The 40,568-nt window shown below is 65.8% G+C and carries 38 protein-coding genes and 1 tRNA gene; 18 read left to right on the top strand and 21 right to left on the bottom strand.

Annotated elements, in window-relative coordinates:
- Positions 1-197: 197 nt before the first annotated feature.
- A complete protein-coding gene (locus AB7E35_RS01680; protein WP_428166948.1) occupies positions 198-1,568 on the top strand; it encodes a Fic family protein in 1,371 nt (456 codons plus the stop codon).
- Between the two features lie 90 nt (positions 1,569-1,658).
- Here AB7E35_RS01680 and AB7E35_RS01675 read toward each other — a convergent pair whose 3' ends face one another.
- The 7 genes from AB7E35_RS01675 to cysS form a co-directional block, all read right to left on the bottom strand.
- The gene (locus AB7E35_RS01675; protein WP_428166947.1) at positions 1,659-2,498 is read right to left on the bottom strand and encodes a hypothetical protein; all 840 of its coding nucleotides are present in this window, start codon (positions 2,496-2,498) and stop codon (positions 1,659-1,661) included.
- Between the two features lie 69 nt (positions 2,499-2,567).
- Positions 2,568-2,660, bottom strand: a tRNA-Ser gene (locus AB7E35_RS01670).
- A gap of 45 nt (positions 2,661-2,705) precedes the next feature.
- Entirely contained in the window at positions 2,706-3,974 is a 1,269-nt protein-coding gene (locus AB7E35_RS01665) for an aspartate kinase (protein ID WP_428161983.1), read from the bottom strand.
- Between the two features lie 39 nt (positions 3,975-4,013).
- On the bottom strand, positions 4,014-5,018 hold the full coding sequence (gene tilS, locus AB7E35_RS01660; protein WP_428161984.1) for a tRNA lysidine(34) synthetase TilS: 1,005 nt from the start codon (positions 5,016-5,018) through the stop codon (positions 4,014-4,016).
- Between the two features lie 70 nt (positions 5,019-5,088).
- Positions 5,089-6,066, bottom strand: a complete 978-nt coding sequence (locus tag AB7E35_RS01655) for an acetyl-CoA carboxylase carboxyltransferase subunit alpha (RefSeq protein WP_428161985.1) — start codon at positions 6,064-6,066, stop codon at positions 5,089-5,091.
- A gap of 48 nt (positions 6,067-6,114) precedes the next feature.
- Positions 6,115-6,774, bottom strand: coding sequence for a DNA-3-methyladenine glycosylase family protein (locus tag AB7E35_RS01650; protein WP_428161986.1), 660 nt, complete (start codon positions 6,772-6,774; stop codon positions 6,115-6,117).
- A gap of 45 nt (positions 6,775-6,819) precedes the next feature.
- On the bottom strand, positions 6,820-8,196 hold the full coding sequence (cysS, locus tag AB7E35_RS01645) for a cysteine--tRNA ligase (protein ID WP_428166946.1): 1,377 nt from the start codon (positions 8,194-8,196) through the stop codon (positions 6,820-6,822).
- Positions 8,197-8,411: 215 nt separating this feature from the next.
- Between cysS and AB7E35_RS01640 the strand changes: the two genes are divergently transcribed.
- The 5 genes from AB7E35_RS01640 to AB7E35_RS01620 all read left to right on the top strand — a co-directional run bounded on the left by AB7E35_RS01640 (position 8,412) and on the right by AB7E35_RS01620 (position 11,907).
- Positions 8,412-8,984, top strand: a complete 573-nt coding sequence (locus tag AB7E35_RS01640; protein WP_428161988.1) for a tetratricopeptide repeat protein — start codon at positions 8,412-8,414, stop codon at positions 8,982-8,984.
- 100 nt (positions 8,985-9,084) lie between these two features.
- Positions 9,085-9,669 (top strand): peptidylprolyl isomerase, encoded by a 585-nt coding sequence (locus AB7E35_RS01635; protein WP_428161989.1) that lies wholly within the window; start codon positions 9,085-9,087, stop codon positions 9,667-9,669.
- A 32-nt stretch (positions 9,670-9,701) separates the two neighbouring features.
- Positions 9,702-10,229, top strand: coding sequence for a peptidylprolyl isomerase (locus tag AB7E35_RS01630; RefSeq protein ID WP_428161990.1), 528 nt, complete (start codon positions 9,702-9,704; stop codon positions 10,227-10,229).
- Positions 10,230-10,250: 21 nt separating this feature from the next.
- A complete protein-coding gene (locus tag AB7E35_RS01625) occupies positions 10,251-11,033 on the top strand; it encodes a UDP-2,3-diacylglucosamine diphosphatase (RefSeq protein ID WP_428161991.1) in 783 nt (260 codons plus the stop codon).
- A gap of 4 nt (positions 11,034-11,037) precedes the next feature.
- Positions 11,038-11,907, top strand: a complete 870-nt coding sequence (locus AB7E35_RS01620; protein WP_428161992.1) for a zinc-dependent peptidase — start codon at positions 11,038-11,040, stop codon at positions 11,905-11,907.
- Positions 11,908-11,937: 30 nt separating this feature from the next.
- Here AB7E35_RS01620 and AB7E35_RS01615 read toward each other — a convergent pair whose 3' ends face one another.
- The 5 genes from AB7E35_RS01615 to AB7E35_RS01595 form a co-directional block, all read right to left on the bottom strand.
- The gene (locus AB7E35_RS01615) at positions 11,938-12,609 is read right to left on the bottom strand and encodes an alpha/beta hydrolase (protein WP_428161993.1); all 672 of its coding nucleotides are present in this window, start codon (positions 12,607-12,609) and stop codon (positions 11,938-11,940) included.
- A gap of 30 nt (positions 12,610-12,639) precedes the next feature.
- Positions 12,640-13,065 (bottom strand): alternative ribosome rescue aminoacyl-tRNA hydrolase ArfB, encoded by a 426-nt coding sequence (gene arfB, locus AB7E35_RS01610; protein ID WP_428161994.1) that lies wholly within the window; start codon positions 13,063-13,065, stop codon positions 12,640-12,642.
- Positions 13,066-13,073: 8 nt separating this feature from the next.
- Positions 13,074-14,006, bottom strand: a complete 933-nt coding sequence (locus AB7E35_RS01605) for an alpha/beta fold hydrolase (RefSeq protein WP_428166952.1) — start codon at positions 14,004-14,006, stop codon at positions 13,074-13,076.
- Positions 14,006-14,452 (bottom strand): type II 3-dehydroquinate dehydratase, encoded by a 447-nt coding sequence (gene aroQ / locus AB7E35_RS01600; protein ID WP_428161996.1) that lies wholly within the window; start codon positions 14,450-14,452, stop codon positions 14,006-14,008. The genes AB7E35_RS01605 and aroQ overlap by 1 nt, the downstream gene beginning before the upstream one ends.
- Before the next feature lie 95 nt (positions 14,453-14,547).
- Positions 14,548-14,925 (bottom strand): hypothetical protein, encoded by a 378-nt coding sequence (locus tag AB7E35_RS01595; RefSeq protein WP_428161997.1) that lies wholly within the window; start codon positions 14,923-14,925, stop codon positions 14,548-14,550.
- A gap of 258 nt (positions 14,926-15,183) precedes the next feature.
- Here AB7E35_RS01595 and AB7E35_RS01590 point away from each other — a divergent pair, with 258 nt between their 5' ends.
- The 4 genes from AB7E35_RS01590 to AB7E35_RS01575 all read left to right on the top strand — a co-directional run bounded on the left by AB7E35_RS01590 (position 15,184) and on the right by AB7E35_RS01575 (position 21,647).
- Positions 15,184-16,992, top strand: a complete 1,809-nt coding sequence (locus tag AB7E35_RS01590; protein WP_428161998.1) for a glutamine--tRNA ligase/YqeY domain fusion protein — start codon at positions 15,184-15,186, stop codon at positions 16,990-16,992.
- 87 nt (positions 16,993-17,079) lie between these two features.
- On the top strand, positions 17,080-18,930 hold the full coding sequence (locus AB7E35_RS01585; protein WP_428166945.1) for a gamma-glutamyltransferase family protein: 1,851 nt from the start codon (positions 17,080-17,082) through the stop codon (positions 18,928-18,930).
- A 251-nt stretch (positions 18,931-19,181) separates the two neighbouring features.
- Complete coding sequence (locus AB7E35_RS01580) at positions 19,182-19,793, top strand: TRAP transporter small permease subunit (protein WP_428166944.1); 612 nt, start codon at positions 19,182-19,184, stop codon at positions 19,791-19,793.
- 24 nt (positions 19,794-19,817) lie between these two features.
- On the top strand, positions 19,818-21,647 hold the full coding sequence (locus tag AB7E35_RS01575; protein WP_428166943.1) for a TRAP transporter large permease: 1,830 nt from the start codon (positions 19,818-19,820) through the stop codon (positions 21,645-21,647).
- 160 nt (positions 21,648-21,807) lie between these two features.
- Here AB7E35_RS01575 and AB7E35_RS01570 read toward each other — a convergent pair whose 3' ends face one another.
- From AB7E35_RS01570 to xseB, 4 genes are all read right to left on the bottom strand, one after another.
- On the bottom strand, positions 21,808-22,890 hold the full coding sequence (locus AB7E35_RS01570; RefSeq protein WP_428162002.1) for a TRAP transporter substrate-binding protein: 1,083 nt from the start codon (positions 22,888-22,890) through the stop codon (positions 21,808-21,810).
- 208 nt (positions 22,891-23,098) lie between these two features.
- Positions 23,099-24,991 carry a 1-deoxy-D-xylulose-5-phosphate synthase gene (dxs, locus tag AB7E35_RS01565; RefSeq protein ID WP_428162003.1) on the bottom strand — a complete coding sequence of 631 codons (1,893 nt, stop codon included), beginning with the start codon at positions 24,989-24,991 and terminating at the stop codon, positions 23,099-23,101.
- Between the two features lie 104 nt (positions 24,992-25,095).
- Entirely contained in the window at positions 25,096-26,010 is a 915-nt protein-coding gene (locus tag AB7E35_RS01560) for a polyprenyl synthetase family protein (RefSeq protein ID WP_428162004.1), read from the bottom strand.
- A gap of 8 nt (positions 26,011-26,018) precedes the next feature.
- Positions 26,019-26,261: an exodeoxyribonuclease VII small subunit gene (gene xseB, locus AB7E35_RS01555; protein ID WP_428162005.1), complete on the bottom strand. Its 243-nt coding sequence runs from the start codon at positions 26,259-26,261 to the stop codon at positions 26,019-26,021.
- Positions 26,262-26,568: 307 nt separating this feature from the next.
- Between xseB and AB7E35_RS01550 the strand changes: the two genes are divergently transcribed.
- From AB7E35_RS01550 to AB7E35_RS01540, 3 genes are all read left to right on the top strand, one after another.
- The gene (locus AB7E35_RS01550; protein ID WP_428166942.1) at positions 26,569-27,708 is read left to right on the top strand and encodes an aromatic ring-hydroxylating oxygenase subunit alpha; all 1,140 of its coding nucleotides are present in this window, start codon (positions 26,569-26,571) and stop codon (positions 27,706-27,708) included.
- A gap of 90 nt (positions 27,709-27,798) precedes the next feature.
- Positions 27,799-28,710, top strand: coding sequence for a DMT family transporter (locus tag AB7E35_RS01545; RefSeq protein ID WP_428162007.1), 912 nt, complete (start codon positions 27,799-27,801; stop codon positions 28,708-28,710).
- Between the two features lie 60 nt (positions 28,711-28,770).
- Positions 28,771-29,670 (top strand): sulfurtransferase, encoded by a 900-nt coding sequence (locus tag AB7E35_RS01540; RefSeq protein WP_428166941.1) that lies wholly within the window; start codon positions 28,771-28,773, stop codon positions 29,668-29,670.
- A 116-nt stretch (positions 29,671-29,786) separates the two neighbouring features.
- Here the strand turns inward: AB7E35_RS01540 and AB7E35_RS01535 are convergent, their stop codons facing one another.
- Positions 29,787-31,223 carry an NAD-dependent succinate-semialdehyde dehydrogenase gene (locus AB7E35_RS01535; RefSeq protein ID WP_428166940.1) on the bottom strand — a complete coding sequence of 479 codons (1,437 nt, stop codon included), beginning with the start codon at positions 31,221-31,223 and terminating at the stop codon, positions 29,787-29,789.
- Between the two features lie 138 nt (positions 31,224-31,361).
- Here AB7E35_RS01535 and AB7E35_RS01530 point away from each other — a divergent pair, with 138 nt between their 5' ends.
- Complete coding sequence (locus tag AB7E35_RS01530) at positions 31,362-31,631, top strand: VF530 family DNA-binding protein (protein ID WP_428162010.1); 270 nt, start codon at positions 31,362-31,364, stop codon at positions 31,629-31,631.
- 32 nt (positions 31,632-31,663) lie between these two features.
- Here the strand turns inward: AB7E35_RS01530 and AB7E35_RS01525 are convergent, their stop codons facing one another.
- Positions 31,664-34,234 (bottom strand): DNA internalization-related competence protein ComEC/Rec2, encoded by a 2,571-nt coding sequence (locus AB7E35_RS01525; RefSeq protein WP_428166939.1) that lies wholly within the window; start codon positions 34,232-34,234, stop codon positions 31,664-31,666.
- Positions 34,235-34,258: 24 nt separating this feature from the next.
- Positions 34,259-34,570: an ArsR/SmtB family transcription factor gene (locus AB7E35_RS01520; RefSeq protein WP_428162128.1), complete on the bottom strand. Its 312-nt coding sequence runs from the start codon at positions 34,568-34,570 to the stop codon at positions 34,259-34,261.
- A 93-nt stretch (positions 34,571-34,663) separates the two neighbouring features.
- Here AB7E35_RS01520 and AB7E35_RS01515 point away from each other — a divergent pair, with 93 nt between their 5' ends.
- From AB7E35_RS01515 to AB7E35_RS01500, 4 genes are all read left to right on the top strand, one after another.
- The gene (locus tag AB7E35_RS01515) at positions 34,664-36,043 is read left to right on the top strand and encodes an NAD(P)/FAD-dependent oxidoreductase (protein ID WP_428162012.1); all 1,380 of its coding nucleotides are present in this window, start codon (positions 34,664-34,666) and stop codon (positions 36,041-36,043) included.
- 76 nt (positions 36,044-36,119) lie between these two features.
- Entirely contained in the window at positions 36,120-36,479 is a 360-nt protein-coding gene (locus AB7E35_RS01510; protein ID WP_428162013.1) for a DUF5368 domain-containing protein, read from the top strand.
- A gap of 53 nt (positions 36,480-36,532) precedes the next feature.
- Positions 36,533-36,907 carry a DsrE family protein gene (locus AB7E35_RS01505; RefSeq protein WP_428162014.1) on the top strand — a complete coding sequence of 125 codons (375 nt, stop codon included), beginning with the start codon at positions 36,533-36,535 and terminating at the stop codon, positions 36,905-36,907.
- A gap of 68 nt (positions 36,908-36,975) precedes the next feature.
- A complete protein-coding gene (locus AB7E35_RS01500; RefSeq protein ID WP_428166938.1) occupies positions 36,976-37,434 on the top strand; it encodes a RidA family protein in 459 nt (152 codons plus the stop codon).
- Between the two features lie 99 nt (positions 37,435-37,533).
- Here the strand turns inward: AB7E35_RS01500 and parC are convergent, their stop codons facing one another.
- Positions 37,534-39,885 (bottom strand): DNA topoisomerase IV subunit A, encoded by a 2,352-nt coding sequence (parC, locus tag AB7E35_RS01495; RefSeq protein ID WP_428166937.1) that lies wholly within the window; start codon positions 39,883-39,885, stop codon positions 37,534-37,536.
- The coding region (locus AB7E35_RS01490) for a lytic transglycosylase domain-containing protein (protein ID WP_428166936.1) at positions 39,882-40,568 on the bottom strand (687 nt) is incomplete at its 5' end. The genes parC and AB7E35_RS01490, both read right to left, overlap by 4 nt.

Here is a 40,568-nt window from a genome sequence, read left to right as displayed (position 1 = left end):
CTCTCCCCTCCCAGCGCTTCAAGCTGCGGGACTGAGACCCCCATGGTTTTCTTGTCATGCTGCTCCAATTTTGTCATTTTCTTATCAAGCCGGCCTCGACAAGATAAGATTACGGCTTATTTTTATCAAATGACGGGATTGCGGTCGCAATCACCTCAGATGACAAGATAGACGCAATTGACCAGATTCGCTGCACCATGACTCCTCCCCCGCTGTCGCCCCGTCATGCAGCCTTGCTGCGCCATGTATTGGATTCTGGTGCGCCCGTTGCGCCGAGTGCGCTTGAGCAGGCTCTGCAAGTCTCCCGGCCCACCATCAACCGGGACCTGCGGGACCTTCTTGCGGCCAGGTTACTGGACAAGCAAGGGGACGGACGCTCGACCCGATACCTGGCCAATGCAGCGGCTGAGGCCGCGCTGGGCGCATTGACGTCTGGCTCCCCGTCGCCAGCAAGGTCTGGAGGCTTTCAATGGTCGGCAGCCGCGCATCCCCTCGTCGAGGCGCTTCTCGCCCCTTTGGGCACCCGCACGCCCGTGGGCTATGACAGCGGGTTTGTGAACAGCTACATCCCGAACCAGTCCAGCCTGCTGCCGCCAAAGCTGGCCACGGACCTGCACAACGCTGGCCGCAGCCAGAACCAGCAACCCGCGGGAACCTACGCGCGGGAGGTGCTCGAGCAATTGCTCATCGACCTGTCCTGGTCGTCATCGCGCCTCGAGGGCAATAGCAAGAGCTTGCTCGACACCAAGGAACTCTTCGAGCTCGGCCAACAGGCGGGACCGCTCGACGAGGACACGCTAATGCTGCTCAACCACAAGAGTGCCATCGAGTTCATGGTCGATGCGGTGCCGACGGAGGGCATCACCGTGCCCGTCATCGTGGACCTGCAGACCAAGCTGATGAGGGACCTCCTTCGAGACGCACGCGATATCGGCAGCATCCGCCGGCGCGTGGTGAACATCGATGGTTCGGTCTACACCCCCAGCATCATTCCTTCGCTCCTGGAAGATACGCTGAACGCCATCGTCAACAAGGTCCGCAGCATCCGCAATCCGGTGGAGGCCGCCTTCTTCCTGTGGGTCAACCTGGCCTATTTGCAACCTTTTGCGGACGGCAACAAGCGCACGAGTCGTCTGAGCGCCAATATGCCGCTCATGCTCTACAACTGCGCCCCGCTGTCCTTTCTGGACGTGGAGCGCTCGGACTACGCGACCGCGATGCTCGGCATCTACGAGCAGCGCAACGTGGCTGCGGCGGTGGACTTGTTCGAGTTCATCTACCGCCGTTCGATTCAGAAGTACAGCGTGCTACGCGCCTCTGTTGCAGCGCCGGACCCGATTCGGACGAAGTACCGACAGACCTTGAACGAGCTGATGCAGTTCGTAGTGTTCCATGGACGAACGCTGGATGCAGCATTTTCCGAGGTACACATCGATGTCGCTGACAGCGTGGCTCTACGCCTCATCGCCAACACCGAACTCGACCAATTGGAGCAGCACAACTGCGCTCGCTACAACCTTGCTCGAGGCATGACACAGCGATGGATAGATGCCGGCCGGCGCAGATGAGATGCAAGGCAGCTTGGCTGGCTGCTTGATTCGGATTGCTCTTGAGGCCCATTCGACTGCCAAGGTTGAGCAAACAGGTACGCCTCGCGGTCAAAATGGACTGAACTTGTAGTCATCCAACAATACGTCTGTCTCATCGAGGTTGCGCACCAACCGGAAGACCTCCCGACCTGCGTGCCGCACACGGACGTCGACAACGTCCTTGGGCACCGCAGAGACCTTGCGCAGCAGCAAAGGCAAGGCTTCGCGCACCGACTCTTCGTCCGGCACCACCACAACCTCTTCCTTTCGCTCGTAACCCGCACCGACCCATCGCATCCAGGCGCAGACGAGTTCGAAAGACTCGACAGGCAAGCTGGGACCCATGCACAGGTGTGTGACCAGGTCCTGCATGAACATTTGCTCGTCACCCTCCCACGCCAAGACCTGGGCCACGAATCGCCTCTGGTAATCATGGCGCATCTCGAGGATGCGCTTGCCCATCAACCCGTAGTCGGCCACTTCGGCAGCAGGGTCGGGGACAGGCTCCGGTTGAGAGGTGGGGCTGGTGGCTGTTTGGTGGTTTTTTGGGCTGGCGGGGGCGGATAAAGCCATTGGGGCGCCACCCACGGAGGTAGCCAAGGACGGGGCCGACACCACTTCGGCCACATCCGCATCGCTGGCCAACCACTCGGCCACCTGAAAAATATCGATGCAACGCTCTGACCCCAGGCGTTTGACCTTGAACGGCAGGTCGTCCTGGCTGAGCAGGTGGGTCACAGCTTTGCGGCTTTTGCCCAACACCTGGGCCAGATCCTCGGCATAAAGGACCAGCCGGTCGGGAAACATCCCCTGCAAATAGGCCAAAACCTGGGTTGGGGTCATCGGGGTCAGAACGAAAAAAAACCACCAGAAAACCACCAGAAGGTGGGTTTTGGTGGCTTTTTTCAACCAGCTTTCGCTATCATCAGCAACTCACGAGCGCTTCGAAAAGCTTGTAAGTTGTTGATTTTATTGGCTTGGCGGAAACGGAGGGATTCGAACCCTCGATGAGGCTCTACACCCCATACTCCCTTAGCAGGGGAGCACCTTCGGCCACTCGGTCACGTTTCCAATCCAACTATTGTAGCCTTATTTTCATGCCGTTTTGGCGAAGTTTCAGGCTGTAGCCTGATCCAGTTCGAAAGCCTTGTGCAGCGTGCGCACGGCCAGTTCCACATACTTTTCGTCGATCACCACAGAAGTTTTGATCTCGGACGTGGAGATCATCTTGATGTTAATGCCCTCTTCGCTGAGTGCGCGGAACATCTTGCTGGCCACGCCCACATGGCTGCGCATGCCGATACCAACGATGCTAACCTTGGCGATCTTGGCGTCGCCCGACACCTCTTCGGCGCCGAGCTTGGGCAACACTTTATCCTTGAGCAAGTCGATGGTGCGCTGGTAGTCGTTGCGATTGACCGTGAAGCTGAAGTCGGTCTTGCCTTCCTTGCCCACGTTCTGAATGATGACGTCCACATCAATGTTGGCATCGGCCACAACACCCAGAATCTGATAGGCGATACCGGGCGTATCGGGCACGCCGATCACGGAAATCTTGGCTTCGTCGCGGGTGAAAGCGATGCCGGATACGACGGCTTTTTCCATTTGTTCGTCTTCCTCAAAGGTGATCAGGGTGCCGGACTTGGCTTCCTCGTTGATGTCGATGTCCCAGGGGGTGAAGCTGGAGAGCACGCGCAGCGGCACCCTGTACTTGCCGGCGAACTCCACCGATCGGATTTGCAGCACCTTGCTGCCCAGGCTGGCCATCTCCAGCATTTCTTCGAAGCTCAGGGTCGCAAGGCGCCGCGCCTCAGGCACCACGCGCGGGTCGGTGGTGTACACGCCATCCACGTCGGTGTAGATCAGGCACTCGTTGGCCTTCATGGCAGCGGCAATAGCCACCGCCGAGGTGTCCGAGCCGCCGCGACCCAGCGTGGTGATGTTGCCCACGCCATCAATGCCCTGAAAGCCCGTGATGATGACGACCTTGCCCGCGTCCAGATCGGCGCGCACGCGCTTGTCGTCAATGGACTCGATGCGCGCCTTGGTGTAGCTGCTGTCGGTGCGTACGGGCACTTGCCAGCCGGCGTAGCTCACGGCCTCCAGGCCCTCGGCCTGCAGCGCAATGGCCAGAAGTGCCGACGAGGCCTGCTCGCCCGTGGCGGCCAGCATATCGAGCTCACGGTGGTAGGCCGAGGTGACGCGCGAGGGCGTGAGCTCCTTGGCCAAGCCTAGCAGGCGATTGGTTTCGCCACTCATGGCGCTGGGCACCACCACCATCTGGTAGCCGGCCCGCGACCACTTGGCCACGCGCTTGGCAACGTTGCGGATGCGCTCGGTGGAGCCCATCGACGTGCCGCCGTATTTATGAACGATCAGTGCCATGGAATATCTGGAATGACGGAACGCTGATGCGCGGCGCTATTACTGAATCTGTTTTGGCGCGCCGCCGGCCCGTGCAGAAAGGAAGTCCAAAACCGGATGATTGTACCAACGCAGTACATCGGCCTCGCGCACCGCGTATCCGCTGCCCACCTTGAGGTGGATGCCGTGCCCGCGCGTGGTACAGGCGGCAATCTGATCCAGCAACGCGCCCAGTTGCGCGGCTGCCGGTGTGGTGGCGTGGCGGGTACGCAGCCAGTGGCGAAGCACGTTGGCCTGGCGGGAGCGGCTCAAGGTGCGCAGTGCGGTGATGCGCGGCGGCTGGCCCACCTGGGCCAGATCGGCTGCAGCCAGCTCTTGCAGCAATTCGCTGGCCTGTGCCGCATGCTCGCAGCTGCGGGCGAAGGTGTCGCGAAACTGCGGAAAAGCCTGCTGCAGGGCCGGCAGCAACTGGTGGCGGATGCGATTGCGCGTGTAGCGCGTGTCCTCGTTGGAGGGATCCTCCACCCAGCACTCGCCTTGGTATATCAGCCAGGCGCGCACATCTGCACCGGCCACACGCAGCAGCGGCCGATGGAAGCACAGGCCACCACGTTGCCACTGCGCAGGCATGGCGGCCAGGCCGGCAACTCCGGCGCCGCGCGACAGCGCCAGCAGCAAAGTCTCGACCTGGTCATCCGCATGCTGCGCAATCGCTATTGATTCGATAGCTGCTCGCGCTTGATTTAGCTGGGCAAGAGCCTCAAAAGCCTTGTAACGCGCTTGGCGAGCGGCGTCCTCGGGACTTTGCCCGCTGGCGTGGCGGGCATCCACCCGTTGCACCGACAGGGGCACCTGCAAGCGCGCGCATAGATCCACGCAATGGTGCTCGAATGCGTCCGCAGCCGCCTGCAGGCCGTGGTGCACGTGAAAAGCGTGCACCTGGCCCGGCCAGCGCCGTGCGCAAGCCAGCAGCAGCGCCGTTGAATCCGCTCCACCGCTCAACGCTACCGCCAGCGGCAGGCGCGGCGCGAAAGCCCGCATGGCTGCGTCGAAGGACTGGGTCATGGGCGCGATGGTGGCATAAAGCGCAACGGCCCCGCAGGGCCGTCGTCGTCAGGTTGGCGCCGGGGCAGCCTCAACGGCTGTCCGCCTTGGTGTCATTGAATCGGCCATAGCTTTGCAGGCGCTCATAGCGGCGGTCCTGCAGCTCCTTGGGCTTGAGGTCGGCCAGCTGGCGATAGGCATCGCCCAGCGCGCGCTTCAAGAAGGCAGCCATCTGCTTGTGGTCACGATGAGCGCCGCCCACGGGTTCGTTGACGATCTTGTCCACCAGGCCCAGCGCCTTCAGGCGGTGCGCCGTGATCCCCATGGCGTCGGCCGCGTCCTGCGCACGGTCACTGGTCTTCCAGAGGATGGATGCGCATCCCTCGGGGCTGATCACCGAATAGATCGAGTACTGCAGCATGATGACCTGATCGGCCACGCTGATGGCCAGCGCGCCGCCGGAGCCGCCCTCGCCAATCACGGTGGTGATGATGGGCACTTCCAGCTGCGCCATCTCGAAGATGTTGCGGCCGATGGCCTCTGACTGGCCCCGCTCCTCCGCGTCCAGGCCGGGGAAGGCGCCAGGCGTATCCACGAAGGTGAAGACGGGCAGCTTGAATTTTTCTGCCGTCTTCATCAGGCGCAGCGCCTTGCGATAGCCCTCGGGTCGGCTCATGCCGAAGTTGCGTGCCGCGCGCTCCTTGGTGTCGCGGCCCTTTTGGTGGCCCAGCACCATGCAGGCGTGGCCGTTAAAACGCGCCAGGCCGCCCACGATGGACTGATCGTCCGCAAAATGGCGGTCGCCGTGCATCTCCACGAAGTCGGTGAAGATCTCGCGCACGTAGTCCAGGGTGTAGGGCCGCTCGGGATGGCGGGCAATTTTCGTGATCCGCCAGGGGCTCAGATCGCTGTAAATGTCCTTGGTGAGCTGCTGGCTCTTTTTGCTGAGCTGGTCGATCTCTTCGGAGATGTCCACCGCACTCTCGTTTTGCACGTAACGCAGTTCTTCGATTTTGGATTCCAGCTCTGCGATGGGCTGCTCGAAATCCAGAAAGGTCTTTTTCGCCAACTTGTTTCTCCTCGGGGCGATGCCCGGTTATGGCCGCCCTGCGTTTGATCAGTAGTCCACCGACAGGGGGGCGAGCGAGCGCCAAATATACCAACTTGCCACGCTGCACCAGGGCTGCCAGGCCTGCGCCACCTCGCGCGCCTCGCTGCGGCTGACGGGGTCGCCCGAAAAATAATGCTGGCTGATGCCCTGGATCAGGGTGGCGTCATCCAGCGGCAGTACGTTGGGCCGCGCCAGATGAAAGATCAGGAACATGTCGGCCGTCCAGCGGCTGATGCCGCGGATGGCGACCAGCTCGGCCGCGATGGCGTGATCGTCCATCTGGTTCCATGCATCGACATGCAGCCGGCCGCTGTCAAAGTGCAGTGCCAGATCCACCAGGTATTCCACCTTGCGCGCCGACAGACCGGCCGCGCGCATGTCGTCCACCTTGAGTTTCAGCACCTCACGCGGCGTCATGGCAATCGGTAGCGCGGCCAGGCGATCCCACACGCGCTGCGCTGAGGCCACCGACACCTGCTGGCCCACGATGAAGCGCGCCAGCGTGGTGAAGGCGTCGCCACGCAGGCTGACCGACACGTCGCCCACCTGCGCAATCAGGCGGCGCATCACGCGGTCTTTGCGGGTCAGATGTTTGCAGGCCTCTTCCCAGTAGCCGGGCTGGACGATCGGAAGCGCCGCACCCGCTATTTTTTTAGTAGCTGCCACCGCTTATTCCATAATGGCTAAAAGCCAATTTGACTCAAAACACATTTATTGCGCCGCTTCCCATGACGTGCCCGCGGCAGAGTCCTTGAGAACGATGCCCTGCGCCAGCAACTCGTTGCGGATGCGGTCGGCCTCGGCGAAGTTCTTCGCTGCCTTGGCTGCCGCGCGCGCGGCAATCTGCGCCGCAATGGCGGACTCATCCAGCCCCGCGCCCGCTTTCAGGAAGGCCTGCGGATCACCCTGCAGCAGCCCCAGGTAGCCGCCCAGCGCCTTGAGCAAGCCTGCGGCATGGCTTGACTGGCTGCGGTTGACCTCACCAGCCAGCTCGAACAGCACGGCCACGGCCTCGGGCGTGCCGAAGTCTTCATCCATGGCAGCCTTGAAGCGCGCGGCGTGGCCGTCAGTCCAGTCCACCTCAACCTGCGCGGGCGTCACCAGGCTGAGCGCGGTGTACAGACGCTTGAGCGCGGCGCGTGCATCGTCCAGATGCACGTTGCTGTAATTCAGCGGACTGCGGTAATGGCTGCGCACCACGAAGAAGCGCACGGTTTGCGCGTCGTACTCTTTGAGCACGTCGCGAATGGTGAAGAAGTTGCCCAGGCTCTTGGACATCTTCTCGTTGTCCACATTGATGAAGCCGTTGTGCATCCACACGCGGGCGAAAGGCTTGCCCGTGGCGCCCTCGCTCTGGGCGATTTCGTTTTCGTGGTGCGGGAACTGCAGATCGGCCCCGCCGCCATGAATGTCAAAGCTCTCGCCCAGCAACGCACAGCCCATGGCCGAGCATTCGATATGCCAGCCTGGGCGCCCCTCGCCAAACGGGCTGGGCCATTTCACGTCGGCTGGCTCGCCGGGCTTGGCGGACTTCCACAGCACAAAGTCCAGCGGATCGTGCTTGCCGTCCTGCACGGCAACGCGTTCGCCAGCGTTGAGCTCATCCAGCGACTTGCCCGACAGCTTGCCGTAGCCCGCAAACTTGCGCACTGCATAGTTCACATCCCCGTTGGCGGCCTGATAGGCCAGGCCCCTGCCCTGCAGCGTGCCGATCATGTCCAGCATTTGCGGCACGTATTCGGTGGCGCGCGGCTCGTGCGTGGGGCGTTCGATGCCCAGCGCGTCGGCGTCCTGGTGCAGCGCGTCAATCATGCGGTCGGTCAAGCTACGGATGGTCTCGCCGTTCTCCACTGCGCGCTTGATGATCTTGTCGTCAATATCGGTGATGTTGCGCACATAAGTCACGGCCAGGCCCGATGCGCGCAGCCAGCGCTGCACTATGTCAAAGGCAATCATGGATCGCGCGTGGCCGAGGTGGCACAGGTCATACACCGTCATGCCGCACACATACATGCGTACCTGACCAGGTTGGAGCGGGGAAAATTCCTCCAGTGCACGCGACAGCGTGTTGTAGATGCGCAAGCTCATGGATGACGGATTCGGGAAATCGGTGAGGTGCCAGGGACAGCGGGCCCCAACGGGGCTGCGTGCGGCGTGCGATGACTCGGGGCGTGGTGCTAGGAACCGGCTTGACGCCGGGGCGGTGGGCCGGCACGACACCCCCCTCCGCTACAATGGCCGGCAGTATAAGCCCGCGCCGCATCCCCGCCGCGCTGCCCAGTCTCTCTACCCCCCCGCCGTCCATGACACCTGCACGCCGACCCGCCTTCCGCTGCCTGCACCTGCTTGCCGCCACCGTGGCGCTGCTTGCAGCCTCCTGGGCCCAGGCGGACGAGTACGCGGACATTGCCCGCCTCATCCAGCAGGGCAAACCTGCCGAGGCGGCTGCGCAGCTGGATCAGCGCCTGACCACCGCGCCGCGCGACCCGCAGCTGCGCTTTTTGCGCGGCGTGGCGCTGACGGACTCTGGCAAACACGCCGAGGCCATCGAGGTCTTCACCAAGCTGACCGAGGAATACCCAGAGCTGCCCGAGCCCTACAACAATCTGGCCGTGCTCTACGCCAGCCAGAACCAGCTGGAGAAAGCCCGCACGGCACTCGAGATGGCGGTGCGCACCAAGCCCGACTACGCCACCGCGCACGAGAACCTGGGCGACATCCATGCCAAGCTGGCCGGCCAGTCCTACTTGCGGGCTCAGCAGCTGGACAAGGCCGTCGCCACGTCGGTGGCGCCCAAGCTCAAGCTGCTGCGCGAGTTGTTTGCTGCCACGGCCAAGCCCGCGGCCCCCAAGGCCGCCGCCCCAGCCAGCCGTTGACGCCGCCCTGCCCCGGCGACGTCCAAGACCGGCTGTAACCCGGCGCACGCAAGCCGCGGCACGCATGGCCGCAGGCCTTTCATGACAAAGGAACCCACTCATGATTTCAAGACGAAACACGGCTCTAGCGCTTGCTGGAATTGCGCTAGCAGCTATTACTACGATAGCACCAGCCCAAACAACCGGCACTGCGACCAAGGTCAAACTGGCGACCAGCATGGGCGATATCGTGGTGCAGCTGGACCCGGTCAAGGCACCCAGGACGGTCGAGAACTTTCTGGCCTACGTGGCTGACAAGCATTACGACGGCACCATCTTTCACCGCGTGATCAACGGCTTCATGATCCAGGGCGGCGGCTTCACCGCCGATATGCAGCAAAAACCCACCACGGCGCCGATCCCGCTGGAAGCCGCCAACGGCCTGAAGAACGACAAATACACCATTGCCATGGCGCGCACGGCCAACCCGAATTCGGCCACGTCGCAGTTCTTCATCAACGTGGCGGACAACGCCAACCTCAATGCACCCCAGCCGGACGGCCACGGCTACGCGGTCTTCGGCAAAGTGATCGACGGCGCGGCCGTGGTGGACAAGATCAAAGCCGTTGCCACCGGCAACCGCGGCATGCACCAGAACGTACCCACCACGCCCGTGGTCATCCAGTCTGCAACCCTGGTCAAGTAACCCTGCAATACCCCACCAAAAGGACACCTTCCATGAGCAACCCGCAAGTCGAACTGCACGTCACCATCAACGTCGCCGAAACCGCCACCCAGGGCGTCATCACCCTGGAGCTGGACGCCGTGAACGCGCCCAAGTCCACCGCCAACTTTCTGAACTATGTGAACAAGGGCCATTACGACGGCACCATCTTCCACCGCGTGATCAAGAACTTCATGATCCAGGGCGGCGGCTTCACGGCCGACATGAAGCAAAAGACCACCGACGAGCCCATCGAAAACGAAGCCTCCAATGGCCTGAAGAACGACAAATACACCATCGCCATGGCCCGCACCGGCGACCCGCACAGCGCCACCGCCCAGTTCTTCATCAACACGGTGGACAACGCCTTCCTGAACCACACCGCGCCGACCGGCCAGGGCTGGGGCTACGCCGTGTTTGGCAAAGTGGTCAAGGGCGAAGACGTGGTCGATGCCATCAAGAAGGTGCGCACCACGCGCAAGGGCTTCCACGACGACGTGCCCTTTGACGCCGTGGTGATCGACAAGGCCGTGGCGCTGTAACCAGCCGCGATGACCGCGTGCATGCCGCAAGCCCTGCCAGCCATGGCCGAGCTGGCCGCGCCAGCCACGTGGCGCGCGGTCGATTTTTTGTCGGATCTGCACCTCGAACCAAGCCAGCCCGCCACGGTGCAGGCCCTGCGGCAGTACCTGGACACCACGCCCGCCGACGCGGTGTTCCTGCTGGGCGACCTGTTCGAGGTGTGGGTGGGCGACGACGCCATCACCGAACCAGGCAGCTTTGAAGGCGCGTGCTGCGACTGGCTCTCGCGCGCGGCGCACACCAGGCCGCTGTACTTCATGCACGGCAACCGCGACTTTCTGGTGGGCAAGGGCTTCACGGGCCGCACCGGCATTGCCGTGCTGGCCGACCCCACGGTGCTCACGTTTGCGGGCCGGCGCTGGCTGCTGTCGCACGGTGATGCGCTGTGCCTTGGCGACGTGGATTACCAGCGCTTTCGCGCCCTGGCGCGCGACCCACATTGGCAGGCCCAGTTGCTGGCGCGCCCGCTGCACGAGCGCCGCGCGCAAGGCCGCAGCGCCCGCAGCGAGAGCGAGGCACGCAAGCAGGCCGGTACGGCGGTCTATGCCGATGTGGATGCCGCCGCCGCCGTACAGTGGCTGCATTCAGCACAGGCCCAGGCGCTGATCCACGGCCACACCCACCTGCCGGCCGACCATGTGCTGGCGCCCGGCCTGACGCGCCATGTGCTGACCGACTGGGATCTGGCCGCCGCGCCGCCGCGTGCCGGGGTGCTGCGCCTGACGTCCCAGGGCTTGCAACGCCTGCCGCTTGCGCCCACATAGCGGCATGCCCCCTGCCTTCCTTGCCCTCCTTGCCTTGTTCCGCCCTCTTGTCCACCTGGCCCGGCGCCTGCACGCACGGGTCGCCCCCGTGCCCGACATTTCTGCGAGCCTGTGGCTGCAGATCCTCCAGCGCCATGCTTTTCTGGCCCGCCTGCCGCTGCACGACCAGGCCAAGCTGCGCGCCCTGGCCGCGCTGTTTCTGCAGCGCAAGCAATTCACCGGCGCGCACGGCCTGGTGGTGACCGACGCCATGGCCGTATCGATTGCCGCGCAGGCCTGCCTGCCGCTGCTGCACTGGGGCGCACCCGCGCGTGCGCTGGACTGGTATGACGACTTCGTGGGCATCGTGGTGCACCCGGCCGAGGCCGTGGCACGCCGCCAGGCCGTGGACGAGGCCGGTGTGGTGCATCACTACCACGAGGTGCTGCTGGGCGAGGCCATGGAGCGCGGCCCCGTCATGCTGTCCTGGCCTGCCGTGGACGGCGCCGGCCAGGCCAGCCAGGGCGGCCACCGGGACGCCACCAGCGTGGTGATCCACGAGTTCGTGCACAAGATCGACATGAAAAACGGCCCTGCCGACGGCTGTCCGCCCCTGCCTGGCGGCTTCATGGGCACGACGAGCGCCCGCGCCGCCCATGCTGCCTGGCGCGCCGCCTGGGAACCGGCGTACGAACAGTTTCGCGAGCAGGTCATCATTGCCGAGCGTTTTGGCGGCCAGTGGCCCTGGCTGGATGCCTACGGAGCCACGGCGCCAGCGGAGTTTTTTGCCGTGGCCTGCGAAGCCTATTTTGTGCACCGCGAGCGTTTCGCCCAGGAGCTCCCCGCGCTGGCGCCGGTGCTGGATGCGTTCTTTCAGCGGCCAGCGCACCCGTAATCCTGTACGCGCCAGCCGCCGCCAGCGCCGTCAGTCAGCAGCAGGTGCGGCGGTCAGCCCCTGCAGCCAGGCCATGCTGTCGCGCAGTTCTTCGGGGCGGATCTCGTGCATGCCCGGATATTCACGGTAGGTCAGCGTCAGCGGCAAGGCTCTTGCGTGGTCGCGAATGGCGTGCGCATTGGGCAGAGGGATCACGTTGTCCTGCACGCCGTGGCTCACCCACAACTGGCGGCCAGTCAGTGCCGTGGCGGGCGCGGCGTGGGCCAGCGCCTGCGCCAGCAGTCGGCTGTGCCAGACCATGCTGGCGCGCAGCAGTTCGGGCCGCGTGAGCAGCAGGGTCAGCGCCATGATGCCGCCCTGGCTAAAGCCGCCCGCCACCACGCGCGCTGCCGGAATACCCAGCTGGCGCGCCGCGGCATCCACAGTCTGCCCTACCAGCGCGCGACTGCGGATTTCTTGTGGTTCGTTGATGCTGCGGGTGCCATCTGGCGCCACGGAAAAGTCGAACCAGGCATTGGCGGTGGGCCCCATGCGGTAGGGCGCGCGCAGGCTCAGCACATGAAACGGCGCAGGCACGTAGGGCGCCAGGCCGAACAGGTCTTGCTCGTTGCTGCCAACGCCGTGCATCAACACCAGCAGCCAAGGTGGGGAAACGCCCGCCCCAGCGGGGCGGTGAAGATAGGCAAGAGGCAGATCCAGCATGGCGATAACAAAAAACAGTCAAGAAAAACTTCAGTCGGCGTGCGCGGGCCTGCCGCGCAGCGCTTTGGTGGCGGACCGCTGGCTCTTGGATTCGAGCCGCCGCAACTTAGAGCCCAGCGTGGGGCGTGTGGCGCGGCGCACCCGCGGCGGGCGGGCCACGCTGTCCACCAGCGCCTGCAGGCGGGCCAGCGCGTCCAGACGGTTGGCCTCCTGTGTGCGGTACTGCTGGGCCTTGATGACCAGCACCCCTTGACGGGTCAGGCGGCTGTCGGGCAGAGCCAGCAGGCGCTGCTTCACATCCTCGGGCAGGGACGATGCAGCGATGTCAAACCGCAGGTGCACGGCGCTCGACACCTTGTTCACGTTCTGGCCGCCCGCACCCTGCGCACGCATGGCGGTAAGTTCAACCTCTGCAGGGTTGACTGGCACAACAGCGGTGCGCTGTGGCAGGTTCATGCCCCCGCTCAGGCAGTGCCTGCCCCTGCCTGCAATGCCGCTTGCAGCGCCTGCATGAAGGCCTGCGGACGCTCGAACTGCACCCAGTGACCCGCGTCCTCGATCAGCTCCATGCCCCGGAAATCCGGCGCCGCGCCGGCATAGGCGCCTTCCAGCGCACCGATCCACTCCTTGTACAGCGCATCGGCGCGGCCGTAGATGGCATGCACGGGGCAGTGCACCTGCGGCAGGGCACGGGCCAGCGCGTCGGTGTGCGCCAGGCGGCGGCGCGGCATGCGGTCGCGCACCACGTTGGCGACATGGGTGCCCAGTGCCAGGCCGCCCAGGTCGTCAATCAGGGCTGCGTCCTTGAGCATCAAGGCCGCCAGGTTGTAGCGGTGCGCTGCCATCTGGGCGTCTTCGGGCAGGTGGCGCCAGGCCTTGAGTTCGAACTGCCGCTGGGGCACCACGCCCATAGCCGGAGCGCCCACCAGCACCAGCTGGCGCGCCAGCTTGGGGTGAGCCGCCAGCAGCAGGCCAGCCGTGAGGCCCCCAAAAGAAAAACCCACCAGGTCGCACGGGCGCGTGCCAAAGAGCATGCGCATGCCGTCCGCCAGCGGCTCCACCAGGGCGTCGGCGTCACCACCCACGGCGGGCGATGCGGAGTCGCCAAAGCCGGGCAAGTCAGGAATCCAAACCTCGCGACCTGCGGCCGCCAGATCATCGATGTTGCGCACCCAGTGCGTCCAACTGCCGCTGCCGCCGTGCAGCAGCACCAGCGGCGGCACGCCATCGCGCGGTGCGCCCCAGACATGCCAGACGGTATCGCCGGCGCCGCAGGGCGTGCCCTCGCGCCGCGCCTTCTGCTGCAGGACCTGCACTTCGGGCGGCAAGGGCAAGGCGGCGAGCGTCTGGGCCTGCAACTTTGCCCGTACCTGCGTCTGCAATTGTTCCTGCGCGATCACCACTGCGCCAGCCCGTCGATGGCCAGGGCGTAGCCCTGCACGCCAAAACCGCACATCACCGCACGGGCGGCGCTGGCCAGGTAGGAGTGGTGGCGAAAGCTCTCGCGCGCATGCACGTTGCTGATGTGCAGCTCTACCAGCGGCACGCCCGTGCCCTTGACGGCATCCAGCAGCGCCACGCTGGTGTGCGTGTAGGCGCCCGCGTTGACCACCACCCCCGCCAGCTGGCCGGCTGCGTGCAGGCGCCCGGCCTCGTGGATCCAGTCCACCAGGGCGCCTTCGTGGTTGCTCTGACGAAACACCAGCGCCAGGCCGTGGCGCGCGCAGGCGGCGGCGCACAGCTGCTCCACATCGGCGAGTGTCTGGGAGCCATACACCTGCGGCTCACGCGTGCCTAGCAGGTTGAGATTGGGGCCGTTGAGAACGTAAACAGTTTTGGACATGGGCTCGTGGCGCGGTTGTGCCCGTCGGAGCGGACCCGCGAGCGCGCATTATCGCGGCCCCGCCCCGATGCAATGGCTACCGTGCGGTGCTGCCGTCAGCGCCAATCGCGATGGCCCCGGTAGTGATTCTGGTGACGGTAGCCGTGCCCATGCCGGTGACCGTGGGCGTGACTCCTGTCCCTGTAATACCCGGGATGCGGCGCCACCACCGCCGGAGGCGCGTAATACACGGGACGCGGCGCGCGGTACACCGGTGGCGCATACACCACGGGCGGCGGTGCGTAATACACCGGGGCCGGCGGGGCGTAGTACACCGGCGCGGCATTGCCCACCCCCACGACGACGCCGGGTACCCCCACGCCGACGGACCAATACACGTCGCTACGCGCCTGCGCGCTGCCAGCGCCCACAAAGAGGGCCAGCGCCATACCGACGGATGCTGCCGAAGCAAACCAAGAGCGATGTCGGGTCATGAAAATCTCCTTTGACTGGGCGCCGGACATGCCCGGGCCTTGAAAAGCGCCTCTCAACGAATGCGCCAGAAAGTAATGACACCCTAACGCGCCACATGCCTGAAAGGATGGCATGAACCAGTGTTCAGCTTGTTTCCGGACGTACCACCGTCGGTGTCCATGAGTAACCGTGGGTAGTCTGCGTGCGGCAGCGCGGCGCGACCTCGCCGGGTCGCGGCATGCCGGGCCCACCGGCGCATGCCGCCTAAAATCCCGCGCATGAGCACCCTCGCAGACAAAAATACCTCCGCAGACGCCAGCAAGCCCAGCAACTTCCTGCGCCAGATCATCGAAGCTGACCTGGCCCAGGGCAAACATGCCCATAACCACTGGGGCGGCAGCCCCGGCGATGCGGCCCACCACGCCACAGGCGCACTGGATCCGGCCCGCATCCGCACGCGTTTTCCGCCTGAACCCAACGGTTACCTGCACGTAGGCCACGCCAAAAGCATCTGCCTGAACTTCGGCCTGGCGCGCGACTACAGCGGCGTGTGCCATCTGCGCTTTGACGATACCAACCCCGAAAAAGAAGACCAGGAATACGTGGACGGCATCATCGATGCCGTGAAATGGCTGGGTTTCGACTGGAAAGACCCGGACGGCCGCGAAAACCTGTACTACGCCAGCAACTACTTCGACTTCATGTACCGCGCGGCCGAATACCTCATAGAGGCCGGCCATGCCTACGTGGACGAGCAGACGCCCGAGGAAATGCGCGCCAACCGCGGCGACTTTGGCAAGCCCGGCGTCAATAGCCCCTACCGCAGCCGCACACCGGCAGAGAGCCTGGCGCGATTTCGCGAAATGCGCGACGGCAAGCTGCCCGACGGCGCCGCCGTGCTGCGCGCGCGCATCGACATGGCCAGCCCCAACATCAACCTGCGCGACCCGGCCATCTACCGCATCAAGCATGCCGAGCACCACAACACTGGCAATCAGTGGTGCATCTACCCCATGTACACCTTCGCGCACCCGGTCGAAGACGCGCTGGAATGCATCACCCACAGTATCTGCACGCTGGAGTTTGAAGACCAGCGCCCGTTCTACGACTGGCTGCTGGATCGCCTGGGCGAAGGCGGCCTGATCGCCCGTCCGCAGCCACGCCAGTATGAGTTCGCGCGGCTCAACCTGACTTATGTCGTCACCAGCAAGCGCAAGCTCAAGCACCTGGTGGACAACGGCATCGTCAGCGGCTGGGACGACCCCCGTATGCCCACCATCGTGGGACTGCGCCGGCGCGGCTACACGCCTGCGTCCATCCAGATGTTCTGCGAGCGCATCGGCGTAACCAAGGACTACAGCTGGATCGACTACGGCACGCTGGAGGGCTGCCTGCGCGAAGACTTGGAACCCAAGGCCCACCGCGCCATGGCGGTGCTGGATCCGCTGCGGCTCACACTGACCAACTGGGCCGAGGTGTTTGGCAGCGACAGCCACCTGGAGGCCTGCAGCCTGCCTGCCCTGCCCCATGCGCCCGAAGGCGAGGCCGTGCCCGAGCGCCACTTCACCCTGGGCTGCGAGGTCTGGATTGAGCGCGAGGATTTCGCCGAAGTGCCGCCAAAGGGCTACAAGCGCCTCTTCCCGGGTAATAAGGTGCGCCTGAAGGGCGGCTACGTCATCGAGTGCACCGGCTGCGAGAAGGACGCCAGTGGCAACGTCACCCGCGTGCTGGCCACCGTGGTGCCCGATACCAAAAGCGGCACCCCCGGTGCAGACAGCGTCAAGGTAAAGGCCGCCATTACCTGGGTGGGCGCGGCCGACTGCGTTCAGGCAGAAGTGCGCCTTTACGACCGCCTGTTCACCGACGCCCAACCCGACGCGGGCGGCAAGGACTTCCTGGAATTGCTCAACCCTGACAGCCTGAAGGTGGTGACTGCCTACGTTGAGCCGTCTCTGGCCAATGCACAGCCCGACGACAAGTTCCAGTTTGAGCGCTTCGGCTACTTTGTGGCCGACCGCAAGGAGCACAGTGCCGCGCATCCGGTGTTCAACAAGATCACCGGGTTGAAGGACAGCTGGGCCAAGTAAGCACTGGGCGCAACCCATGGTTCGCCCCGGTGGGCGCTGGCGCGATGGCGACTACCATCGCCCGACCACCCCCCACAAGGACATACCATGCGCCGCCACCTGCCCCATGGCCGATTCACAGCCCTCACCGCCTGCGTAGCCGCAGCGCTGCTGACCGCCTGTTCCAGCGCGCCGACGCGCCTTCAGTACCAGATACCCCAGCAGCCCGAGGGCTCATCGGGCCATACCGATAAACCCGGCTGGGCCGCCGAGCGCTTTGCCGTGGCGGCCGCCAATCCGCTGGCTACCGACGCTGGCTACCAAGTGCTCAAGGCCGGCGGATCAGCCATTGATGCAGCCATCGCAGTGCAGATGGTGCTCACGCTGGTGGAGCCGCAGTCCAGCGGCATCGGCGGCGGTGCCTTTTTACTGCATGCCGCGGGCAACCGGGTAGAGGCCTATGACGGACGCGAAACAGCCCCCGCCGCCGCCACGCCGGACTTGTTCATCGGTGCCGACGGCAAGCCCCTGGCCTTTCACGACGCGGTGGTGGGCGGGCGCTCGGTCGGCGTGCCGGGCACGGTACGCATGCTGGAGCAGGCCCACCGCGAACACGGCGCGCTGCCCTGGGCGGCACTGTTTCAGCCCGCCATCCAACTTGCCGAGCAAGGCTTCAACGTCAGCGCACGCCTGAATGCGTTGCTGTCCAACGAAAAATTTCTGGCCCAAGACCCAGTGGCGCGCGCCTATTTTTTTGACCCCGACGGCAAACCCTGGCCGGTGGGCCACACGCTGCGCAATCCCGAGCTGGCAGTCGTGCTGCGCGCCATTGCCAAGGATGGCTCCAGGGCGTTGCTGGAGGGAGATGTAGCCCAGGCCATCGTTGCCAAAGTCCAGAGCCACCCCATCAACCCGGGGCGCCTTGCCCTGGCCGACTTGTCAGGCTACCAGCCCAAGAAACGCGACGCCCTGTGCTTTGACCACCAGGCGGGCGCAAGGGATTTGCGCATCTGCGGCTTTCCGCCGCCCAGCTCCGGCGCCATTGCCGTGGGGCAAATCCTGGGTATCCTGAACCACACCGGCGCCTCGGCCCTGGCATTGCAAGACGGCCCCCAGGGCCCCGCGCCCAGTGCCGATTGGCTTTATCTGTACAACGAGGCAGCGCGCCTGGCGTTTGCCGACCGCGCCCAGTACGTGGCAGACCCGGACTTTGTGCGCCCGCCGGCCGGCACCTGGATGAGCCTGCTGGACCCCGCCTACCTCGCCAGCCGCGCGCTCCTCATCGGGCCGCACAGCATGAAGGTGGCCCAGCCCGGTACGCCCGGCGGCGTGCAGACCGGCATGGCCCCCATGCCAGACCAGCCAGAGTTCGGCACCAGCCACATCAGCGTGGTCGATGCGCGGGGTAACGCTGTCGCCATGACGACCACCATCGAAGACCAGTTCGGCTCGCGCCAGATGATCAGCACCAGCAGCGCGCGCAGCGGCGGTTTTCTGCTCAACAACGAGCTGACCGACTTCAGCTTTGCACCGCGAGATGCCCAAGGCCGCCCCATCGCCAACCGGGTGGAGCCGGGCAAGCGACCCCGCTCGTCCATGGCGCCCACGCTGGTGTTTGACAAGGCTTCAGGCCAATTGCTGATGAGCGGCGGCAGCCCCGGCGGCGCGCTGATCATCCACTACACCGCCAAGACGCTCCATGGCATTTTCAACTGGGGCCTGACGCCGCAGCAGGCCATCGACCTGCCCAACTTCGGCAACCTCAACGGCCCCACCCTGCTGGAAGAAAAGCGCTTCACCCCTGCCACGCTGGAGAGCCTGCGCGCGCGCGGCGCAGAGGTGCGCGAGATGAACATGACCAGCGGCCTGCAGGCCATCACGCGCGGCCAGGTGCACGGCAAGCCCATGTGGCTGGGCGGCGCCGACCCGCGGCGCGAAGGCGTGGTGATGGGCGATTGAGCGTCCAGACATGGACGAATGCGTGTTTTCGTGGCACCCGGGCGTCAGCCACCAACGTGGCTGCAGATCACCAGGTTACGACACAAGGCCCCGCGACTTCGTAAAATGCCGTCTTTGTAAAAACGTGTGCTAGGCACTGCGCCTGCGCTTGCCGTCCGCGGCGGCATCCACGTTCTGTGCATGTTTCTGGCCCGCATCACCCTCTCGCGTGCTGCCAGGCATGCGCAACCAGCCCTCTTCTTGGAGACTCCATGCAGGCTTTACTTTCACTGTCGCGTGCCATCGACAGGCTTAACGCGTTCGTCGGCAAATATTCCATCTGGCTCATCTTTGCCGCGACCTTCATCAGTGCCGCCAATGCCATCGTGCGCAAGGCGTTCGACACCAGCTCCAATGCTTTCCTCGAAGTGCAGTGGTATCTGTTTGCCTGGTCTTTTCTGATCGCCGCGGGCTACACCTTGCTGCACCGTGAGCACGTGCGCATCGACGTACTCAACAGCCGCCTGTCCAAAAAAGCCCAAGTGTGGATCGACATCATCGGCTTTGCTTTCTTCCTGACGCCGCTGTGCATCACCATCCTGGTGCTGTCCATGCCCGAGCTCATTCAAAAGTACCAGTCCGCTGAAATGTCGGGCAACCCCGGCGGCCTGATCCGCTGGCCTGTCTGGGCGGCCATTCCGGTGGGCATCACGCTGCTGATGCTGCAGGGCTGGTCCGAGCTCATCAAGCGCATTGCCTTCCTGGCCGGCAAGGGCCCCGACCCCATGGGCAAGCTGGTGGACAAGAGCGCCGAAGAAGAACTGATGGAGGCGCTGCGTGCCGCCGAAGAAGCCAAAAAGCCCGCCACTGCGGCACCTCATTGAATAACCCGCAGGAGCGCATCTCTCATGGAATTCATCGCTACCAACTTCGCCCCCATCATGTTCGGGGGGTTGATCATTTTTCTGCTGCTGGGTTTTCCCGTCGCCTTCAGCCTGGGCGCTTGCGGCCTGCTGTTTGGCCTGCTGGGGATCGAGATGGGCGTTTTCCCCTCGTCGGTAATAGCCTGGCTGCCCCAGCGCCTGATTGGCATCATGGCCAACGATACGCTGCTGGCGGTTCCGTTCTTCACCCTGATGGGCTTGATCATGGAACGCAGCGGCATGGCCGAGGACTTGCTGGATACCGTGGGCCAGGTGTTCGGCCCGATGCGCGGCGGCCTGGCGCTGGCCGTGATCTTCGTGGGCGCGCTGCTGGCGGCCACCACGGGCGTGGTGGCCGCGTCGGTCATCTCGATGGGCCTGATCTCGCTGCCCATCATGCTGCGCTACGGCTATGACCGGCGCCTGGCCAGCGGCGTGATTGCCGCATCCGGCACGCTGGCCCAGATCATTCCGCCCTCGCTGGTGCTGATCTTGATGGCCGACCAGCTCGGCCGCAGCGTAGGCGAGATGTACAAGGGCGCCTTCGTGCCCGCCTTCATGCTGGTGGGTCTGTATGTGCTGTGGGTGGTCATCCTGGCCATCTTCAAACCCCAGTCCGTTCCTGCACTGCCGCCCGAGGCACGCGTCTATCGGGAAGACGACGGCGGCTGGGGCTACACCTCGCTGGCCGTGGTGATGGCGATCTCCACGGCCGCATCCATTTTCCTGGCCACCCACATGGCCGACGTGCACACCTGGTGGACTGGCACCGAAGTGCTGGACGTGCCGACGGACGAGAAAGTCGTCACTGCCATGTGCGGCGGCACCTTCATCGCCTTCGTGATCGCCAGCATCAACCGCGTGCTGAAGCTGGGCCTGCTGTCGCGCCTGGCCGAGCGCGTGACTTTTGTGCTGATCCCGCCACTGCTGCTGATTTTCCTGGTGCTGGGCACCATCTTTCTGGGCATTGCTACGCCCACCGAGGGTGGCGCCATGGGTGCCATGGCAGCGCTGGTTCTGGGTTTTGCGCGCAAGCGGCTGGACATGCCTTTGCTCAAGCAGGCACTGGGCGCCACTACACGTCTGGCCAGCTTCGTGATGTTCATCATGATCGGCGCCACCACCTTCAGCCTGGTGTTCCAGGCAGCCGACGGCCCGAAGTGGGTGGAACACCTGCTGGCCAGCCTGCCCGGCGGCCAAATCGGCTTTCTGATCGTGGTGAACCTCATGATCTTCTTCCTGGCGTTCTTCCTCGACTATTTCGAGCTGTCCTTCATCGTCGTGCCGCTGCTGGGGCCTGTTGCCGACAAGCTGGGCATCGACCTGATCTGGTTCGGCGTGCTGCTGGCCATGAACATGCAAACCTCGTTCATGCACCCGCCCTTCGGCTTCGCCCTGTTCTTCCTGCGCTCGGTGGCCCCGGACAAGCCTTACGTGGACCGCGTGACGCACAAGGTGATCCAGCCCGTGACCACCATGCAGATCTACAAAGGCGCGATTCCCTTCGTGCTCATCCAGCTCATCATGGTCAGCATGCTGATCGCCTTCCCATCGCTGGTGACAGGCAGCCTGGATAAGAAGGTGGAAGTGAACATGGAAGCCGTAGGCGCACAGATGATGGATGCGCTGAAAAACGAGCAGGGCTACAAAGAACAGGGCTACGGCGCTGCGACCAACGACCCCTTCGCCACCCAGCCTGCCGAAGGTGCACAGCCGGCACCCGCAGACGGCGCATCCGCACCGGATGACGGGGGTTATGGCTCTGACGACCCCGCCAAGGCGTTGCAAGACGCCCTGGGCACGGGCAACAAATAAACGTCCGCGCGCCTTCGCCTTGCCCTGAAAGCCCCGGTTCACCGGGGCTTTTTCTTGGCCGCAACAAGCGGAGCAGGCAACAAAAAAGCCGCAGAAACTGCGGCTTGTGGGATGGCCAGAGGGCCGACGGCGGCCGCCTTGCGGGCGGCCTGCTGCGCTATCAGATCTTCACGCCGTTCATGTACTGGTTGAACGGGAACTCCGAGAAGCGGTTCCACAGAATCTGGTCGCGCTGGAAAGCACGCATGTCCTGGTGGATCTTCTTGAACTCGGGCGACTTGGCCTCGTGCTCGGCAAACACTTCCATCGAGGCCTTGAAGCCAGCGTCCATGATGGCCTTGGGGAACGCCCTGAGCTGCGTCTTGTTGGCCACCAGGTTCTTGATGGCGCGTGGGTTGAAGACCTGGTACTTGGAAGTCATGTCGGCAGCGGCCACGCGGGTGGCGGCGTCCAGGATGGCCTTGTTCTCTGCCGACAGGGCGTTGTACTTCTTGATGTTGATGAAGAACTCCAGGTCGGCAGAACCTTCCCACCAGCCCGGGTAGTAGTAATAAGGCGCCACCTTGTTGAAGCCCAGCTTTTCATCGTCATAGGGGCCGACGAACTCCACGGCGTCCAGCGTGCCCTTTTCCAGCGCCTGGTACACGTCACCAGCCGGCATGTTCTGCGACACCACGCCCAGCTTGGCCATGGCTTCGCCGAACACGCCGCCGCCCAGGCGCATCTTCAGGCCCTTGAGGTCGGCCACGGTCTTGATTTCCTTGCGATACCAGCCACCCATCTGGGTGGTGGTGTTGCCGGCGCTGGCGGTCTTGAAGTTGTATTTCTCGAAGAAAGCATCCAGGTACTTGCGGCCGTTGCCGTAGTCCTTCCAGGCAGCCATTTGCAGCGTAGTCAGGCCAAAGGGCACGGCGCAGCTGAAGGCAAAGACGGGATCCTTGCCGGTGAAGTAGTAAGCGGCCGTCTGCGCCATGTCGATGGTGTCGCCCTGCAGCGCATCCACCACGCCAAAAGCAGGCATCAGCTCGCCAGCGGGGTGCACCGAGATTTCAAACTTGCCGCCCGACATGGCCTTGACCAGCTGGGACATTTTTTCTGCGCTGCCAAAGATCGTGTCCAGCGACTTGGGGAAGCTGGAGGCGAGGCGCCAGCGAACGGCGGCCTGGGCATGAACTGCGGGTGCAACACCGGCGGCGAGCACACCAGCCAAACCGGCCTGCTTGATGATTGAGCGACGATCCATGGGCAAATTCTCCGAAGTGATGAAGCAAAAATAACCTGTTCGAGTGTACGCCCCGCCGGGCCACAACAAAGACAGGTCAACGATTGTAAAAATCCGGGTGCCGGCGTGGCCACCGGGGTTGCACTGAGAGCGCCAGCATGCGTGCAGCCCGGCGTTGCAGGCACCGCGGTTTCGTGGCGTCCATCGCCCTCGAGGCGCGTTTTCGATCCTAGGCGGCGGCCCGCGCCTGCTGCCCGCGCACCTGCTGGCCAAAACGCTCGGTGATCGAGCGCTCGATACCCGCGGCATCCAGCCCCTGCAGAGCCAGCAATTTGGCCGGGTCGCCATGCTCGATGAACACATCCGGCAGGCCCAACTGCAGCAACGGACGCTGCAGTCCGGCGGCCGCCAGCGCCTCGGCCACGGCGCTGCCCGCACCGCCCATGATGCAGCCCTCTTCCACCGTCACCAGCGCCTCATGCCCCGCTGCCACCTGCAGCAGCAGCGCAAGATCCAGCGGCTTGACCCAGCGCATGTTGACCACCGTGGCATCCAGCGCCTGGGCCGCCTGCAGCGCCGGATACAGCAGCGTGCCGAAAGCCAGGATGGCAATTCGCTGCCCCGTGCGGCGCACCTCGCCCTTGCCGAAGGGCAGCCCCTCCAGGCCCGGCAGTGGCGCTACGCCCACGCCAGCGCCGCGCGGGTAGCGCACGGCCACGGGGTGATCCTGCTCGTAGGCGGTGGTGAGCAGTTGGCGGCATTCGCGCTCGTCTGCCGGGCAGGCCATGCTCATGTGGGGGATGCAGCGCACGAAGGCGATGTCGTAGGCGCCCGCGTGCGTGGCGCCGTCGGCCCCCACCAGCCCCGCGCGGTCCAGCGCAAACACCACGGGCAGGTTTTGCAAAGCCACGTCGTGGATCAGCTGGTCGTAGGCACGCTGCAAAAAGGTGGAGTAGATCGCCACCACGGGCTTCACGCCCTCGCAGGCCATGCCTGCGGCAAAGGTGACGGCATGCTGCTCGGCAATGCCCACGTCGTAGTAGCGGTCGGGAAAGCGCTGGTGGAACTCGACCATGCCCGAGCCTTCACGCATGGCAGGCGTGATGCCCACCAGGCGCGTGTCCTTGTCCGCCATGTCGCACAGCCACTGTCCGAACACCTGGGTGAAGGTCTGCTTGGGCGGCGTGGCCGGCTTGACCAGGCCCACGCGCGGGTCGAACTTGCCCGGGCCGTGGTAGGCCACGGGGTCGGCCTCGGCCAGCTTGTAGCCCTGGCCCTTTTTGGTGACCACATGCAGGAATTGCGGCCCTTTCAGGCCCTTGATGTTCTCCAGCGTGGGGATGAGCGAGTCCAGGTCGTGCCCGTCGATCGGCCCGATGTAGTTGAAGCCAAACTTCTCGAACAGCGTGGCCGGCACCACCATGCCCTTGGCCTGCTGCTCCAGGCGCTTGGCCAGCTCCAGCAGCGGCGGCGCATTCTTGAGCACACTCTTGCCCACGTCGCGCGCCTTGGCGTAGAACTGCCCGCTCATCAGCTGCGCCAGGTAGCGGTTCAGCGCGCCCACGGGCGGGCTGATGCTCATGTCGTTGTCGTTCAGGATGACCAGCAAATCCGCGTCGGCCACGCCGGCGTTGTTCAGCGCCTCGAAGGCCATGCCGGCGGTCATGGCGCCATCGCCAATGATGGCGATGGCCCGGCGGTCATCGCCTTTTTGCTTGGCCGCCAGCGCCATGCCAAGCGCCGCCGAGATGCTGGTGGACGAGTGCGCCGTGCCGAAGGTGTCGTATTCGCTCTCGGCGCGCTGCGGAAAGCCCGACAGGCCGCCCAGCTGGCGCAGCGTGGGCATGCGCTCGCGCCGGCCGGTCAATATCTTGTGCGGGTAGGTCTGGTGGCCCACGTCCCACACCAGCCGGTCACGCGGGGTGTCGAACACGGCATGCAGCGCCACGGTCAGCTCCACCGTGCCCAGGTTGGACGACAGGTGCCCGCCGGTCCTGGAGACGCTCTCCAGCACGAAAGCGCGCAGTTCGGCTGCCAGGGTCTTGAGTTCGGCACGGGGCAGCCGGCGAAGGTCAGCGGGGTCGTTCACGCGCTCAAGCAGTGGATAGTTTGTCATGGACATTTGCTATATTTTTTGTAGCTTCCAGCGCTTGATAAACAAGCGCATCAGGCCAGTTTGACACATAAAAAGCACCCGCCCCGCCCTGCGCAGCCCTGGGACCGTCATCAATGCGACCGGCGCACCACCATGTCAGCCAACGCCGCCAGGGCCCGCGCGTCCGTCAAGCCGCTGGCCGCCAGTGCCTGCAGCGCCTGGGCATGCAGCGCATCGGCATAGGCCCGGGCAGCCTGCAGCCCCATCAGCGAGACATAGGTGGGCTTGTCACTGGCAGCATCCTTGCCGGCGGTCTTGCCCAGCGTGGCCGAATCCTGGGTGACATCCAGCACATCATCGACCACCTGGAAAGCCAGCCCCATCGCCGCCCCGTAGTCGGTCAGCGCCCGTAGCGCAGCCTCTGACGGCTGGCCACAGGCCGCGCCCATCACCACGCTGGCCTGCAGCAGCGCGCCGGTCTTGAGGCGGTGCATCTGGCGCAACTGGTCTTCCGACAGCTGCAAGCCCACGCTGGCCAGATCGATGGCCTGCCCGCCGGCCATACCGTCAGCACCGGCGGCCCGGGCCAGCTCGCGGCACAGCTGCGCCTGCATGGCGGGGGCCACGCCGTCATCGGGCGTGAGCAGCTCAAAGGCCAGCGCCTGCAGCGCATCGCCCGCCAGCAGCGCGCGGGCCTCGCCAAAACGCACATGCACCGTGGGCTTGCCGCGACGCATCACGTCGTTGTCCATGCAGGGCATGTCGTCATGCACCAGCGAGTAGGCGTGGATCAGCTCCACCGCGCAGGCGGCACGCAAGGCCGCCTCGGGCTGCCCTCCCACGGCCTGGCAGGCGGCCAGTACCAGCAGCGGGCGCAGGCGCTTGCCGCCGTCCAGCACCGCATAGCGCATGGCCTCGCCCAGACCGGCCGGTGCGTCGTGGCACACCCAGCGCGACAGGGCATCCTCCACCCGCGCCAGCTCGGCGCGCATCCAGCCCTGGAAGTCAAACCCGGGCGTGGCCTCAGACACGGGCGCGGCCGACATGGCGGGCATCATTCCTGCGCCCACGGCTGCAGCGCGCCTTCGTCGAGCACTTTGATCTGGTCCTGCACCGCCTCCAGCCGTGCGCGGCAAAAATTGAGCAGTACCGCGCCGCGCTGGTAACCGGCCAGCATCTGGTCCAGCGGCAACTGCCCGGACTCGATACGGCCCACCAGCTGCTCAAGCTCTTCCAGCGCCGCTTCGTAGCTGACAGGATCGGGCTGGGGTGTGGGGGCGGCGGATGCCTTGGGCATGGGTGGTAGGGCGCCTGGCGCGCAAGTCGAAACCGGCAATTTTAGGCGCATGGGGCATCGCCACAGCACGGGCAGGGCTGCAGCCCGCCCGCCCCGCGACCAGCACACAGATCCGCGCGGCAGGACCCGGCACGTGAAGCACGATCAGGCAATACACATACAACTGTCACGGAAATAACCCCACCGCCTACAATCCCATTCCTTCTTGACGAACCGGCTACAGAGTTTTTCCTCGGGCCGGTTTCGTTTTTTACAGCCCCGTGCATACACGCACCTCCCTGTGGGGAGTCTTTAGGTCAGGTCACCCATGTCTGATTTAAGTCTTCAACTGCAGCAGGCCGCAAGCCAACTACCAGTTTCCAGTTACTTTGACGAGGCGCTGTTGCAGCGCGAGCTGGAGGCCATCTTCCAGCAAGGGCCCCGCTACGTGGGGCACCAACTCGCCGTTCCCGAGGTGGGAGATTACTTCGCCCTGCCCCAGGAAAAGGAAGGCCGCGCGCTGGTGCGCAACGCCCAGGGGCAGGTGGAGCTGGTCTCCAACATCTGCCGCCACCGCCAGGCGGTGATGCTCAAGGGCCGTGGCAACCTGCGCACGCAGGGCAAGGGACATGCGGGCGGCAACATCGTGTGCCCGATTCACCGCTGGACGTATTCCAGCAGCGGCGAGCTGCTGGGCGCGCCGCACTTCGCGCACGACCCCTGCCTGAACCTCAACAACTACAAGCTGCGCGAGCACAACGGCCTTCTGTTCGAGGACAACGGCCGCGACATCGCCGCCGACCTGGCTGGCATGGGCCTGCAGCGCGAACTGTCTTTTGACGGCTTTGTGCTCGACCATGTTGAGTTGCACGAGTGCAACTACAACTGGAAGACCTTCATCGAGGTCTATCTGGAGGACTACCACGTCGGCCCCTTCCACCCCGGGCTGGGCAACTTCGTCACCTGTGACGACCTGCGGTGGGAGTTCGCCAAGGAGTATTCCGTGCAGACCGTGGGCGTGGCCTCCACCTTCGGCAAACCGGGCTCCGACGTGTACAAGAAGTGGCACGAGGTGCTGCTGCGCTACCAGGGCGGCAAGCTGCCCGAGCGCGGCGCGATCTGGCTGACCTACTACCCGCACATCATGGTGGAGTGGTACCCGCATGTGCTCACCGTCTCCACCCTGCACCCCATCAGCCCGACCAGGACGCTGAACATGGTGGAGTTCTACTACCCCGAAGAAATCTGGGCCTTCGAGCGCGAATTTGTCGAGGCGCAGCGCGCCGCCTACATGGAAACCTGCATCGAAGACGACGAAATCGCCGAACGCATGGACGCCGGGCGCAAGGCGCTGATGGAGCGCGGCGACAACGAAGTCGGCCCCTACCAGAGCCCCATGGAGGACGGCATGCAGCACTTCCACGAGTGGTACCGCGCCCGCATGGGCACGGCCGTGCCGCAACGCTGAGCAGACCTGTACCGCTCTCATTACAATAGCTGCCGGCGCTTGTAACGCAAGCGCCGGCAGCTATTTTCACTTCAACCTTCCCCTTACGACATGCAAGCCCTCTGGATGGTGCTGGGCGCCTTTTTGTTTGCCAGCATGGGCGTGTGCATCAAGCTCGCCTCGGCGCACTTCAATGCCGCTGAACTGGTGTTCTACCGCGGCCTGATCGGCCTGGTGCTGACCTGGCTGCTGGCGCGCTCCCAGCAGGTGAGCCTGAGCACCCGCTACCCCGGCATGCACGCCTGGCGCAGCCTGATTGGCGTGTCGGCGCTGGGCGCCTGGTTTTATGCGATTGGCCAGCTGCCCCTGGCCACGGCCATGACGCTCAACTACATGAGCAGCGTATGGATCGCCGCATTTTTTGTCGGCGGCGCACTGCTGGCCTGGCGTCCCTCGGCGGCCACGCCGCGCCCTGCACTGCAAGGCCCGCTGGTGCTGACCGTGCTGGCCGGGTTTGCCGGCGTGGTCATGATGCTGCGCCCCAGCCTGGATCACAACCAGATGTTTGCCGGCCTCGTCGGCCTGCTCTCGGGCATGGCATCGGCCTTCGCCTACATGCAGGTGGTGGCGCTGTCGCGCGTGGGCGAGCCCGAAACGCGCACCGTGTTTTTCTTTGCCGTGGGCTCCGCCGTGGCGGGCGCGGCGGCCATGCTGGTGGTGGGCGCATCACCCTGGCCGGGCCTGCCGGCCCTGTGGCTGCTGCCGCTGGGCCTGTTTGCCACCGGCGGACAGCTGTGCATGACGCGTGCCTACGCCAGCGCCAAGACACAGCGCGGCACGCTGGTAGTGGCCAATCTGCAGTATTCGGGCATCGTCTTTGCCAGCATCTACAGCGTGGCGCTGTTTGGCGACCGGCTGCCGCTGATCGCCTGGGCCGGCATGGCGCTGATCGTGGGCAGCGGCATCACCGCCACCGTGCTGCGCGCCCGCACGGCGCCACGCACACCCGCCGAGGAGCACTGACACTGCAGCGCGGGCAACACCGCCACAATGGCGCCTGATCCAACTGCCCATCTCCCCGCCATGCCCTACACCACGCTGATCTCCGTCCCGCAACTGCAAGCCCTCATGCGCAGCGGCCAGCCTTTGATGGTGTTTGACTGCAGCTTCGACCTGGCCCAGCCCACTCTGGGTGCCAGCCAGTACCGCGAGGCCCACATCCCCGGCGCGCTGCACGCCGACCTGGATCGGCACCTGAGCGCACGGCACGGAGCGCCCGGCGCTCATGGCACGGTGATGACATCGGCGGCAGACCTGCCCGCATCGGGCGGACGCCACCCGCTGCCCAGCCGCGAGCGCTTTGCCACATGGCTGTCGGGCGTCGGCTTTTCCAACGACATGCAGGCCGTGGTGTATGACCGCAACGGCGCCAATTACTGCGGTCGCCTGTGGTGGATGCTGCAATGGGCGGGTCACGACGCCGTGGCCGTGCTCGACGGCGGGCTTCAAGCCTGGCAGGCGGCGGGCGGTGCGCTGTCCAGCGGCGACGAGGCCACGCATTTCGCGTCCAACTTCGTGCTGCGCAAGCCACTGCGCCGCCTGGTCAGCGTGCAGCAGGTGCATGACGCCCTGGGCCACAGCGCGCAGACTCTCATCGACGCACGCGGCGCACCGCGCTACCGCGGCGAGGTGGAGCCGCTGGACCCGGTGGCCGGCCACATCCCCGGCGCGCTCAACCGCCCCTTCAGCGACAACCTGGGCGCCGACGGCTGCTTCAAGAGTGCCGACCAGCTGCGCACCGAATTCACCGCCGTGCTGCAAGGGCGCAACCCCGCCACCGTGGTGCACCACTGCGGCAGCGGCGTGAGTGCCATCCCCAACCTGCTGGCCATGGAGGTTGCCGGCCTGGGGCCCACGGCACTGTTTGCCGGCAGCTGGAGCGAATGGTGCAGCGACCCCTCTCGGCCCGTGGCGCGCGGCTGAGTGAGGCGTCTGAGTTAAGCGGCTACCACCCACAAAAAAGCCGGTGTAGTTCACCGGCTTTTTTGCCTCTAGCCCTTGTAAATAAAGCGCCAACAGCTACTTTATTTGTAGCAAATTTACACATTCGTGATCGAGATCGCGCGCGTGTTCAGGCAGGCTTCCAATGCCTCGGGGCCGCCCTCGGAGCCGTAGCCCGAATCCTTGATGCCGCCAAACGGCAGCTCGGCCGACGGCGTGGCGGGCTGGTTGATCCACAGCATGCCCACCTCCACGCGCTGGCTCAGCACATGGGCGTTTTTCAGCGACCGCGTGAACGCATAGCCCGCCAGCCCAAACGCCAGGCGGTTGGATTCGGCAATGGCGTCTTCGAGCTGCGTAAAGCCGCGCACCGCCGCCACGGGGCCGAAGGGCTCTTCGTTGAAGATGCGCGCCGACTGGGGCACGTCGTCCAGCACCGTGGGCGTGAAAAAGTTGCCCACGCTGCCGATGCGCTCGCCGCCGGTGCGCACGCTGGCGCCTTGCTGCACGGCGTCGCCCAGCAAGTCGGCCATGGCAGCCACGCGGCGCGGGTTGGCCAGCGGGCCCATCTGCGTGCCTTCCAGCAGGCCGTCGCCCACCTTCAGACCCTCGGCATGGCGCGTAAGCGCGGCCACGAAGTCGGCGCGCACGCTCTCATGCACCAGAAAGCGCGTGGGCGAGATGCACACCTGCCCGGCGTTGCGGAACTTGGCGCCCGCAGAGGCCTTGACGGCCAGCTCGATGTCGGCGTCCTCGCACACGATCACCGGCGCGTGGCCGCCCAGCTCCATGGTCACGCGCTTCATGTGCTGGCCTGCCAGCGCGGCCAGCTGCTTGCCCACCGGCGTGGAGCCGGTGAAGGTGACCTTGCGCACGATAGGGTGCGGAATCAGGTAGCTGGAGATTTCGGCAGGGTTGCCAAACACCAGGCCCACCACGCCGGCAGGCACGCCCGCATCGGCAAACGCGCGGATCAGCTCGGCCGGGCTGGCGGGCGTTTCCTCGGGCGCCTTGACCAGCACCGCGCAGCCCGCGGCCAGCGCCGCGCCCAGCTTGCGCACCACCTGGTTGATGGGAAAGTTCCAGGGCGTGAATGCTGCCACCACGCCCACAGGGTCTTTGACCACCAGCTGGCGCACGGCCAGGCTGCGGGACGGCACGATGCGGCCATAGACGCGCATGCCCTCGTCGGCAAACCACTCGATGATGTCGGCCGCGGCCAGGGCCTCGATGCGCGCCTCGGCCAGGGGCTTGCCCTGCTCCTGCGTGAGGACGGCGGCAATGGCATCGGCACGCTCGCGCATCAGCGCAGCGGCGCGGCGCATGGTGCGTGCGCGCTCAAGTGCCGGCGTATCGCGCCAGACCTCAAAGCCTTTTTGCGCCGCGGCCAGGGCGCGGTCCAGGTCGGCAATGCCCGCGTGCGCCACCCGGCCGATCTGCTGGCCCGTGGCAGGGTTGACGACCGGCAGCGTTTTGCCGCTGGCGGCGTCTTGCCACTGGCCGTCGATGAAAAGGCGTGTGTCGGGGTAGCTCATCACAATGCTCCAGGTCGTTATGTCAAAACAGGACAGATGCCGTAGGCGGCCAGCAAGGCGCAGCGCTGACGGCCAACCGTCACTATAGAGGGCAAGGCCCGAAGGCACCGGGCAGGCATGCGCGTATGCTCGCCGCCCATGACAGATCAACCAGGCACCCCGCCCGCATCCCCCGCACCGCAGCCTCGCAATCCGCTGCACGGCGTCACGCTGGAGGCGATGGTGGTGGCGCTGCAGCAGTACTTTGGCTGGGATGGCCTGGCCAGCCGCATCCCGGTGCGATGCTTTCAAAGCGACCCCAGCCTTGCCTCCAGCCTCAGGTTTTTACGCAAAACACCCTGGGCGCGCGCCAAGGTCGAAAGCCTGTACTTGTTCATGCTGCGCGAGCAGCGGCGCAATGCCGGGTAACGCCTGCACAGCATTGCGCTTGCCCGGCGCAACTACTGCTGCGACGCAGGCGTGACCTCGGCGCGGTAATGCCAGTAGCGCTGCGCGGCCTGGCGCTCGCAGTGCACGGCATGGGGCGCGTGCGACTGCCAGCGTACCGCGCCGCAATCAGGCGTCTGCACCAGTGTGCTGCCTTGCCGGCGGTAGCGCGCAGCCACCTCGGGCGCGGGATGGCCGAAGCGGTTGCGGTAGCCCGCCTGCACCAGAGCGATGCGCGGCTGCACGGCCTGCAAAAAGGCCTGGCCGGACGAGGTCTTGCTGCCGTGGTGCGGCGCCAACAGCACATCTGCCGCCAGGGGCGCACCGGCGTCCACCAGGGCCTGCTCCTGCGCCAGTTCGATGTCGCCCGCCAGCAGGGCTATTGCCCCTGCGCCAGTGCCTTCCTCGACCTTGCCTTTTTCGCCCTCACTGGCGGAAGCACCCGCCGCCGCAATGCGCAGCACACAGCTGGTGGCGTTGGTGTTGGCGCCGTATCTGGATGAAGCTGTACTGCCGCCGGGCGCGCCTTCGGTGGCAGGCGGTGACTGCGCCGGCGGCGGGTGCAGCACGTCGAAGTGCACGCCGTCCCAGCTCCAGCGCTGCCCCGCCGCGCAGGGCTGAACCGGGCGCAGCGCCTGCAGCGCATGATCGGCCGCAATCGAGCCCAGCAGCTGCGCCTGGGGTTGCTGCGCCAGCACGGCTGCGGCGCCGCCGGTGTGGTCGCTGTCGCGGTGGCTCAGCACCAGCAGATCCAGCCGCTCGCCCAAAGCGCGCAGCAGGGGGACCAGCACGCGCTCGCCCGCGTTGCTGTCCTGGTGGTAGCGGGGGCCGGCGTCGTACAGCAGCGCATGGTGGGCGGTGCGCACCAGCACGGCCTGGCCCTGGCCCACGTCGGCCGCCAGCAGTTCAAACTGCCCCGGCGGCGGGCGCGGCGGCTGCCACCACAGCGCGGGCAGCAGCAGCGGCAAGCCCAAGGCGCGCACACCCCAGGGCAAGCGCAGCGCCAGCAGCGTGCCGCCGGCCACGGCCGCCACGCCCGCCCACAGCGGCGCCAGAGGCAGGCTGATCTGCGCCCAGGGCCAGGCGGCCAGCCACTGCAGCAGCACCGACAAACCCTGCACGCACCAGGCCGCCGCCTGCCACAGCGGCGCCCACAGCACGCCCAGCAGCGCCAGCGGCGTGACCACCAGCGTAGTCCACGGAATGGCCACCAGATTGGCCAGCAACCCCACGACGGACACCTGCCCGAACAGCAGCAGCGTGAGCGGCGTCAGCGCCAGCGTCACCACCCACTGCTCGCGCAGCAGTGCATAAAAATGGCCTCTTGCGCCCGCAGGACGTACGCTAGCAGCTCCTGAATCAGTAGCAAACAGCACCGCCACGGCCACAAAGCTCAGCCAGAACCCCGGCTGCAGCAGGGCCCAGGGGTCGGCCGCCAGCACCACCGCGCAGGCCAGCAGCCACACCTGCGGCCAGGGCCAGTGCCGCCCCGACAGGCGCAGCAGCGCCACCGTGGCCAGCATGCACACTGTGCGCTGCGCAGGCACACCCCAGCCGCTGAAAAGAGCGTAGGCGCCAGCCAGCAGCACGCCGCCCGCCAGCGCTGCCGTGGGCGCGGGCACGGCCAGGCACAGCCGTGGCGACAGGCGCCAGGCCCGGCCCAGCGCCGCAACCGTCAGCCAGGCAAACAGCGTGATATGCAGGCCCGAAATGCTCATCAGGTGGGCCACGCCCGTGGCGCGGAACACGTCCCAGTCGGCCCGATCGATGGCGCGCTGGTCGCCAGTGACCAGCGCCATCACCACGCCGGCAGCGCGCTGGCGGGCTGCATCCGGGGCGCCGCCGTGGGCAGGGTCGGCCAGCGTGCGGGCGATGGCATCGCGCACGCGCTGGCGCAGCTGCTCGACAAGGTGGCGCCAGGTGGCGCCCAGCCGCTGTGGCGGGCCGTGCTGGGCGTCCAGCCGCGCGCTGGTGCGCACGTAGCCGGTGGCCTGCACGCCCTGCTCCCACAGCCACAGCTCATAGTCAAAGCCATGCGGGTTGCGCGCGCCGTGCGGGGCCTTCAGGCGCACGGTCAGGCGCCAGCGCTCTCCCGCGCGCACGGCGGGCGGCGGCGTCAGCTCGCCTTCGTGCTGACCCCGCGCGTACCAGGTCAGGTCGATCAACGGCGGCACGCGCACGGGGGCGCCCTGCAGCAGCGCGGACTCCACCTGCAGCCGCAGGCGCAGGCCGGTTTCGCGCTCTTGCGGCATGGCGGCCACCACGCCAGTCACGCGCAGATCCTGCCCTTGCAGCGTTGGCGCCAGTGCCCCGGCCAGGAACACGCCGGCGCGCAAGCCGCACAGGCCAAAGGCTGCAGCCGCCGCCAACAGCCATGCCAGCGCGCGCCAGTGAGGCTGCCGCCAAGCCACCCAGGCGCCGGCCAGCGCCAGTGCCAGCGTGCCCGCATAGGCCGGCAAAGGCCACAGCGCGGCTTGCTGCAGCTGCAGCGCCGTGCCCAGCAGCCAGCCGGTCAGCACGGCAGGCAGGCGCCAGACCGTGCGCGGCAGGATGGGCGCAGACGCCGGGGCGCTCACGCGTGCCATTGCTGCGGGCGGAGCCGGGGCTGCTCAGGGGCAGAAGATGTCGCGCAGCGCAGCGATCAGCCTGATGACTCTGGGATCATCAATGCGGTAGTGCAGCGTCTGCGCTTCGCGGCGGTAGGTCACCAGGCCTTCCTCGCGCATGCGGGCCAGGTGCTGCGACAAGGCCGAAGGGCTCAGGCCGACCACCTCATTGAGAGCTCCGACGGTCATCTCGCCGTACTCGATCAACAGGCACAGCACCAGCAGGCGGCTGGGGTTGCCCACGGCCTGCAGCAGTTCGGATGCCTGCACGGCGCTTTCCTGCAGCTGTTGCAGGGCGAGCGTGCTGGGAAGCATGGTTTCAGCTGGCATGGTGTTTGTAAATTTCGTTATTTACTAAATTTAGGCTAATCTAAAAAAAAGAGACAACTTCTGAAGGGAATCCGCGCCATGCCTGCCTCCACCGAACACAGCCAGATCCTCGACTCCTTGCTGCAGGCCCCGGGCCACCGGCGATCCTTCCTGCAGGCCGGCCTGACCGCGCTGGGCGGCATGGCTGCGGCAGGCTACGCGGCATCACCAGCGCAGGCAGCCACCCAGCCCAAGGTCGCCACCCAGGCACGCATTGTGATCGCCGGCGCGGGCGCGGCGGGCCTGGCGGCTGCCGCGCGCCTGTCGGCGGCGCTGGATGGCGCACGCATCACGCTGATCGACGCCCGCGCCGAACATTACTACCAACCCGGCTTCACCCTGGTGGGCGCGGGCATCAAGCCTGCGGGCTATGTGGTGTCGCGCACCGCCGACTATGTGCCCGCCGGCGTGCAGCTGGTAACCGAGCACGTGGCCGAATTCGACGTGGAAGGCAACCAGGTGGTGACCGACAGCGGCACGCGCCACCCCTACGACTTCCTGATCGTCGCCACCGGCTTGCAGCTGGAATATTCCGAGATCGAAGGCATGGACATCCGCCTGATCGGTCAGAACGGCATGGGCAGCATCTACGCCGGCCCACAGGCGGCCGAAGCGACCTGGCGGGCCATGTCGGCCTTCGCCGACCAGGGCGGGCGCGGCGTGTTCCTGCGTCCGGCCACCGAGATGAAGTGCGCCGGCGCGCCGCTCAAATACACCTTCCTCACCGAGGACTACCTCACCCGCCGCGGCACGCGCGGCAAGTCCAAAGTGATCTACAACAGCAACAACAAGGTGCTGTTCAGCGTCCCCATCGTCTCCGAAAAAGTGCGGATGCTCTACCAGGAGCGCGGCATCGCGGTGAACTACGACCGCGTGCTGCGCGCCATCGATCCCGGCAAACGCGTGGCCACCTTTGCCACGCCGGACGGGACGGAAGAGCAGCCCTATGACTTCATCCACATCATTCCGCCCATGCGCGCGCCTGCGGTCGTCAGGAACAGTCCTCTGCCCTGGCCCGCTGACAAGAACAAGGCCTGGGCCGCAGAAGGCTGGATGGAGGTGGACAAGGGCACGCTGCGCCATGTGCGCTACCCCAACGTCTTTGGCCTGGGCGATATTGCCGGCGTGCCCAAGGGCAAGACGGCTGCCAGCGTGAAGTGGCAGGTGCCAGTGGCTGTCGATCACCTGGTGGCGCAGATCGCGGGACGCTCGTCGTCCACGCTCTACACGGGCTACACCTCGTGCCCGCTGATCACGCGGCTGGGCCAGGCCATGCTGGTCGAATTTGACTACCAGAACAATCTCACGCCCTCGTTCCCCGGCGTGATCGCGCCGCTGGAAGAACTGTGGGTGAGCTGGGTCATGAAAACCATGGCCCTCAAACCCACCTACATCAGCATGCTACGCGGCGTTGCTTAAGTAGCAGAATCCGGCACAAAAGCCCACCCAAAAAGCGTCAAACGCTATTTAAACAATAGCTAAAAGGAAATTCCGCATGAAAGAACTCGACCCCCTCATCTTGCTGGCCGTCTTCCAGGAAATGCTGGGTGCCTGGCTGTGGCCCCTGGTGGCCGTGGCAGTGCTGGGTACGCTGGCCTTCGCAGTGCTGCTGGTGCGTGACCGCGGGCTGCGCGCGCAGCGGCTGGTGGGTGCGCAATTGCTGGCCGTGCCCGGCGGGGCACTGGCGCTTTGGATCATGGCCAGTGTCTCGTCCTCGGGCTTCACCGACGCCGCCGGGCCAGCCGACTGGGTATTGATCGCCCTGGTCTTCATGCTCGGCGCCGTGGGCGCCACCATCGTGGCCTACACCCTTGCAGGCTGGCTGGGCCTGGGCGGTCGCGCCCGGTCGGCCTGATGCCCTCCACACCCTCGTTTTGTTCACCCCCTCTCTATCAAGGAACCCACCCCATGCCAGTCACTGCCGACTTTGTCTCCACGCTCTACCACGCCAAGGGCAACCCCGACAAGGCCACCGTGGCCCTGACCATGGCGCTGGCCGCGCGGCGCAAGGGCCACACGGTCTGCCTGATTCTGATGGCCGAGGGCGTCGCCCTGGGTGTGCCCGGCGCTGCGGACGGCATCAGCATCGGCGCGCCTTTCGAGCCCGCCGCCGACCTGCTGCGCGACTTTCTGCAAGAAGGCGGGCGCGTGGCGGTGTGCAAGTCCTGCATGGTGCACAACGGCCTGGAAGCATCGCAGATGGATCCGCGCGCCGAGATCATCACCGCACCCGACGTGATTGACCTGCTGATGGGCGCCAAAGGCTCGCTGCAAGTGGCCTGAGCCGCTTGTGTAACACTCATGACGGCCGCGCGACGCCCGCGCGGCCGTCATCGTTTTCAAGGACTGCCATGAGTGTTTACGACAAGCTAAAAGAACTCGACATCACCCTGCCCCCCGTGGCCGTGCCCGCTGCGGCCTATGTGCCTTATGTGCAGACCGGCAACCTGGTGTTCCTGAGCGGCCACATCGCCCGCAAGCACGGCAAACCCTGGGCTGCGCAGCTGGGCCGCGACCTCACCACCGCGGAAGGCAAGGCAGCCGCCCGCGCCGTAGCCATCGACCTGCTGGGCACGCTGCAGGCGGCCTGCGGCGGCGACCTCAACCGGGTGCAGCGCATCGTGAAGGTGATGAGCCTGGTCAACTCCACCAGCGACTTCACCGAGCAGCACCTGGTCACCAATGGCGCCAGCGAGCTGCTGGGTGAAGTGTTTGGCGACAAGGGCAAGCACGCGCGCAGCGCCTTTGGCGTGGCGCAAATTCCCATGGGCGCCTGCGTGGAGATTGAGCTGATCGCAGAGATCGGCTAAGCCCCTGCCGCTGCGAGCGTATCGCCGGTGCCCGGGAGCGTGTGATGCCTCCAGCCCCATCGACACGAGCGCCGGCAGCCGTGCTTTTTGTACCGCCCGTCACTCCACCCGCAGCACGTCGGATGGCTTGAAGCCCAGGTCGGCCGCCTTGCCCTTGCGCCCGCGCAGGGCGCGTGCGTTGTTCAGGCTGCGGATTTCCAGCGTTTCCTCGCGCGGTTTGCCGCCACGGCCCACGCCCGTGAAGCGCACGCTGCGCGTGTAGGCGGCGGCGCCTGCCAGCTCGTCTTTGGGCTCCAGGTCGATCAGCATCAGGCCACGCCCGCCCTTTTCCATGCGCTTGAGCTCGGCGATCTCGAACGTCAGCACGCGCCCGCCCACGGATGCGCAGCACACATGCGTGGCCGGCGCCAGCGCCTGGCTGGCGCTGGCGCCCGACGCATGCGAGGGGCGGCACAGGCGCTCGCCCTCGGCCAGCGTGACAAACGCCTTGCCGCCGCGGTTGCGCCCGGTCATGTGCTCCACCGTGGACAAAAAGCCGTAGCCGCCCGATCCCGCCAGCAGCAGCGTGGCGCTGGCGGGGCCGGCAAAGTAGTGAACCGGCTGCGTGCCTGCCTCCAGGTCGATCAGCGTGGTGATGGGCTGGCCATCGCCGCGCCCGCCCGGCAGGCTGGACACGGCCACCGAATACACGCGCCCGTTGCTACCGAAGACGATGAGCGTGTCCACCGTGCGGCACTCAAAGGTGCCATACAGGCTGTCGCCCGCCTTGAAGGCAAAGCTGCCGGCTTCGTGCCCGTGGCCCTGGCGCGCACGCACCCAGCCTTTGTCGGAAACGATGACGGTGACGGGCTCGTCCAGCACCTTGACCTCGGCCACGGCCTTCTTTTCGGCCTGGATCAGCGTGCGGCGTGCGTCGCCGAACAGTTTGGCATCTGCCTCGATCTCGCGGGTCATCAGGCGGCGCAGCGAGGCGGGGTTGGCGAGGATGTCCTCGAGCTTGCCCTGCTCCTCGCGCAGCTCTTTGAGCTCTTGCTCGATCTTGATGGCCTCCAGCCGCGCCAGCTGGCGCAGGCGGATTTCCAGGATGTCCTCGGCCTGCCGGTCCGTGAGGTGAAAGCGCGCGATCAGCGCGGCCTTGGGCTCGTCGGACTGACGGATGATGGCGATCACCTCATCGATGTTCAGCAGCACCAGTTGCCGGCCTTCGAGGATGTGGATGCGGTCCAGCACCTTGTCCAGCCGGTGCTGGCTGCGCCGAGTGATCGTGGTCTGGCGAAAGGCGATCCACTCCTCCAGCATCTGGCGCAGCGACTTTTGCACCGGCTTGCCGTCCAGCCCGACCATGGTCAGGTTGATGGGCGCCGAAGTCTCCAAGCTGGTGTGCGCCAGCAGCGCGGTGATCAGGTCTTGCTGCGGCACCTTGCCGGTCTTGGGCTCGATGACCAGGCGCACGGGCGCGTCCTTGCTGGACTCGTCGCGCACGCCGTCCAGCAGCGCCAGCAGCGCGGCCTTCAGTTGCGTCTGCTCCTGCGTGAGCGCTTTTTTGCCAGTCTTGACCTTGGGGTTGGTGAGTTCTTCGATTTCTTCCAGCACGCGCTGTGTGCTCACGCCGGGCGGCAGCTCGGTGACCACCATTTGCCACTGGCCGCGCGCCAGCTCCTCGATCTTCCAGCGCGCACGCACCTTCAGGCTGCCGCGGCCCGTGCGGTAGGCGTCGCGGATGTCGGCGTCACTGCTGATGATCTGGCCGCCGCCGGGATAGTCGGGGCCGGGGATCAGCGCACACAGTTCCTCGTCCTCTAGCTGCGGCTTTTTGATCAGGGCCACGCAGGCGTCGGCCACCTCGCGCAGGTTGTGGCTGGGGATTTCGGTGGCCAGGCCGACCGCGATGCCGCTGGCGCCGTTGAGCAGCGCGAACGGCAGCCGCGCAGGCAGCTGGCGCGGCTCCTGGGTGCTGCCGTCGTAGTTGGGCACGAAATCCACCGTGCCCATGTCGATCTCGTCGAGCAGCAGGCCGGCGATGCGGGTCAGGCGCGCCTCGGTGTAGCGCATGGCCGCAGCGCCGTCGCCGTCGCGGCTGCCAAAGTTGCCCTGACCGTCGATCAGCGGATAGCGCTGGTTGAAGTCCTGCGCCAGGCGCACCAGCGCATCGTAGGCCGACTGGTCGCCATGCGGGTGAAAGCGGCCCAGCACGTCGCCCACCACGCGGGCGCTCTTCACCGGCTTGGCCGCCACGTTGCGGTTGGGGCCGCTGTAGCCCAGGCCCATGCGGTCCATGGCGTAAAGAATGCGCCGCTGCACGGGCTTGAGTCCGTCGCACACGTCAGGCAGGGCCCTGCCCTTGACGACGCTCAGGGCATATTCAAGGTAGGCACGCTGGGCGTATTGCGCCAGGGCCAGACTGTCGCCGTCGTCGGCGGTGGAGAGGTCGAGGGTGGGTTGGTCGCTCATTCGGGCTGATAAGACTCGGTCAGTAACTGCCGGGCCAGGCGCAGTGGCGGTGCGGGCTGCACGCCGCTTTCGCCGGCATCGGAGAGGGGACGGGGCGCCGCTGGCAGCTCCATGCGCACGCGGCCGGTGCGGCCGGTGCTGGTGCGGTGCTCCAGCAGGGGCGCTGGCGGCTTGAGCAGCGCATACAGCCCCATCACGCTTTGCACGTAGTTGCGGGTTTCGCGGTAGGCCGGGATGCGGTTGCCGGCGCGTTGCACCGCGCCCTCGCCCGCGTTGTAGGCGGCCAGTGCCAGATCCAGTCGGCCCTCGAACAGATCCATGAGGTAGCGCAGGTAGCGCGTGCCCGCGGCCACGTTGATGGCCGGGTCGGTCAGTTTTTGCTCCAGAGTGAGCCGCGCGTCACCTGCCACGCCAAAGCGGCTGGCCGTGGCAGGCATGAGCTGCATCAGCCCCACGGCGCCGCGCGGCGACACGGCTTGCGCGTCAAAGCCCGATTCGGTGGCGATGACGGCCTGCAGCAGCTCGTAGTCCACGCCGTGGCGAACCGATGCGGCCCGCAGGTGCTGGCGCGCAATCTTGTAGCCCGGCGATACCTCAAAAAAAGCCAGTAGCCGCGCACCTGACGCCGACGACATGGGCGCACGCAAACCTGGCTGCGCAGGTTGCGGTAGGGCCATGTCGCG

Origin of the sequence: Diaphorobacter sp. (assembly GCF_050251835.1) — a bacterium.
GTDB lineage: Bacteria > Pseudomonadota > Gammaproteobacteria > Burkholderiales > Burkholderiaceae_C > JBFXIE01.
This window is presented reverse-complemented; position numbering and strand designations above follow the sequence as displayed.

Bases quoted from the DNA above. Each gene is read 5' to 3' on its own strand.
- AB7E35_RS01680 (WP_428166948.1), top strand. From the start codon at position 198: ATGACTCCTCCCCCGCTGTCGCCCCGTCATGCAGCCTTGCTGCGCCAT.
- AB7E35_RS01665 (WP_428161983.1), bottom strand. From the start codon at position 3,974: ATGGCACTGATCGTTCATAAATACGGCGGCACGTCGATGGGCTCCACC.
- tilS (WP_428161984.1), bottom strand. From the start codon at position 5,018: ATGACCCAGTCCTTCGACGCAGCCATGCGGGCTTTCGCGCCGCGCCTG.
- cysS (WP_428166946.1), bottom strand. From the start codon at position 8,196: ATGAGCTTGCGCATCTACAACACGCTGTCGCGTGCACTGGAGGAATTT.
- AB7E35_RS01640 (WP_428161988.1), top strand. From the start codon at position 8,412: ATGACACCTGCACGCCGACCCGCCTTCCGCTGCCTGCACCTGCTTGCC.
- AB7E35_RS01635 (WP_428161989.1), top strand. From the start codon at position 9,085: ATGATTTCAAGACGAAACACGGCTCTAGCGCTTGCTGGAATTGCGCTA.
- AB7E35_RS01630 (WP_428161990.1), top strand. From the start codon at position 9,702: ATGAGCAACCCGCAAGTCGAACTGCACGTCACCATCAACGTCGCCGAA.
- AB7E35_RS01625 (WP_428161991.1), top strand. From the start codon at position 10,251: ATGCCGCAAGCCCTGCCAGCCATGGCCGAGCTGGCCGCGCCAGCCACG.
- AB7E35_RS01620 (WP_428161992.1), top strand. From the start codon at position 11,038: ATGCCCCCTGCCTTCCTTGCCCTCCTTGCCTTGTTCCGCCCTCTTGTC.
- AB7E35_RS01615 (WP_428161993.1), bottom strand. From the start codon at position 12,609: ATGCTGGATCTGCCTCTTGCCTATCTTCACCGCCCCGCTGGGGCGGGC.
- arfB (WP_428161994.1), bottom strand. From the start codon at position 13,065: ATGAACCTGCCACAGCGCACCGCTGTTGTGCCAGTCAACCCTGCAGAG.
- aroQ (WP_428161996.1), bottom strand. From the start codon at position 14,452: ATGTCCAAAACTGTTTACGTTCTCAACGGCCCCAATCTCAACCTGCTA.
- AB7E35_RS01595 (WP_428161997.1), bottom strand. From the start codon at position 14,925: ATGACCCGACATCGCTCTTGGTTTGCTTCGGCAGCATCCGTCGGTATG.
- AB7E35_RS01590 (WP_428161998.1), top strand. From the start codon at position 15,184: ATGAGCACCCTCGCAGACAAAAATACCTCCGCAGACGCCAGCAAGCCC.
- AB7E35_RS01585 (WP_428166945.1), top strand. From the start codon at position 17,080: ATGCGCCGCCACCTGCCCCATGGCCGATTCACAGCCCTCACCGCCTGC.
- AB7E35_RS01580 (WP_428166944.1), top strand. From the start codon at position 19,182: ATGCAGGCTTTACTTTCACTGTCGCGTGCCATCGACAGGCTTAACGCG.
- AB7E35_RS01575 (WP_428166943.1), top strand. From the start codon at position 19,818: ATGGAATTCATCGCTACCAACTTCGCCCCCATCATGTTCGGGGGGTTG.
- AB7E35_RS01570 (WP_428162002.1), bottom strand. From the start codon at position 22,890: ATGGATCGTCGCTCAATCATCAAGCAGGCCGGTTTGGCTGGTGTGCTC.
- dxs (WP_428162003.1), bottom strand. From the start codon at position 24,991: ATGTCCATGACAAACTATCCACTGCTTGAGCGCGTGAACGACCCCGCT.
- AB7E35_RS01560 (WP_428162004.1), bottom strand. From the start codon at position 26,010: ATGTCGGCCGCGCCCGTGTCTGAGGCCACGCCCGGGTTTGACTTCCAG.
- xseB (WP_428162005.1), bottom strand. From the start codon at position 26,261: ATGCCCAAGGCATCCGCCGCCCCCACACCCCAGCCCGATCCTGTCAGC.
- AB7E35_RS01550 (WP_428166942.1), top strand. From the start codon at position 26,569: ATGTCTGATTTAAGTCTTCAACTGCAGCAGGCCGCAAGCCAACTACCA.
- AB7E35_RS01545 (WP_428162007.1), top strand. From the start codon at position 27,799: ATGCAAGCCCTCTGGATGGTGCTGGGCGCCTTTTTGTTTGCCAGCATG.
- AB7E35_RS01540 (WP_428166941.1), top strand. From the start codon at position 28,771: ATGCCCTACACCACGCTGATCTCCGTCCCGCAACTGCAAGCCCTCATG.
- AB7E35_RS01535 (WP_428166940.1), bottom strand. From the start codon at position 31,223: ATGAGCTACCCCGACACACGCCTTTTCATCGACGGCCAGTGGCAAGAC.
- AB7E35_RS01530 (WP_428162010.1), top strand. From the start codon at position 31,362: ATGACAGATCAACCAGGCACCCCGCCCGCATCCCCCGCACCGCAGCCT.
- AB7E35_RS01525 (WP_428166939.1), bottom strand. From the start codon at position 34,234: ATGGCACGCGTGAGCGCCCCGGCGTCTGCGCCCATCCTGCCGCGCACG.
- AB7E35_RS01520 (WP_428162128.1), bottom strand. From the start codon at position 34,570: ATGCTTCCCAGCACGCTCGCCCTGCAACAGCTGCAGGAAAGCGCCGTG.
- AB7E35_RS01515 (WP_428162012.1), top strand. From the start codon at position 34,664: ATGCCTGCCTCCACCGAACACAGCCAGATCCTCGACTCCTTGCTGCAG.
- AB7E35_RS01510 (WP_428162013.1), top strand. From the start codon at position 36,120: ATGAAAGAACTCGACCCCCTCATCTTGCTGGCCGTCTTCCAGGAAATG.
- AB7E35_RS01505 (WP_428162014.1), top strand. From the start codon at position 36,533: ATGCCAGTCACTGCCGACTTTGTCTCCACGCTCTACCACGCCAAGGGC.
- AB7E35_RS01500 (WP_428166938.1), top strand. From the start codon at position 36,976: ATGAGTGTTTACGACAAGCTAAAAGAACTCGACATCACCCTGCCCCCC.
- parC (WP_428166937.1), bottom strand. From the start codon at position 39,885: ATGAGCGACCAACCCACCCTCGACCTCTCCACCGCCGACGACGGCGAC.